Here is a 56,464-nt window from a genome sequence, read left to right on the forward strand (position 1 = left end):
CCCCGTCATACTGAGCTGATCCTGTTCTACTGTTGGCTGTAATCTGTGTCCCAGCCTCTAGCAATATATTCCCAACAAAGGGAACAGCAGAGTTAACACTTATAATGCCTGACGTGATATGCGTCAGTCCGGTGTAAGTCTGTGCGCTATACAGCAAAATGCTACCCACATTCCAAGTAACGCTGCCGCTACCACTGATCCTCCCCGCTTATTCAGCATAATGCTATCCACATTCCAGGTAACGCTGCCGCTACCACTGATCCTCCCCGCGTAATCACCAGAACTGGAATCGTCAATCAACACATGTCCGTCGTTAAGAATATTGCCTCCCAGGTTAGAGGCGTTTCCCCGCAGCGTGCCTTCCCGCACCCACCAGTCCTGGGCCTGAGACAATCCGCCGGACAGCGCCAGCGTCCCTTCACCGGTTTTAACCAACCCATTCGTCGCAGTAATGTCATTCTCAATCGTCGCCACATAACTGCTGCTGGCCGCGCTACCATCGCCCACGCGGATTTCCCCTTCCGTACCGGTCAGGTTCAGGGCATCGCCGCTGAGAACATAGCCATCGCTGGCGAACTGGATGCCTTGTGCTTCCACCGCGCCATCCGCATCCGACACCGTGACGGTACCGGCATCGCCGGCGAAGATGGCAAAGCCAGGAGAGGGAATCATGGGGCCGGTGATGGAGCCGGTGGCGTCGGTCCAGACGTGATTCGTCGCCGTCCAGGTGCCGTCGCCACCGCCCTGGGTGGTGCCGCTGGCCAGGCCGTTGGCGTTCCAGAAATTCAGCGTGGTGCCAACGGTATTGATCAAGTTGATCTGCTTGTCGCCGGCCAGATATTGCAGGGCGTAGGCGGGATCCGGGTTCGCCAGTTGCAGGCCACCGTTGCTTTCGGAAAGGGTGCCGGTGTAATCGAAAAGACGATACAGGCCCGGCCCGAAGCCACCGGTATCGTTGATGGTCAGCGTCGAACCATTGATGGCCAGATCGCCATTGACGGAGACACTGTCGCTGGAACCCGGCGTCACGAAATCACCGCTTGGCGCACCGAACCCGAAATCCAGCAGGCTGCCCTGTTCCAGGGTCAGGTTGCCGTTGATGGTCAGTGCACCCAGACCATCCCCCGGTGCCAGGGTGCCGCCGGACAGCACCGTGGTGCCGCCCAGTGAACCACTGCCGCCCAGCAGGCCGCCATCGTTCACGGTAAAGGCCACACCATTCATGGCCCCGTTCACAAACATGCCGCCGGCATTCACCGTGGCATTGCCCGTCATGGAGTGATCGGCGGAGAGAATATAATTGCCGGCACCGTTCTTGATCAGGTTGCCCGCGCCGGAAATAACGCCGTCGTAGAAATAGTCATTGCCGCGATTGATTTCCAGGGTGCCGGGAGTGCCACCAAAATACACATCCGCCACGATGGTTCCAGTGTTTCCTCCCGTTCCCAGAGTCAGTGTCGCTGCGTTATTGATTCTGGTCAGACCTGTAAAACCGGTGTGGTCTGCCGTCCAGACCACATTCCCTCCGTTAATGAAATAAAGCCCATCTCCCGAAATTACCCCGTCATATTGAGCTGATCCTGTTCTACTGTTGGCTGTAATCTGTGTCCCAGCCTCTAGCAATATATTCCCAACAAAGGGAACAGCAGAGTTAACACTTATAATGCCTGACGTGATATGCGTCAGTCCGGTGTAAGTCTGTGCGTTATTCAGCATAATGCTATCCACATTCCAGGTAACGCTGCCGCTACCACTGATCCTCCCCGCGTAATCACCAGAACTGGAATCGTCAATCAACACATGTCCGTCGTTAAGAATATTGCCACCCAGGTTAGAGGCGTTTCCCTGCAGCGTGCCTTCCCGCACCCACCAGTCCTGCGCCCCTGAGCCCGTCAACGTCCAGGTTCTGGTACCGGTTTTTTCAAAACCTTCAAAACCCTGAAAGGTGCTTCCCACAGCATTCGTAAAAAAGCTACCGTCAACATCGCCACCCAACGCCAGTACGTCATTGTTGCCATTGGCCAGCACATTGCCGCCCAGGCTGTAGCCACTTTCCAGGGTCAGGCGGTTGTCGCCACTGGCAAAGAGGATGGCGGTGGGCTGGTTGGCGCCGGGGTTCACGGTGCCGGCCAGGGTCACGTCCAGATTGGCACCGTGGATGCCGTAGCCGCCAATACCATCGGTGCCCGCCGTGCCACCACTACCGCCCGAGCCACCGTCGCCGCCTGCCACTAGCGCGCCGGCACTAATGATGATTTCAGCACCTGCATCTGTCTGGATACCTGCCCCACCATCACCACCATCGCCGCCGATGCCTTCTGCACCAGCCGCTCCGCCATTGCCACCATTGCCACCGTGGAACTCCGCACCGCTGAACAGGGTGAAGCGGTCCCCCGGGGAGGTAATAAGCAGTCCCGGGCCACCATTGCCCCCCGCACCACCATTACCGTAGAAGTAATCGGAAGAGCCACCCGCACCGCCATCGCCACCCGAGGTAGAAAACGTGAAGTAATAATCTCCCGGTGCCAGCATAGAGCCTGCGCCGCCATCCCCCCCATCACCACCATGACTGAAGGGGCGCGACGCATCCCCCAGGGTGCCCGGCAGGTTCACGAAATGAATCCCCGTGGCCGAAATCGGCGTGCCCGTGATATTGGCAATCTGCAGATCCAGGAAGTTCTGCGCGCCCTCGATGATCAGCTGGTCACCACCGGAGCCGCTGTCAGTCACACTGGCGCTCATCTCGAACGGGCTGATGATCTGGTCAATGGTCGCTGCCAAATCAATCAACCTGTCGCCAGTATTGATGGTGACAGTGGTCGCAACACCATCCACAGTGACGCGGATCTGGTCACCATTATTGATGCCAGCCACGGCAGTCAGATCAGTTCTGTCCGCGTCAATACCGGTTGTGGTCGACGCTTCATAGGCAGGAGCGTGCGAGTAAACCAGACTGGCACCATCGCCACCGTTGCCCCCATCATCAAACGCCCCACCGTCACCGCCATCGTGCCCCTGCCCCCCGGTAACACCGTCATGCCCCGTGCCATCGGCACCATCGACCGCCGCGCTTGCCACCCCCGGCAACAACAAGAACGCCAGCGCCGCCCCGAAGGCACACAGTATTTCTGCGCGAACAGCGTGAGACTCGCCACCATGGTGACGTCGAATAAAAAAAGACATGACCTACCCCGACATGATTTTTTTGTTTCTGCGCTGTAGGGTAGAGAGCGGCTTGAGTGAGAACCACTTCTCACTTATGTCATTTTCCGGGTTTTTATCATTTTTCCGGGGCGTTCATTCTTTTTGATGATCTCAGGCCATTTTCATTATGGATAATCACGACAACAACGAGACACCATCCCGCCTGGTGGTAGCCCATATGAATGGTGGCCAGGCCATTGATCTGCCCGGCATCCGCGGGCGCATGGAACGGCTGGAGTTTGCCAGTGGCATGGTGCTCTATCGCATGGAATACGAAGCCCTGGATGACTGCCATGTGCAGGTGCAGAACAGTTTCAGTGAACCCTGGATCGGCTCCGCCATGCACCTGCAGGGCCATTCGGAATTGAGCCACCCCAATGGCAATACCTTCAGCCTGACCAGCGACTCTGCCTTGCTGATGCGCGTGGACCCTTCGGGCAGTCGCTTTAGGTTATTCAAGGGGCAACTGATTCGCCATGTGGGCGTAGCGTCAACCCTTTCCCCCTTGCTGGAACGATTTGATGGTGAGCTTCCGGAAAAATTATCGCTTTTTCGCGATAAAAAATTTGGCGACATCCAGATCGGCCAGTCGTTTTCCCCCAGCAGCCGCTTGCGGCAGCTGGGCGGCAACCTGTTTGATCACAACGCCCGCGGCACTGCCCGAAAGCTGAAACTGGAAGGTATCGCCAATCTGTTTCTGGCAGAAATCATCGAGCTTTTCTGTGATGATGACTTTAATGAAGATCGCATTATTGTCTGGGAAAAGCAGGCATTGACGGATATCACTTTACACATTGAAAACCACTTGGGCGGCGACCTTTCCATTGCCCGCCTGGCCAATCAGGCTGGCATGACGGAAAATCGACTGGATCAACTTTTCCGGCAGAAGTTTCACCTCAGTTGTGCCGAGTACGTGCGCAATGAACGAATGGCTGCCGCCAATCGCTGGCTGGAAAAAGGCGAATTGTCCGTGAAGGAAGTGAGCGAAAAAACCGGCTACCGCCATGTCAGCAACTTCTCCCGCGCCTACCGCGCCCGCTTCGGCGAAACCCCGGCCAGAACCCTGCGCCGCGCCAGCAACGGTTAAGGATCCTCTGACAAACCCCTTGCATGCTCAGGAGCCAGGCGAGCTGGGCTTCTACAAAAGGCATCTGATTCACGTTATGTCCGTTGAGCACAGAAACACAAAAAAGCCCCGCGAATGCGAGGCTCTTTGTTGTGCATGCTGCTTGTGCGTGAAGCGTGTTGCAGCTGAGGAGCAGCCTTACACGCCCCACTTGAAGAAGTCGCGCTTCTCCTTGAGATAAAAACGCGACAGCACCATCTTGTGCACTTCGCTGGCGCCGTCCACCAGCCGCGCCTGGCGGGCGTAGCGGTAGATCCATTCGAGCAGGGTATCCTTGGAGTAACCGCGGGCACCACACAACTGGATGGCAGTATCCGCCGCCTTGTGCAGGGTGTCGGCCACGTGGATCTTGGCCATGGAGATTTCCTTCTTGGCGAAGTCCCCCTGATCCAGCTTCCAGGCCGCCTGCATGGTCAGCAGGCGGCCTACTTCAATGTCCTTGGCCACGTCACCCAACATCCATTGCACGCCTTCGTGCTCGGCCAGGGTGGTACCGAAGCTCATGCGGTTTTCCACGTAACCGGCGGCTTCTTCCATGCAACGTTTGGCCAGGCCCAGCCAACGCATGCAGTGGGTCAGGCGGGCGGTACCGAGACGAATCTGGGTGACCTTGAGGCCATCGCCCACGTTGAGCAGGCGGTTCTCGTCGGGAATCACCAGACCATCGAATTTCAGCTCACAGTGACCACCGTGCTCTTCCGGGCCCATGATGGGAATGCGGCGCACCACTTCCCAGCCGGGCTGGTCGGCATCGAAAAGAAAAGCGGTCAGGCCCTTGCGCGGATCATCACTGGTCTTGGCGATGAGGATAAAGGTCTGTGCGCCTTCGGCGCCGGTGATAAACCACTTGCGACCCTTGATGATCCAGTTGTCACCGTCCTGGGTGGCGGTGGTATAGGTCAGCGACGGGTCGGAACCGCAGCCGCCATCGGGTTCGGTCATGGCAAAGGCGGAACGCACCTTGCCGTCGATCAGCGGCTGCAACCAGCGCGCTTTCTGCTCGTCATTGAGCACCTTGTTGAGCATGATCATGGTGCCGTCATCCGGCGGCGCGCAGTTGAAAACCACCGGGCCGAACGGGCTGCGGGCCGCTTCTTCGTAGAGCACGGCCATGCCGGCCACGCCCACATCCAGACCGCCGCGCTCTTTCGGTAGCTGGAAACCCCACAACCCCTGTGCACGGGCTTTTTCGCGCAACCCATCGACCACGCTTTCCTTGAAGTTTTCGTGGGCGTCGTAGTTGGCCCTGTCGTTTTCCAGCGGCATGATTTGCGCCTCCACAAAGGCCGCCACACGCTGGCGCAGGTCTTCCAGTTCCGGGCTCAGGGAAAAATCCATGATCTGTCCTCGGTAAAGATTAGAGAGTATTGCAAAGGTGGGCGCCGTCCACGGCGATGATGGCACCGCTCATGTAGGACGAGGCGTCGGAGGCCAGCAGCAGCAACGGGCCGACCAGTTCATCAATCTGGCCCAGACGGCGATAAGGGATGCGCTTGAGCATTTTTTCCGCCTGCGGGCTGCTGAAGAAATCGCGGTTGATGTCGGTCTCCACATAACCGGGGCAGATGGCGTTGCAGCGAATCTGGTAGCGGGCGCAATCCAGCGCCAGGGATTTGGTCAGCTGCACCACGGCGGCCTTGGATGCGGTATAAGGGGCAACACGGCCGCCAACGCGCAGACCGAGGATGGATGCAATGTTCACCAGGCTGCCCGGGCGCTCATCGCGCTTCCACTGCTGAATGGCGAACTTGGAGACCGCCCACACCCCTTTCAGGTTGGTGTCGACAACCCGGTCCCAGTCTTCTTCGCTGAGGTTTTCGGTGGGGCCTTCATGGGACACCCCGGCGTTGTTGACCACCACGTCCAGCGCCGGCATCTGCTCAAAGGCCGCTTCCACACTGGCATGGTCGCTTACGTCCATGGGCACGACAGTGGCCTCGCGGCCCAGGTCACGGACGGCGTTGGCGGTATCTTCCAGCTTCTCCACCCGGCGGGCGGCCAGCACCAGGTCAGCACCTTCCCGGGCCAGTGCCCTGGCGAAATGGGCACCGAAGCCACTGGAGGCGCCGGTAATCAGGATACGTTTACCGGCCACGCTGAATCGTTGTGTCATAAGGCTCTCCTTCTCGATGGGGAGAACCTACCCAGCAGACCCGCCGCCGACAAGGACCAAAACGCTCAGCGCCGCGATGCCAATAGCAAGGACAGGGCCACTCGGGTATCCGGGGTGGCATTCTCCAGGGCCAGGGCCTGGCGGGCCGGCAACCAGTCCACCGCCACCACTTCGTCACTGAGCGACACCGCCCGGGGGCAGACGGTGACCCGGGCCAGGGCGCCCCAGACCCGGTGATGGGGGTTGGCGAACCAGAACCACTGCCAGCGCCGGAAGTGGCGCTGCACGCCCAGCTCCTCGAACAGTTCCCGGCTCAGGTTGGCGGCCGGGCTTTCATCCGGTCGCATCACGCCGCCGGCGGCCAGGTCCCAGCCACCGGGGTAGAAGTGCTTGTCATCCGCCCGTTTCTGCACACACACCCGACCCGCCAGATCCTGCACCACCACGTAGGAAGCGCGATGGATCAGGCGCTGGCGCTGCATGCGGCCACGCTGGCAACTGCCACGGGGATGGTTGTGGCGGGAGACCAGCAGCACGGGTTCGTGATTGCTCATGGGCGATTGTTTTTGGCTGACGCGGACAGGAACACTATCGTCACGGGCCGGGGATTGCTACAGGGAAAAGACGACGATCCCGCCTGGAGGAATACGGATTTACGGCTGGAAGTGGCTGGGCGGATGCCCGGTCCACTTGCGGAAGGCACGGGCAAAGTTGCTGGGGTCAGCATAGCCGAGCTTGTTGGCCACCTGTTGCACGGTGATATTGGCCTGCAGATAACGCATGGCCTTGGCCATGCGCACTTCTTCCAGCAGTGAGCGGTAACTTACACCCAGCGCATTGAGATAGCGGCGCAGGGTTCGTGAGGTCACATGGAAGCTGCCGGCAAGCTGTTCCAGGCTGGGCAGCATGCCCTCCGCCTGCATCAGCCGAGCCCGCACGCGGCTGGCCCAGTCCTGATCCGCTTCCAGCTTCTGCAGTTCTTCTTCGCACTTCTGGGCGGCCATCTGCCGGGAGGCGCGGTCAGCCAGGGTGAAAGGCTCATCAAGCAACGACGCGGGCAGGCGCAGGGCCGCCACCTCGGCATTGAACTGCACCGGCATATCCAGCAGCGCGCGGTAGCGCTCGGCATAGTGCGGCGCCGGATAGGGCAGCTCCAGGGTGGCGTCGCGGAAGCGATCGCCGAGCAGGTAGCGAATGCCGCCCACCAGGGCAGCGGTGACCACTTCCAGGTAGGTTTCCCGGATCGGCCCCAGCGGCATGCTTTCCGCCAGGCAGAAGCGCACCCACTGGCTGCCCGGCTCAAGGCGCGGAATGCAAAGGCGGGTACGGGTGCGGAAGTAGCGCTCCAGCAGCCGCAGGGCATCGCCCAGGTTGTCACTGCTGATGGCCGCATAGCCCAGCAGGCCGTGGGCGGTGAGCGTCAGCTGCTGACCGAGAAGCAGGCCCAGGGCCGGGTCGCCGGTCATTTCCCGGGCACCCAGCATGACCCGGCTGAATTGCTCGAAACGCAATGCCGGTTCCTGGTTGTACACCTCGTCTTCGCTCAACCCCACCTGATCCAGCAGGCGCTGGGTATCCACGCCCACGTCACCGATCAGCTCCAGCAAATTACGCACGTAATTCACGGAGACCGGGGAACGGGCCGGGCCGGGGTCAAGCTGCACAAAACGATCTCGGGTCATGATGCTAGCATACGACAGTTTGCCCCCTGTCCGAAAATGACAGATCGCTGACCGGCTCGGCTCTTCGCCACCGCCACGGACCTGCCCACAATGGCGCCACTCAAAAACCCCCTCAGGAGAGGTTAGCCATCATGTCCGACGCATCTGCCTACAGCCGCCACTTCGGCGCCGATGATGCCCGCGCCATTCGTGATGCGGTAAAGAAAGACCTGGGCCCGGAAGCCTTCAAATCCCGGCCGAAACGCGCCCTGTGGTTCATTCCCATGAGCGCCATCATTGTGGCCAGCCTGGCCGCCATTCTCACCCTGGACCTGCCCTGGTGGGGCAACCTGCTGCTCAGCCTGCTGGCCGGCCATACCCTGGCCTGCCAGGCCCTGCTGGCCCACGAGGTGCTGCACGGCGCCCTGGGCATGAGCCGGCGCATGCAGGATTTTCTCGGCTGGGTCGGGTTTGGCCCGGCGCTGGTGCCACCGGAATTCTGGCGCCGCTGGCATAATGTGGCTCACCACGCCCACACCAACCTGGGCGACAAGGACCCGGACTCCTTCGGCACCATGGTCCGTTATGAAAAACACCCCCAGACCGCCAACTTCACCAAGCTGGCCCCCGGGGGCCGCACCTGGTACAGCTTCCTGTTCCTGTTCTATTCCTTCATGTTCCACGCCCAGCTGGTACTGCGCATGCAGACCCGCAAGCGCGAGGAGTTCAAGGGCTTCGACCGCAAGAAGGCCATCCGCCAGTCCTACCTGTGCATGGCCGCCTGGCTGACCCTGGCCATTGTGTCCGGCCCCCTGGCGATCTTCACCGTGTTGATCCCCATGATGATGATCAACTTCATTGGCCAGAGCTATATTCTCACCAACCACATGCTGCGCCCGCAGATGGACAACAACCACCCGGTGGACAACTCCATGAGCGTGCGCGCCTGGCGCTGGATCGACCCGCTGCACTTCCACTTCAGCCACCATGTGGAACACCACCTGTTCCCCAAAATGGGCTCCGACCAGGCCCCGAAAGTCCGTGCCTGGCTGCAGCAGGAAATGTCGGAGCGCTATGTCTGCCCGAGCCACGTCAAGGCGGTGGCCATGCTCTACAAGACTCCGCGGGTCTACAAGGATGCTCACACCCTGATCGATCCGCTGAATCCGGAGCGGACCGTGGATGTGATGAAGCTGCAGGGCCAGCTGGGCTAATTATTAGCCCACCGTGGGAGCGACGCTCGAGTCGCGAAGGCCAGGTCAAGACAACGCCTGTTCGCGACTCGAGCGTTGCGCCTGCAGGAAAGGTCAAACGACGGTCAGCGGGTGCACTCGGTCATGGTCTCCAGTACCTGGTCAAAGACAGCCAGGTCTTCCCTGGCAAACAGCACAAAACGCACCAGCTTGACTGACGTGAGGCTGTCCGCCTTGGCCGCCACGGCATACAGGGCAACCCGGGCCGCCGGGGCCATGGGGTAACCGAACACGCCAGTGGAGATGGCCGGAAAGCCGATGGAGGTCAGCCCCGCCTCGTCGGCCAGCTGCAGGGCCCGGCGATAGCAGGCGGCCAACAGCTGGTCGGCGGGTTCGTCCAGGCCGTAAACCGGACCCAGACAATGGATCACATGCCGGTTGGGCAGGTCGTGGCCGGCGGTGATCACCGCCTGCCCTGGCTGTATCGGCGCCAGCGCCTCGCATTCCCGGGCCAGGCCCGGACCGGCGGCGCGATGAATGGCCCCGGCCACGCCACCTCCGGGCCTCAGACGCGCATTGGCGGCGTTGACCACCGCATCCAGATCATCCTGACGGGTGATATCCCCCTGGACCGTTTCCAGGGTGACGGCGTGATAGGTGCGTTCTGCCATGACTTTCTCCCTGTCTGGCCTGTGACAACCGGAGCTCAGGACGCCGGCGGCGCGATGCTGGCCACCTCGTGGTCGGTCAGTGCCCGGTACTGCCCCGGCGCCAGCGCCGGATCCAGTGCAATCTCCCCGATCTGCTCACGATGCAGGGCCACTACCTTGTTGCCCAACGCCGCCAGCATCCGTTTGACCTGATGATAACGCCCCTCGTGCAAGGTCAGCCTTAACGAGCGCACGCCCAGGGACTCCGCCGCCGCCGGCAGGGTGGGCCTGTCCTCGCCGCGCAGGGCAATCCCCTCACGCAACAGCTGCAGGTCCGCCTCCGTCACCGGGTCGGCACAGGTTACCCGGTAGCGCTTGGCGCAGCGCTGGCCCGGGGCGGTCAGCCGGTGTGACCACTGACCGTCACTGGTCAGCAGCACTAACCCGGTAGTGTCCAGATCCAGTCTCCCGGCGGCGTGAAGGCCCGGGCGCTCGGCGCCTGGCAACAGATCCAGCACGGTGCGGTGATCCGGGTCATCGGTGGAACAGACCACCCCCTGGGGCTTGTGCAGCATCAGGTAACGGTGGCCCGGCAATTGCACAGGCTCCCCATGCAGCCACACGGCCTGCCCCGGATGCAGCCGGGTATTGGCGCGCGGCCGGGCTTCGCCGTCCACGGCCACCGCACCACGGCTGATCAGCTGCTTGACGTCCTTGCGGCTCAGGCCGGTACTGTGGGCAAGAAAATAGTCCAGTCGCATAGTGCATCATCGGCGGCGGAGACAGGCTGACATGATAACTGACAAGGGGCACTGGAGCGCGCCCCTGTCACTGGTATCATAGCGCTCCGTTCCACCCCCCGGATAACTCGGAGCCCCATGAGCAGACTCAACCCCCGCCAGCAGGAAGCCGTTGATTACGCGGATGGCCCCCTGCTGGTTCTGGCCGGCGCGGGCTCCGGCAAGACCAGCGTGATCACCCGCAAGATCGCCTGGCTGATTCAGCAGCGGGGCATGGCGGCCCGGCACATCGCGGCGGTGACCTTCACCAACAAGGCCGCCCGGGAAATGAAGGAGCGGGTGCAGCAGCTGGTCAGCCGCGACCAGACCCGTGGCCTGATTGTCTCCACCTTCCATAACCTGGGCCTGCGCATTCTCAAATCCGAGCTCAAGGCCTGCGGCCTGCGCAATGGCTTTTCCATCCTGGATGGTGCCGATAGCAAGGAAATCCTCAAGGAGATCCTGCGCCAGGGCGAATCGGAACAGGATCTCAATGCGGTGGATGCCATCCACAAGCGCATCTCCGACTGGAAGAACGCCCTGGTGCTGCCCGAGGAAGCGGTCAGCACCGCCGACAGCGACGAGGCCCTGCGCGCGGCCATGGCCTATGGTGGCTATGACCGCATGCTGCGGGTCTGCAACGCGGTGGATTTCGACGACCTGATCCTGATGCCGGCGCGCATGTTCCGCGAGCAGCCGCGCATTCTGGAAAAGTGGCGCAACCGCATCCAGTACTTGCTGGTGGACGAATACCAGGACACCAACGGCGCCCAGTACGAACTGGTGAAAATGCTCACCCTGCCGGAGGGCAAATTCACCGTAGTAGGCGACGATGATCAGTCAATCTATGCCTGGCGCGGCGCCCGCCCGGAGAACCTGGCACAACTGCAGGAAGACTGGCCGACCCTAAAGGTGGTCAAGCTGGAACAGAACTACCGCTCCACCGGCCGCATCCTGAAAGCGGCCAACACAGTGATCGACAACAACCCGCACGTGTTCGAGAAAACCCTGTGGTCGGATTTCGGCTATGGCGAACCGATCCGCTTTTCCGCCCTGCGCGATGAAGACGCGGAAACCGAATGGATCGCCAGCGATATTTTCCACCGGCGCCTGCAACAGGGCCTCAAGTGGAAGGACTTCGCCATCCTTTACCGCGGCAACTTCCAGTCCCGCATTCTGGAAATGAAGCTGCAGAGTCTGTCGATTCCCTACAAGGTCTCCGGCGGCACCAGCTTTTTCTCGCGCAGCGAGATCAAGGACCTGATGTGCTACCTGAGACTGCTGGTCAACCCGGATGACGACAACGCCTTCCTGCGCATCATCAACACGCCGCGCCGGGAAATCGGCCCCACCACCCTGGAAAAACTGGCCACCTGGGCCCTTAAACGGGAACAGGGGCTTTACCATGTCTGTGACGACTTTGCCCTCAGCGAAGTCATGGCCCCCAAGTCCGCCGAAAAACTGCAGAAGTTCAAGGCCTGGCTGGATGCCAAACGGCAATTCTGCTTCGGCCAGAACAGCCTGCAGGCGGTCAACGAACTGATCAGCGACATCGACTATGAAGGCTGGCTGATGCAGAACGCCTCCAGCCCGCGCATCGGTGAAAAGCGCATCGAAAATGTCTGGCAGCTGGTACGCAGCATCGAGCGCATGCTGGAAAAACAGGAAGAAGAGGACGACGGCGCCAGCGACCTGGAAGCGGTGATCAAGAAACTGGTGCTGCTGGACATGCTCGAGCAGCAGGAAGAGGAAGACGACTCCGACCGGGTGCAGCTGATGACCCTGCACGCCTCCAAGGGGCTGGAATTTCCCCACGTCTACATGATGGGCGTGGAGGAAGAGCTGCTGCCACATCGCACCAGCATCGAGGAAGACAATATCGTCGAGGAACGCCGGCTGATGTACGTGGGCATTACCCGCGCCCGCGAAACCCTGGCCATGACCCAGGCGCTGACCCGCAAGCAATACGGCGAAAAGGTGGACACCTCCGCCAGCCGCTTCCTGGAAGAAATCCCCCAGGAAGATATCGACTATCTGGGCATCGGTGTACAGAAAGACGAACAGAAGGAAGACGCGGTGGCCCAGGCCAGCATTGCCAATTTACGGGCATTGCTGGATTAGCCTTTGGTTATTTGGCGCCGCTCTCCTTGAGCATGTAAATCACCGTGGCGCGCAGCTCTGCATCGCTGCAATCAAAACAGGTACCGCGAGCGGGCATGGCGTTCTGGCCATGGATGGCGGCGCTCACCAGGCCCTCGAAGCCGTCTTCTTCCATTTCATCGGACCAGGCCATGCGGTGGGCCGGCCCCACGCGGGGAGCACCGTTACTGCCACCGGCATGGCATTGCGAGCAATAGCCCCGGTAGATCTGGTCCGGGCTACGGCTGGCGGTGTTGCCTGGGTCATTACAGGCCGCCAGTGTCAGCACCGCCAGCAGCATCATCAGAAAGCGCAAGGGCTATTCACTCTTGTGGATCATGTACTCGATGGCGTTCTGGATTTCCTGCTCCGAACAGTCGCCACACATGCCCTTGGGCGGCATGGCATTGAACCCGTTAACGGCATGCTTGAGCAGGGTGTCCTCGCCCTTGGCGATGCGCGGCGCCCAGTCCTGCTCGTTGCCGACCTTGGGCGCACCCGCCACGCCGGCGGTGTGGCAGGGGGTGCAGGCACTGTTGAACACCTGCTCGCCACTTCGCGGAGCCTTGGCTTCGCCGTCCCCGCCGGCGGCGGCCACTTCGCTGGCGCCACAGTCCTTGCCTTTGACACACACCGAGCCCACCGGCTTGATGCGCTCGGCCACGGCGCGGTCACTGAGGATGGAGCGCTCCCCCAGCGGGTAGGGGGAAATCTCTTCTGCGTTCTTGGCGCTGGCCGCCCCTGCCACTAGCAGGGTCAGCATTATGGTCAGACCGGCGATGATCCCTTTGCTCATGCTGCCACCTCTTGTTGTTGGTGTTGCCCGGGCAGTGCGTCAAAAAAGTATACCCACTGTCCCGCCCGGCACCAAACCGGCGCTTCAGTCCACCTCGATGCGGGTCAGCGTCAGGGTGAAGCGGCTACCCTCGTTGGGCTCACTGTCCACCTGAATGCCACCGCCATGCAACTCGGTGACCACCTTCACAAAGCGCAGGCCCAGGCCGGCACCACGGGTGCGCGCGCCACCGCTGGTGCTGGCGCGGCTGAAGCGTTCAAACAGGTGGGACTGAAATTCCTTCGGAATACCCACGCCCCGGTCACGCACCTCGCAACAGACCTTGTCGTCGCGGGCGTACAGGCGAACATCCACGGAGCTGCCCTCGTGGCTGTATTTCACCGCATTGGTGAGCAGGTTGACCATCAACCGCTCCAGCAGCTCGTTGTTGCCGTTGACCCAGACATCCTGGTCCGGGTCGTATTCGAAGCGCAGGGCGATGTCGCGACTCTGTGCCTGGATCTGCACCTGCTCGATGGCACTTTCCACCACCGCCAACATGTCCTGCTCGCTGAGTTCGACCCGCTCCACGGCCTCCACCCGCGCCAGTTGCAGGAACTGCTCGGCGATATTGAGGTTGCGCTGGGCATAGTGGGAAACATTGTTGAGGAAATCCTCCATGGGTGTGTCACCGGGGCTCTGGCGCATCTTTTCGGTGAGCGCCAGCACCGACACCATGGGGGAGCGCAGGTCATGGGAGAGGAAATCGAGCATTTCCGAGCGCGAACGCAAGGCCTGCTTCACATCGGAAATATCCTTGAAGGAAACAATCAGCATGCGCCCGGGCTTGTCACCGGCATGCACCAGCAGAATATCCAGATACAGGTCCGAACCCTGGCGGTTACGGCACTCCACCTGAATGCGCCCTTCGCCCAGTGCCTTCTGCAGCAGCTCGCGCCAGCTGCTGTCGCGCAGATCCAGTTCCCGGCCCAGCTCCATCAGGGTGTAGTGCTCGCTGTCCATGACACCGGGCTCCATGCCCAGCAGGTAGGACGCCTGCGGGTTGGCAAACACGATCATGCCGCAGGAGTCGGCGATCACCACGCCCTCGCGCATCTGTGCCAGGGTCACCTGGAAAAAGCGGGTTAGCGCTTCCTGGCGCTGCTCCTCGCGGCGCAGGCGGTCGATGTGCTTTTCCAGCACTTCGTAGCGCGGCCCACTCACCGGCGTGCGGTTGCGGGTGCGCACCAGCATGGCCCGCACCCAGTAATCATAGGTATCCGCATCCAGCGCCTGACGCCAGATCAGGCCCAGCTGGTAGCGCACGCCATCCAGCTTGAACACGTAACGCCGGGCCAAAGGCCCCTGCCAGTCACTGGGACGGGGCACCTCGCCCCCCTGCTCGTTACGGTCCGGACCGATCAACCGCCAGGCCTGCACCGGTAACACCTGGTTGAGCATACGGGTCATGGAAGACAGCGGTGCCGGATCAGTCAGACGGCGGTTCAGGTCACTGTATTCCGCCAGCCGTTCCAGGGCATTGCGCATGTAGGACAGGGAGTATTCCAGCCGCCGCCAGGTCCACAGCGGGTAGGCAATGATCGCCGCCGCCATGGCTGCCGCCGGCGGGAACCACAGCCGCAGGGTAATCAACAGCACCATGCTGACCAGCAGACACGCGAGCAGCACGCCACCCACCAGCGGCATGCTCCAGCGTGGCAAGACATAGGGCAGCAACAGCGGTGCCAGTAATGCCAGCACACAGCCCAGTATCAGGGTACTGACCGGGTCCATGTGCCGGATCAGCCGGTCATGGCGCAGGGCGTCCAGCAGATTGGCATTGATTTCCACCCCGGCCATCAACTCGCCCTGCCCGGCCATGGGCGTTGGCAGCATGTCGCCCAGGCCGGCGGCGGTGGCGCCCACCAGCACGATCTTGTCCTGGATCAGTTGCCGGGGAATCAGATCCTGCAGGACCTCCACGGCGGACACCTGCGGGTAGGTGTTGGGACCATCCACATAGGGAATGTAACGGTGAAACTTGCGCACATTGGCCAGGCCGGAGAACTCCTCGCCCCGATCCGCCGGGTAGAGGTTGTCGGCAATCAGCCCCTCCTGCTGCAACAGGGTCTGGGCGATATGCGGCCACCAGGCCTGGCCGATACCCGAGCGCATGTAGACCGAGCGGGCCACGCCATCGGTATCCAGCTCCAGGTCAACATGACCCAGGCCGGCGGCGGCACGGGCAAAGGGGGAATAGGGCAACACTTCGATCAGCTGGCCGCCGGAACGAAGCTGCTCCACATGGACCGGCAAATAGACATGGCCGTTGTTGGCGATGGCCTTGACCAGTTTCTGATCCGAGGCCGGATTACTCTGATCCGGCTCGGACAGAATCAGGTCCATCAGCACCGCGCGGGCGCCCATCTGCGTGAGCTTGTTGATCAGCTCGGCATGAACACTGCGATCCCAGGGCCAGCGGCCAATCTCGCGCAGGCTGTATTCATCAATGCCGACAATCACGATATCCGGGGAGGGCGTATCCGGCAGCGTGTGCAGCAGACTGTCATAGACATAACGGTTGATGAAGGACAGCGCGCCACTGAGTGACAGCAACACACACAAGCCGATCACCAGACCCAGCACCGATACGTGCTCCGCCAGGTAACGGCGTTGGGACACATCCAACCGTTTGGCCATAAATTACAACGTCAGTATCAAGGCGGCGCCGGCAACGAAGAACAGGACATCCCAATGTTTTTTGCTGGCAGGCTCGGGCTGTGGCTCGGGTTCCGGTGGCGGCGGCGGTTCATCTGGCACCTGCACAGCCTGCCATTGTTCTTCACCACGCAGCCCGTTGTCATCCTCTGCGCGTACCAGCAGACGATAATCGCCCGGTTTCAGCGTCTTGTGCCAACTGCCCTGCTGAACGTAATCCTGTTCGAGCAGGGTATCGCCGGGCTGTTGATACAGCTCCACCCAGTAACCGGCGGCATCGGCCTGGGTCGGCCAGACCGCCTGCAAGTCACCGGGGCGAGTCGTCACTACCACGTCCGGGGCCGGCAACAGGGCCACCGGCGCCACCGGCGGCTGATCCTGACGCACCAGGGTGCCGAAACCGGCGCCCACCGCCGCGGTCCGGGAACGGGCATCCACATCCACCTGCCCTTTCACCACTTCATTGCGGGTGGTGTCTTCATTATCCACTCGCACGTAGTACTGGGTGCCACGCACCGCCGCCGTGGCACCCGGGGTATACACCTTGAAAGGTTGCAGGTCCGGGTCCCGGGGGGTGACGCGGTTACGGATGGCACCGCGCTCCAGACGCAACTCGGTGGCGCCACTGTCCTGACCAAGAAAACGCCGGTAGCGGTTCACTACCAGCAAGCTGGAGGGTTTGATGATGACTTCGGACTGGTCGGCGAAGCGCAGGCGGGCGCTGCCGGTGGCTCCGGTTTCCAGCGCATCCCCGAATTGCACGGTATCGCCATTGGCGACCGGATGGGCCGCGCTGCCATCGGTGGGATAGAGCAGCACCTCACCTCGTACCGCTTCCAGCGAGGCCGGAATCGGTTTTTCCTTCAGCCATTCAACGGGAATGCGCAGGGTGGCGCCCGGTCGCAGGCGGCGCGGGTCGGCCACGTCATTGTGACGGGCCAGCTCATGCCAGCAGACTTCCGGCTTCTGGGCGAAGCGCTCGCAGACCTTCCACAGGGAATCCGACGGCCTCAGGGTGTACTGCCAATCCTCGCCTGCCCAGGCCGAGGGAGAAAGCAGGCACAGCAGCAAGGCTGCACGCAACCATACCCCCATAAAACATGTCCTTATTCGTCGACGGGCTCCAGACGATAGCCGTGCTGGTAGACCGTTTTGATGCGGTACCCCCGCTCCGGACGAATCTGCAAGCTGCGACGGATCCGGCTGATGTGCACATCCACGGTGCGGGATTCAATGGGTGTCATGATGCCCCACACCTTTTCCAGCAGGTGAGCGCGGCTCATTAACTTGCCCACATTCTGGAACAAGTAGCACGCCAACTCATAATCCTTGTCTGTCAATTTGACAGGTTCGTCTTCCAGCAGAATCTGCCGTCGTGCCCGGTCCACCGTCCAGGGGCCCGTAATGATCGCTGTTTCTTCATCCATGTCCGCCACACCTGCCCGGCGACCCAGCGCCGTGATTCGTGCCAGCAATTCCGCTTGCTTGGTAGGTTTAACCATATAATCGTCCGCCCCCTGCGTCAGCGCGCCGACAATGGATGATTCGTCATCCCGCTGGGTGGCAAACAGGACCGGGGTGCGGTTGCCACTGGCGCGGACTTCTTCCAGTACCGCGTAACCGCTCATGTCGGGGACTTCCCAGTCGAGCACCAGGATGTCGAAAGTGTCGCGGCGCAGCAGCGACATGAATTCGCGACCACTGGCCAGGTGAATACAGTTGTGGCCCGCTTCATGAAGCCAGTGAGTCACCAGCTCCGCCTGGGCCGAATCATCTTCTAGATAGGCAATACGCACGGTTTCACTCCATCATCCGCACCGAAAGGGTAACCATTCCTGTCTGTCACTGCGGGAAAAGATTGTAAAATGGCCGAGGCGGCGTCAACGGCTGGTGAGCTTGAGCCCCACCACGCCGGCAATGATCAACACCATGAAACCGATACGCGCCACGGTCAGCGGATCCTTGAAAAACACAATCCCGATCAACGTAATCCCCACCGCGCCAAGACCGGTCCACACCGCGTAGGCCGTGCCCACGGGAATCCCCTTCATGGCATAGGACAGCATCACCATATTCAACGCCGTCAGCACCAGCGAAGTCCCCACGGACGCCACCCCGGGTTGCATCTGGATCCACTTGAGACTCATTGCCCAGGCAATTTCCACAATCACCGCCGCCAGCAATACCGTCCAGTACAGGTTCATGCTCTCTCTCCCAAACCGGCCCGCCGCCAATGGCAGCAGGCAACGGGCTCATTGACAGAGAACCAGGCTGCCGGAAACCCGTGAAGAGACAGCCCGTACGCTCTGCCACCCTCGTGGCGGCAGGCGCGCAGATTATAACCAGTCAATCGCACACTGCATCCCATCCATGGACGCCGCAAACACAACCGGCTATCATTCGCCCCCGTTGAACCCTCGGGTTCCTGCCGGCAAATACCGGTAGCGTTAAGGCGGAGATGCGCCGCCAGTACAACAGAGTTCTGCGCCCGTAGCTCAGCTGGATAGAGCGTTGCCCTCCGGAGGCAAAGGTCAGAGGTTCGAATCCTCTCGGGCGTGCCATATAAAAAAGGGTCTCCCCATTGGGAGGCCCTTTTTTTATGGCCAAGTACGAGAACGTCACTGGAACCCCGGGTTTGACAAATGGCAACGCCATTCGAGCCGACCGCATGGCGCCCGACCCTCGGCCGTTTCGGGTTCATGCCCTCTCAACTTACCCCGCGAAATGCCCCTGCACCCCTGACAATAGCCGGCCAGCGCGGGCTTGCCCTCCAGGGTGGCCCGCCCCCGCTCAGCGCCTCCACAAGCCGTATACCAAATGCGCGAAAATGTTACCCCTCTACTCAAAACGCGAACACATGTGAACCTTCTTCACGACATATACACGCCGTTTCACCCTAATTTCCGTAGTTTTTCGCGGGATTTACGGCCTTTTTAGGCGCCAAACGGTATGTTGTTTTTTGTAACACGGTGGTACGTTGCGCGCGCACAACAACTTTCGGGATGAGCTAAACCATGAAGTATTTCCTCAGAACCGCCCTGGCCACCGCCATTGCCGCGACCAGCAGTCAGGTCCTGGCCAACGGCCTGGCCATCAATGAGCAAAGCGCCAGCACTGCCGGCACCGCCTATGCCGGTCGCGCCTCCACCGCCAATGATGCCAGCGCCCTGTACGGCAACCCGGCCGCCATGGCCCGCCTGCCAGGCAGCCAGATCAGTGCCGGCCTGGCCTTTGTCGATGCCAGCACCGACATCAGCCACGCCCGGGGCGCCGGCGGCAGCAACGATGGCGACATGGTGCCCTTCAGCACCATTCCCTTCGGTTACTACACCACCGCGCTGAACGACAAATGGCATGCGGGCATCGGCGTCTACGCCCCCTACGGCCTGATCAGTGACTATGAAGATGGCTGGGAAGGGCGCTATCACGGCCTCTACAGCAAGGTGCAGGTGATTACCGTGCAGCCGACCATCAGCTATGCGCTCAACGATCGCATCTCCTTCGGCGTGGGCCCGACCCTGAACCGCATTGATGGCGAACTGACCAGCAACCTGCCCAACGCCAATTTTGGTGGCAGCGGCGACGCGGAAGTGAAGATCAAGGGTGACGACACCGCGGTGGGCTACAATGCCGGCGTACTGTTTGCCCTCAGCAATGATCTGGACTGGGGCGTGACCTACCACTCCAAGGTGGATTACACCCTGGACGGCGATACCCAGGTCAGCGGCGCCAATGGCATGCTTGGCCCGATCCCCCCCAACCCGATGGTCCCCACCGGCCTGCCCGGCCTGAACGGCAGCTACGATGCCAGCCTGGATATCACCCTGCCGGAATCCGTGGACAGTTCCGTGACCTGGCGCACCAGCGATGCCCTGACCCTGTTCGCCGGCACCACCTGGACCCGCTGGAGCCGCCTGGACAAGATCGTGGTAGAGAACAGTGGCGTGAACGCGGCCTACGCGGCCAACTTCAACACCGTGGAAGAAGGCCTGAACTGGGAAGACACCTGGTCCTACGCACTGGGTGCCTCCTACAAGCTGAACCCGCAGTGGGTGGTGCGTACCGGTTTTGCCGTGGACCCGTCCCCCACCGACAACGAAAACCGCACCGTGCGTATCCCGGTGGGCGATCGCAAGACGGTCACCCTGGGGGCCGGCTGGACGCCCAGCGACAGCCTGAGCGTGGACTTCGCCTACGCCTACCTGTGGGAGAACACCGCCCAGGTCAATCAGGACGAGTACCACGCGGACTACGACAACAGTGCCAACGGCGTGACCGCCCAGGTCAACTACAAGTTCTGAGGCCTGTTCGCGTTGATGAAAAAAGCCGGGCATTGCCCGGCTTTTTTTATTTCACGGTAACCGTCTGCACGGCCTGATCCGAGCGGGGCAGCGGCCCCTCCTGCCACAGCGGGTGGGGCTCGGCCCGGCGCAGCCGGGCAATCAACAGGGCGCGCACCACCCATAACGACAGCGCCACCAGCAGCAGCATCACATTGACCGTGAGGTTATCCGGCACCACCCAGGCATAACGCCCCTCCAGCACCAGCTGCAGTAGCGGCACCGCCAGGTAAGCCAGCGGCGCCAGCGTCAGCATCCAGCGGCTGAAACGCAGTGGCACGCTACGCAAGCCGGCCACCACCAGCACCAACAACAGCGCCAGGAAGACGCCCTTTTCCAGTACCGCGATCTCTGCGCCCCAGGGGGTATAAGGCAACAGCTTGCTGGCCAGAAAACTGCCGGCCAGGCCGATCACCACCCCGAAACAGACACCCAGGGTCAGGCGCAGCAGGAAGACCGACGACCGACTGGGCCCGTTGCGGTCGGTGCGACGCTCACACCAGAGAATATTGCCGGAGACGAACAGCAGCGCCCCCAGCAACCCCATGGCAAAGTACAGCCACTGCACCAGCGAGCCGCCATAGTCGCCAAAGTGCAGCGCATACATGGGCGACAGGGTGTCGTAGTTGAAACTGCGATGGCCCGGCTCGATCACCCGGATCAATTGCGCCCGGGCATCCATCAACACATGGATGTGATGGCCCACCACACCGGGAATGCTGGCGGCCACATCCACCCAGGCGGCCTGGTCGCCATAACCGCGCACCTCGATCCAGTCCACGGTCAGATCCGGATGGGCCTGGCGGGCCCGGTCCAGATAGCGCTGCACCGGTGCCATTTCGGTGGGCTCTCCGGTTAGCGTCGGCGCCGGCCAGACTTGCGTCTCCTTGTCGATCACGCCCTGCAGCTGGGGACCAAACACCAGCGCCCCCATTACCAGTGCAATCAGGGTAAAGGCGCCCATGGCGGCACCGGTGACCGACATGATCAGGTGGAAGGGAAAACAGAGCACGCCAATGAGGTTGTGCAGGTTTTTCCAGTAACGACGCACATTGCCCTGGTGCCGCAGGGCAAAGAACTCCCGACGCAACTTCGGCCAGTGAATCACCAGCCCGGTGAACAGGGCCGCGCCATAAAGAATGGAGATAATCCCCATCAGCGTCAGCCCCACCGTGGGAATCGCCAGCTGGTAGTGCAGCTGATTGACGAAGTCCGCCAGCCCGGAATGCGGCCGATCGCCACGCTCACCGGCAGCATTGAAGTCACTGCTGTAGGCAGTCACCCATTCACCGGGCGCACCGTCCTGGCCACTCTGGAACCACATGGCGCCCGGGTCCGCACCGGGCAGCAGGTAGATGCGCTGGCGAGCATCCTCGCTGCTGGCGGTGACCTGTTGCAGCAGCCCCTGTACCGTACCGGCATTGGCCAGCTCGGTACGGGGTGTCTGCCAGTGATGAATCTCTTCATGGAACATGTTCAGGGCGCCGGCAAAAAAGGCCACGAACAGGGCCAGTCCGGCCACCATCCCCAACCAGGAATGCAGATCCACATAACGGCGCATCCGATCCGCTTTCATGCCGCCCCTCCATACAGGCTCGTGGCCTGCAACAACAATGCACTGGCGCCATTGGCGACCAGCAGCCCGACCAGGGGCGGCCAGGCACGCCGGGGAATCGCCACCAGACTGATCAGGACCATCCACAACACAATGGCCAGCAACATCTGCAATACCAGCCAGGACGACCAGGGCAAAGGCACCAGCGCCGCCAGCAGCCCCATCAGCATGATCGCCAGCGGCAGGGACAACGCGGCCGCAAACAGGGCTCTCATACCGTGCGCCCCCGTCGGCGGAAGCTGTCACGACCATGGCCCAGCGTCAGCGATAACCCCAGCACGGTCAGGGCAAACACCCAGAAGCCACTGAACAACCCCACGCCCACGCCGCAGGTACGCACCCACAAGACGGTCGCCACGACCAGCAACAGACTGGCCAGGCCACGACTCCAGCCCGGCAGGGGATGGTCACGCCAGCGCTGCTGGCGATCGCCCAGATAAAACAACACACCACTGGCCAGGGTGGCGGCCACTGCTAACCACATAACAGGAATGCTCAACGATATGATAATGATTCGTATTTAATATTACGAAAGGCGGCAGGGTCAAGCCGGAGCCACAAAAAAGGCCCCGTTGAGGGGCCTTTGCACACTGGCAGAAGCGCTAGCGAAGCTTGCGCAGCTCCTCACTGGCCTGGCTGAGCCTGGCCGTGGACAAACGCTGCCAGTCAATCTGTTCCCGGTCCGGCATCCAGACATCGGTGAATACGGTGGCATCGGCCACCGCCATTTCGCCACTGAGCATGGCCACACCGCAATGCTCACCGGCAATACCGCCGGCACGACGAATGGCTTCCCACCAGGCCGGCGGGCGCCAGTGCAGGCGCACATCAGTGAGGTTGCAGTCACGCTCCTGCTCGGCCACACAGCATTCCAGCCAGGCATCACGCTGGTTGCTGATGCCCTGGCGCCAGAGTACCGAGCCACCCACCATCACCAGCGACGGGAAGGCACGCAGCAAGGCCTGGCAGCGCAGTTCATCATCCTGCACTTCGCCGATGGAGGTACGGATAAAGACCGGTCGTGGCGGTGCCACCTGACGCACCACCCCGGATTCCAGCCATCGCAGCACCAATTCCATGGCCTGCTCCGGCCGGGCCGGCATCTGCTGCTTGAGATCCGCCAGGCTGAAAACCCGCGGCAAGCTGTCCAGAGAAGGGGTAAACAGGTCCGTCGCCATCATCAGGTGCGATCCACCGTCTTGATAACCGGCAACGGCAACCCGAACCAGTGACGCAAACGCAGTACCGCCGCCAGTACCGTGCAGATAACCGCCACCTGGCTACTGTGGCGCAGATCATGGCGCTGTGCCTCGGCCAGCAACGCCGCACGGCTTTCCAGCCGGGCGATCTCCTCATCACGGCTGGTGGCCGGACGCTGCCGCTGGGCCAGGCGCAGGGTCAGCAAGCGCCCCTGAATGTCCTCATCCAGAGCCTGATAGGCCCGGTCCAGCAGACTGCGGGTACTCAGACGCAAAGCGGTGCGCGCAGAGAGCGCGCTGCGCTGCCGTACCGGCGCCGCCGGCACCAGGCCCGCCAGCAACCGGGCCAGCACCAATAGCGGCGCCAGCCAGGCAGGTCGAGCCTGCCGGGCAGACAGATACCAGGACCAGGCTTTCAAACGCCAGATGTCATGGCGCAGCTCGCGGATTCGGCCATAGAAACGGCGCCCGGACGGGGAGGCCTGGGAAGCACGATAGACGGCCAGATACTCACTGAGCGCCTGGATTCGCGTTTCGGCGGCTTCCATGCCCAGTTGATGCTGCTCCACTATCTGTGAAAAACCCTGAGACCCCATGACAACAACTCCTGAAGGGGGTGAATACCCGAAACCGGCTGACGCCCCACTGGCAGCTGGCCGGGCAGCAAAAGGGTGCTGCCACCTTCCGCAGCGACCCAAAATGAATGACAGTCACTGTATCGTGGCGCCCGTTCCGCCCCCAGTACGAAAGAGTCCGATTTACGTGTTGGCTCGTAGCCATTTGTATCCTTTCGGATACAGTGACAGGGAAATAACGCTTTATTTACAGGGGTTTGTGATGCGCATCACAAAAGCCCCGCCACCATGGGAGGCGGCGGCCAGGCATAAAAAAAGCCGCCCGAAGGCGGCTTTTTGCGGGACCGGACGCCACACTCAGTTTTCTGCGGCGTCTTTCATGTCCTCGGCGGATTCCTTGGCGTTGTCATAGGCGTTATCCATATCTTCGCCCATCTCTTCCATGGGACCCTGGGTATCCGGGGTCATTTTTTCCACGGTCTTGTCAATTTTCTCGCCGGCTTTTTCCGCCGGGCCATCGTTGCTGTCACAGCCAGCCAGAACGGCGCCGGTGGCAAACAGGGAAATCAACATGGCTTTACCGAAAGTACGCATAGACTTCACTCCTTGATGGGATACGTCAGTTTGTATCGGATGAATGCACTGTATCCCAAAGGTGGGCACCCTCACCAAGAATTAAAGCGCGCTTTGCGGCCATTTTACGAATCATTACGATAGCGAGACACCCGCCAGAGCGTTGCCCGCCGGCGACTTTTCCCTGCTATCATGCGGTGATAATAAGGAGAACGCATGAAAATAGGTCGCGAAGTCGGCGGCGTTGCCCAGCTGGTCAGCCGCTTTGGCAACGAAGTCACCCAGGTGGTCCAGGATATCCATGGCACCATTGCCAACCCGCTGGGCTTGCGCGGCGCCAGTTATACGCCGGCGCCCATGGTCTACAACCTGATCCGCTATGGCTTTCGCCAGGCCGGCAACATGGCCGCGCTGGCCAACCTGGCGGTGGACCCGAGCCGGGAGCTGCGTGACAGCCTGGACCTGCAGAGCATTCTCAATGGCATCTTCGGGCAATTACTGGTGGAGCAGAACAGCCGCTATGCCCTGCCCATGCAAATGCTCGGCGCACCACTGAACCCCGACGCCGACACCCTGATTCTGTTTGTACACGGCCTGTGCATGAACGAGGCCTGCTGGCAAAGCCCGGCCAGCCTGGCCTTCGCCGACTGGGCCGGCCAGCAACTCAACGCCGAGGTGCGCTTTCTGCGCTACAACACCGGCCTGCATATCTCCGACAATGGCCGCAAACTGGCCGGTTTGCTGGCCCATACCGCCCTGCCGCGCAACCTGATCCTGGTCGGTCATTCCATGGGGGGCCTGGTGTCACGCAGCGCCCTGCACCAGGCCCGTGAACGGGGGGACAGCTGGGTCGACAAGGTCAGTCATCTGGCCTGCCTGGGTTCCCCCCATCAGGGCGCCCTGCTCGAGCGCATTGGCAATCAGGCCAACCGCCTGCTGGGCACCACGCCCTACTCCCGGCCCCTGATGCGACTGGCCAACCTGCGCTCCGATGGCATCCGTGACCTGCGTTTTGGCTATGTGCTGGAAGAACAATGGCGCGACCGGCCGCTGGACGAGCCCCGCCCCAGCAGCAAGGTACCGCTGGACCCCCATGTCCAGCAGTTATTCATCGCCGGCAGTACCAGCGGCCAGGACCAGGCCAGCCCCAGCGGCGACTGGCTGGTGAATGTGGACAGCGCCCTGGGCCGCACGCTCTACCCCCATGCTCCGCAGCTGCAACGGCACCTGTTCTATCGCATGGGCCACATGACCATGATCGAAGAGCCGCGCACCTACCAGTTCCTGCAACAATGGCTGAGCCGCACGCCGTGATCTGCCCGCTGTGCGAAGACCGCCGGGCCAGCATTTTTCGCCGGGTGGACGGGCAGGACTACTTCCGCTGCCCGACCTGCCGGCTGACCTTTCAGGACCCGGCCACCCTGCCGCCCCTCTGCGAGGAAAAGGCCCAGTACGATCTGCACGAAAATGACCCGGAGGATGAGGGCTACCGACGTTTTCTGGATCAGCTGGGCGCACCGCTGCGCGAGCGACTGGACACTGGAGCAAAAGGGCTGGATTTCGGTTGTGGCCCGGGCCCGGCGCTGGCCCGGCTGATGGAAGAGCACGGCCATCCCTGCGCCGTTTACGACCCGATCTATGCGCCGGACAGCGCCGTGCTGGCCCAGCAATACGATTTTGTCACCTGCACCGAGGTGCTCGAGCATCTACACCGGCCCGGCCGCGAGTGGCAGCAGTTTGCCCGCCTGGTGAAACCCGGGGGCTGGCTGGGATTAATGACACGCTGGCTGACCGATGACGACGGCTTTGATCGCTGGCACTACCGGCGCGACCCGACCCACGTCTGTTTCTGGCAGCCGGATACCTTCCGCTGGCTGAGCAGTCAGCAGGGCTGGAATCTTATCTTGATTGGCAATCCGGTGGTTCTGATGCAGCGAAGCGGGCATTAGCCCGCCACGGTCACCGCAACAAGCACCGCCAACGCCGCCAGCGACAGGACAACCAATGCCTGCCGGCCCGCTTTTTCTGCCAGTAAGTGGAAGCTATACATTGTGACCCCCCTGTCACAGTGTGTAGAGAGTTATGTATGCTCCTTACAGAAAAACAACGCAACAAATTTCTGATAACTGGCCTCAATTCACATTAATTTGGCCAAAAAGTATGGTATTCGGCGATCAGCCCTTAGGCGTAGTGTCAGCCCAGCTCATGCTCCCAGAACTGAAGTTTTTTGCGGCTGGGGGCATTTTCGCCCACATCCGTCCACTCAAACGCCGCCTTCATGCCCGTGAGAGGCCGATAGCCCCGGTCCTGCCAGAATGGCTCCAGGGAGCGATAATGGGCCGGGCGACGCGGGTCATCCGCCGCCCGCTCCACCGCGCAGAAGGCAGTGCGGGAAAAGCCGAAATCCGCCGCGTATTGCTCGCGCAGGTCAAAGAAGCGGTGGCCGATCCCCTGCCCCCGGTAATCCGCCAGCAGCACCGACTCACCAAAATAGAACACCGCGTCCAGCTCACGCCCCGCCTCGCGGAAAGGCTGTTGAAAATCCTCATCCGCATCCACCAGCGGCAGCGCGGTGGCGGCACCGACCAGCCGGTTGAATTCCAGCGCCAGCACAAAGACGCTGCGGTCGGACTGGGCATAGCGGTCCAGATAGCCACGCTCGTAATCCAGCGAGCCGGCATAGAGGTAGGGGAAATCGCGAAACACCTGAATACGCAGGGCCGCCAACTCGTCAAGCCAGGGCTCCACGGCTATGCCGGTTACCGGCCTGATTTCCACTGTCGACATACGCTGCGCTCCGCTCCGGTGTCAGCCCCGATAATAGGGCCTTGGCGCGGGGTTGAAAAACCGCTGGCGCCGGCGGCGCCGCAGAGCATGCCAGCACGCGCCCGGTGCTGGCGATTAACGCGGCCAGGCCAGCGCCAGACCGGCAATCCACAACACCACGAACACCGCCTGACGGAAGCGCGCCTCATTGACCCGGTGATGCAGAAACTCGCCCAGCACCATGGCGACAATCACCACCGGCACCAGCACCGCCAGGTGCGCCAGCGCCGGAAACAGGCTGCCATCCAACGCGAAAACCACGGTCAGCAGACCATTCAGGCAGAACCACACCAGGATCAGGGTGGCGCGAAAGCGGGTCTTGGGCAGCGACAAACCGCTCAGGGCATAGACTAGCAGCGGCCCACCGGAAGCAAACAGCCCATGGGTAATCCCCGCCAGAAAGGTCCACAGTCGCGCCGCCCAGGGGCCATGAGGGTGGGTATCGAGACCGCGCCAGCTGCGCCACAGTTCTCGGCTGCTGAACCATAACACCAACACACCGAACAGGGACTTGAGCAACTGATCGCCCAGCCAGGGCCGCAGGCCATAGCCGGCCAGGGTACCGGCCACCATCAGCGGCAGGATCAGCTTCAGCAGGGTGGGCCAGTGAATCTCAGCGCGATAACGCCAGCTGAAAAAGCCGCTCATGATGATATTGAGCGGCACCAGCACCGGCAGTATTACTTCGATGGGTAGCAACAGGGCGCCCAGCGACAGGGCGATGACAATACTGCCGAACCCGGTCATGGCCTCGGTGGTGAAAGCCACAAAGATAAACAGCCCCAGGCATAGCCAGGGCAGGGTCAACAACGCCTCCACCGGTTACTGCTCCAGCTCGCTGGCGAACTTGCGCACCATCAGTTTCTGGTAGAGGTCCGGGGCCAGGCGCCACAGCAGGCTGGCGAACCAGGTGAAGCGGTCCGGAAACAGGCGTTTCTTGCCCGCATCCAGGGCATCGAAAATGCCGCTGGCCATCCACTCCGGGGTCTGCATGCGGCCGATCATGGACCGGCTGTGGCGGGCCGGCTTGCCATCATGGCCCAGGGCGTTCTTCTCGATGGGCGTATCCAGAAAGCTGGGGTAGACCATCAGCACCCGAATGCCATCACCGGCCACCTCGGCGCGCAATACCTCGAAGAACTGTGCCAGGGCACTCTTGGCACTGCAGTAACCGGCCCGGCCCAGCACCGGCATCCAGCCGGCCATGGAACCGATATTGATGATGGCACCGCGGCTCTCACGCAGTAGCGGCATACAGGCCAGGGTCAGGTCCACCGGTGCCTGCCAGTCCACCGCCATGACCTTGCGAAAGACGCTGGAAGCGGTACGCGCCGCCAGCGAACGGTGGGTAATACCGGCATTGTTGATCAGCACATCCAGCCGCTCCCCATTGTTGTGCAGCCACATGACCAGATCCTGCAACGCCTGGGCATCGGTGATATCCAGCGCCCGGCTGGCCACCCGCTGCGGGTCACGGCGGCCGAGCACCTCGGCCCGGGCTTCCAGCAGCACGGCGTTCATGTCCACCATCACCACCCGGTAGCCACGTTCGAAGGCGGCGGTGCTGAGTGCCCAGCCCAGGCCGGAGGCAGCCCCGGTAATCATCACGGTTTTCATAATTGTCCTCGCTGACGGGCATGCTCCACGAAATAACGGAACACCTGCTCGGAGGTTTTTTGCGGCTGATAGCCGAACTCCTCTTTCAGGCGGCGATTGCTGAGCACCGGTCGGTAACGCAGGAAGTTCACCTGCGCCGGCGCATAGCGGCTCACCCCCAGGCGCTGCCCCAACCACAGGGCGGAACGCACCGCCAGGGCCGGCACCACCACCAGCGGCTTGCCAAGAATGTCGGCGATTTGTCGCACCGACAGGGCGCCGTCGCCGGCCAGGTTGAAGATGCCTTCGGCATCGCTGGTAATGCCACGCTCAATGGCGCCGATCACGTCCTGATCCCAGATGAACACGAACGGCGATGGCGAGCCGGCAATACCCAGCACCCGTTTTTTCTCGAACAGGTTGGTGATCTGGTTGCGCGTGGCCGCGCCCAGCACCGTCCCCGGGCGCAGAATCAGTTGTCTGAGCTGCGGATAACGGCGGCGGTAATCGGCCAGCAGTTCCTCCACCAAGCGCTTGTGGTCCGAATAGGCAAACTCCGGGTTGCCGCGCAACGGGTCCTGCTCGTCGATCCATTCGGGATTGTCCGCATGGTATCCGTAGGCCGCCCCGGAACTGGTGACAATCACCTGCTGCACGCCAGTGGCCACGCAGGCCTCCAGCACATTGCGAGTGCCGTTCACGTCGATGTCGTAATCGCGGGCGCGATCTCCGGAATCTTCCAGCACCGCTGCCAGATGAACCACCTGGGTAATGTTGTGGCTGCGAATCAGCGACACCAGCCCGCTGTCACGAATGTCGCGCTTGAAGAACGGATAGTCCGCCTGATCCGGTTCGCGAATATCCAGGCCGATGACGTTGTGCTCGCGAGACAACCGGGAAGCCAGCTGACTGCCGATGTAGCCGGCGGCTCCGGTGATCAGAATCGTGCGTTTCATGCCTCCTCCCCGGGCCGACGTGACCAGATAAACGACAGGGTGAGACCGGAAATCAGATGCCAGACCCCCCAGAAGGCGGCGATCAGGATCATGCCGCTGGCCTGCGGGAAAAAGGTGAACAGAATCGACAGGCCAAGGCCGGAGTTCTGAATGCCCACCTCCAGCGTCACCGCCCGGCGGTCCCGGCGTGGCAGGCCGCTGACCCAGGAGGCCAGCGCCCCCATGGATAGCGCCAGGGCGTTATGCAGCACCACCAGCAACACAATGCGATGGGCGTTTTCGATAAACACATCCATGTTCTTGGAGAACGCCACCGCCACAAAGGTGAACAACACCAGCAGGGTGACGATGCGCATGGGTTTCTGTGCCTTCTCGGCAAACTGCGGGAAGTGACGGCCGGTGAGCATGCCCAGTAACAGGGGCACCGCCAGCACCAGCACCACCAGCACCAGGATATTCATGGAGTTGAGATGGATATCGGTGAGCAGCGGGCGGGTGTGCGGATTAAGCCAGCCATAGAGGGCAAAGTTGAACGGTGTCAGCACCGTGGCCGCCAGGCTGGAAATGGCGGTCATGCTCACCGACACCGCCACATTGGCCCGCGATAGCCAGGTCATGATGTTGGAAAAGGTGCCGCCCGGGCAGGACGCCACCAGAATCATGCCCAGCGCCATCTGCGGGTCCACCCGGAAATACCAGGTGGCCATGCAGGTGGCCGCCGGCAACAGCACGAACTGGGCCAGCAAGCCGACGATGGGGGCATCCGGGCGCTGTATCACCCGCTTGAAGTCCTCGCCTTTCAGCGACAGGGACACGCCGAACATCATGAACGCCAGGATCACGTTCAGGATCAGCAAATTCTCGGTATTGAAATGGATAACGACCTCCCCGGCCCGCGTTACGCGTTATGCCGTACTGCCTGTTATTTTTTGAATTGTTCGATATGGCCCAGCACCGCCTGGCGGTAGCTGTCCTTGTGAACGTAGTAGGCCATGCGCGCCAGTTTCAGGTACTGAAAGCCCCCATCCACCGGCTGGCTGGCCTGTTCTTTCTTGAGCTGGTCAAAGCCGGCCACGCAGGCTTTTTTCTGCTGGCGGGCACGGATATACAGCGCCACCATTTCGGCCTGTTCGTTGCGCCCCTCCCAGCCCAGGCCGGCGGCCTCCACCATGCCCATCATGAACAGGTTGTGGTACTGGGGATGGAACACATTGAGGTACAGGCGCGGAGCATCACTGTCCTGCCAGTTGAGATGCGCGCGGGAGATAAACGGGTAGTCGAGCTTGTAGCCGGTGGCCATCAGGATCAGGTCATAGTCCTGCTGATCGCCGTCGGCGAACGTCACCGTCTTGCCGTCCACCGCCTTGATATCGCGGCGCGCATGGATATCACCATGGCCCAGGTGATGCAGCACCAGCGAGTTGATCACCGGGTGGGATTCGTAGAGGCGATAATCCGGGTCGGGCAGGCCGTAATCACTGGGCGAGCCGATGATCAGCTTGATCAGGCGCGCATCCAGACGCTGCTTGAGCCCGCGCGGCAGCTTGAACTTGCCGCCAATGGTATCGGTGGGCTTGCCGGCAATGAACTTGGGCAGGAAGTAATAGCCCCGGCGCACGGACAGGTCCACGCTGGCCGCATGATGCACCGCATCCACGGCGATATCGCAGGCAGAGTTGCCACAGCCGACAATCAGTACCCGCTTGTCACGGAAGATATCCGGCGAGCAGTAGGTATTGGCATGCATCAGCTCGCCGTCGAACGCCCCCGGCAGAGGGACGTCATTGGGAGTATGCAGGGTGCCGTTGGCAATCAGCACGCCGTCGAAGTAACGCTTCTGGCTGACACCCTCACACTCGGTGGTGACCTGCCAGCCGTCGCCATCCGGCTCCACCTCCAGCACCCGGGTAGCAAACTCGTAGTGCTCGTAGAGCCCGAACTGGCGGGCATAATCCTGAAAATAGTTTTTCAGCTCGGAATGATGCGGATAGGTGGCCACCGAGTCCGCCATGGGGAATTCACGGAACTCCGTCATGGTCTTGGAAGAGATCAGATGCGCGGACTGGTACATGGTGCTGTGGGGATTATCGATATCCCACAGGCCACCCACATCACTGTGAAGTTCGAACCCCACAAAGGGGATATCGTACTTTTTCAGATTTCTGGCCGTGGCCAGCCCCATGGGGCCGGCGCCAATGACTGCGTACATAGCTTTCCCGAATCAACATTTGCCCACCGTAGGCGGGCCGGTTTTTGTTATGCTTGGTACTTTAGGGCCAGAACGCCACGGCGGCATGGCCAATTCAGGACCAGCCACGGTTAATTCGGGACCATGCCCCATACCCCCACGGTGACAGTGCGCTTTACCCAGGCCATCAGCCAGGCCGCCCGACGACTGGGCTTTGCCCTGCCCGACGACCTGCAGGAAGCCTTTGCCGACCGCCCGCGGGTGGACCTGGAACTGCAGGACCGCATCTGGGAAACCTTCTGCCAGCAGGCCAGCGACCCGCTGGTGGGCCTGCAACTGGGGCTGGAAATCCAGGTGGGCCATCTGGATACCGTCGGCATGGTGCTGATGAGCTGCGAAACCGTGGCCGAGGCGCTGGACTCCCTGCTCGACTACCACCCCATCGTCGGCGAGGGTGGCGACTTTGATTACCGGGTGGAAGGCGAACGCTGCGCCATCGACTATCGCCCGCATTTCCACACCCGCCAGGCTGAACGGGTGGAAGCGGTGATGGCCTCGCTGCTCAACCTGAGCCGCTGGACCACCGGCGAACGCCTGCACCCCCTGGGCATCAGCCTGGCCCACGGCGCCCTGGATGATGCGGCCCGTTATACGCAACGGCTCGGCGTGCCGGTGGAGTTCAACCGTGACCGCAACACCCTGTGGATTCCCGCCAGCGACCTGCAACTGCCGCTGATTCACGCCAACCCGGCCCTCTGCCAGCATCTGCGCACCCTGGCCGATCAGGTGCTTGAGCAACTGGGCAGCCAGTCCCTGAGCGCACAGGTACGCGACCTGTTGCGCCAGCACCCGCACTGGGGCAAGGAAAAAACCGGCGAAAAGCTCAATATGAGCGGCCGCCACCTGGTCAGGAAACTGAGCGAGGAAGGCACCAGCTTCAAGCTGCTGCGTGATGCCCTGCTGCAGAACATGGCCGAACAGGCCCTGGGCCGCGGGGAGCGGCCCGGCGAGGTGGCCGAGCAACTGGGCTTTTCTGATGAGAGCGCCTTTTCCAAGGCGTTCAAGCGCTGGACCGGCAAGACACCGGCCCAGTTTCGCACTACTTGAGCGGCGGCTCCGGCCAGAAAGAGAACCCCTTGGGCACATCGTGCAGGGGGGTATCGAACACCGGGTCGCGCTTTTCCAGGAAAGCGGTAAAGCCGTCTCGACCATCCCAGAACATGTTGCTCCAGTAGATCATTTTCGACTCCACCACGTGGGCCTGCTTGGGGTGATCAAAGGTCGGGTTGCGCCACAGCATCTGCTTGGCCAGCGCCACCGCCACCGGCGAGCTCTTGGCAATCAGCTTTCTGGCCATGGCCTGGGCCGCCTCCAGCACGCTCTCCTTGTCATGGGCACTGTGGAACAGGCCGGCCTCCACGCCCTCTTCGGACAGGAAGATATCACCGCTGAGCACCCACTCCATGGCTTTCTGCATGCCCACCACCCGCGGCAGGAACCAGGAGGAACAGGCCTCCGGCGTCAGACCACGCTGGGTGAACACAAAGCCCACCTTGGTATTAGCCGCCACCAGCCGGATATCCATGGGCAAGGTCATGGTCATGCCGACGCCCACCGCCGGGCCGTTGATGGCACCGATCACCGGCTTGCGACAACGGAAAATGGCCAGCGACACCTCACCACCGGAGTCGCGGATTTTCGACAGCGGCGGCTCCATGCCCTCGGCATCGTCATAGCCGAACACCTGGCCGCCATCCTCGGGCTGCATTTCCATGCCGGCACAGAAGGCCCGGCCGGCGCCGGTGACCACCACCGCCCGCACATCGTCATTGCAATCCGCTTCGCCGAAGGCATGCACCAGCTCGTCTTTCATGCGCAGGGTAAAGGCATTGAGACGGTCCGGGCGGTTAAGAGTAATGGTAAGAATCTGGTCCGCCAGTTCGGTGCGGATATGCTGGTAGTCCATGCGGCCTCCTTTGTTATTGTGACAGCGCGCTACATCGGCAGGTGCACAATGCGCACGGGACGTTCCCGAGCATAGCGCGATGGCAAGGCATCGAACATGGCCCGAAGCGTGCGATTGAGATGCGGTTGGTCATAGAAGCCGGCGGCCACCGCCAGTTCGGTAAAGCTCATGCCGGATTTCCACAGCATCAGCGCCCGCTGACACTTGAGATGCAACAGATAGCGTTTCAGGGTGACGCCCATTTGCTCGCGGAAAAGATGCCGAAAGCGCGACTCGGACAACCCGGCCCGGGCCGCCAGTACCGCCACGCCAGGGAGCGGGTCACTGTCCTTGAGATACTGGCAACAGCGGGCAATACGCGGGTCCAGCGGGGCGCTTTCCGCGCCCTCGCGCAGGGCCTCGATCACCACCGTGGCCCGTTGCGGCTGCGGGGCAGCGGCCAGTTGCCCAAGCTGCTGACAGAGCCATTGCTGGCGGGCCGTGGACAGGCCATGGGCCTTCAGGGCACACCAGGCCGGCTCATCCGGGTCCAGGTGAATCACCGCCACCGGCCCGTCACTGGCCAGATCCTGCTCGCGCTCCGGCGCCACCAGCACGACCCGGCCCTGCATCACCTCGCCATCCGCATCCACGCGCACGTCGCCATCCAGCCCCACCAGCAGCGAGGCCGCCACATGACGGTGGGGGCGGTTATGCAGGGAAGGTAGCAACATCAGCCAGCCACCGCGCCACAGAAACAGGGGCGGCAGGGCAGAATCAGGCACCGGCGGAGAATCACTCATAGCCGGTCATCATGCCGGGCCCGGGCGGGCCCGGCAATCGGCGGGCTCAGGCCTGCGTGTGAGTACGCCGCAGCCCCAGACGCTGGGCCACTTCCAGGCTGACGAACATGGGGCCCACCAGCAGGAACACCAGGTCATCCACAAAGGACGGCTTCTTGCCTTCCACCTTGTGACCCCAGACCTGCACCGCCCAGGCCGCCAGCCAGACGGCAGCGGATGTCCAACCCAGCGACAGGGCGCTGCGATCCACCGCCACGATCAACGCCAGCGAGGCGGCTAGCCACAGGGCCATCAGCACCGTCATGCCGGCGGACATGCGCAGATAAAACGGCATGCAAATGGCCGCCAGGATGGTGCCGCCGTTGAGCCACTGGGCCCAGGCGCCGGACAGGCCCAGCCACTGCCCCACCGGCAACAGCCAGAACAGGCCCAGGGTGGACACGAAGATGGCCGGCACACAGATTATGTGCACCCACTGATTGACCGGGTTCTGGTGACTTTCGCCATAATCGGCCAGGAAGGTATTGAGGTCGCGCATGGCGGCACTCCCGTTGTTATGGAATACCACCATGCTACTCACCGCCGGGCGGCGGCAATTGTAAGAAACGGCTAGGGAGCCCTAGTCACAGCCCCGGCGGCTGTCCTTGAGGGCGCGCATCACCTGCTCACGGGTCAACAGCCCCACCAAGGTGCCGCGGTCATCCACCACCGGGTAGATCTTGGGCTTCTGCTTGATCATCATTTCCGCCACGTTGACCACGGAATCGTCCGGTTTCACCGTCAGCGGCTCATCGTGCATGATCTCCTCCACCACCAGTGCCCCTTCACAGTGGTAGCTCGACACCAGCAGCTGGCGCAGGCAGTCCTGCTCGGAGACAAAGCCGATCACCTTCTGCTCCGCATTGATCACCGGCAAACCGGTGTATTTGTGTTGCAGCAGCAGATCCACCACTTCAGTGAGCTCGGTACCGGCCTTCACCGACACCGGGTGACGGGCCATCAGAGCCCGCACAGTCAGGTCGCTCATGGGTCTCTCCTTGGCGTGCGATCCTTGTGTTTCGACTATAGCACCCTGCCCGCCGGCGTCTCCCGTTAATTTGCCATGGCCACCATTGGCAATGCCTGTGGCCCACACAATACAAGTGACGCCGGCCCTGTTACCTTTACAATGATTGATACCGGGGACCAGCTAACAGGACAGGGAATGACACGTTGCGGTATGGGTTTGGCAGGAATCTTTCTCGGTCTGATGCTGCTGTCACCGGCCCGGGCCGCCGAGCCGGACAGCGCCGCCTGCCAGGCGGCCAGAACCCTGCTGGCCAAGCTCAGTGAACAGCAACAGCAACTGGCCGGCCAGCAGCAGGCCCTCGACGCCCTGCTCGACGGCACCCTGCCCACTCGCCTGGACACGCTCAACGAGCAACTGGGCCAGCCACTGGATGCGCCCCTGCCGTTAACCCGCCCGGCGCCAGCCAGGCGCCCAACGCCCGATAGCAAATGCCCGTCCCTGCAGGATGACATCAGCGTCCTCAGTGACCAGATCAACAGCCTCAGGGCCGCTAATGAACAATTACGGCGACAGGTGCTCACCCTTCCACTGCCCCAACGCCGGGCCTTTGCCACCCTGCTGCAACTGCGCGAGCAACTGCGGCAGGTCACCGGTAGTCCGCCACCCCCGGCCGCCCAGCCACTGCTACAACATATCGACAGCGTGCTGGCCACTCTGGCACCGCTGGCCCGGCAGCAATACAGCACGGTACTCGAACAGCTGGACCGCCTCTGGTATCTGCCGCCCACGGTGGAGCAGAGCACCGATATCGACCATGACACCTACCTGCAACTGATGGGGCTGCGTCTGCAGATGCAGGCGCAGATTCGCAAGCTGCGCGCCGACCTCTGGCAGCGCCGCTCGCTGTGGCAAATGGTGGCCAGCCTGGGCGGCTTCCAGCAGGTGCCGGGCATCCTGGCCCACGAGGCCGAACGCATCGCCCGCCAGGGCCTGGATATCTTTACCCTGACGCGCAGTGACCTGAGCCACGAAGGGCATCATCCGCGCACCGTGCCGGTGATCAAGAATCTGGTCGCCGTGATACTGGGTATTGCCGCCTTTGTGCTGCTGGTGCGCCTGGCCGGGCGCAGCCGGCGCGCCGCCCTCAACCTGCATGACCGGGTGATCCGGGCCAGCGGTGACCGCCGCTGGCTGTGGAACATCAGTCGCCTGATCAGCGGCCTGGCCCCGGCGCTGCCCTGGATTCTGATCTGGCTGGTGCTCGATGCCCTGTCCCCCTGGCTGGACCAGCCCGCCACCCGCCTGCTGTTCTGGCTGCTGCCGGTGGCCAAGGCTTACGTGATCTTCGGGCTGATGTGTCTGGGCGGGGAATGGCTGTTGCTGCGGGTGGCCCAGGGCGCCGGGCGCTACCTCAACAGTGAACAGAGTGGCCAGGCCACCGGCCAGGCCCGCCGCTTTGCCCTGACCCTGCTACCGTTGTGGCTGGCGATGATGATGATCCAGGCCAGCCTGGGTCCGTCACTGCTGTATTACCTGGTGGGCATGGTGCTGCTGACCGCCCTCTACCTGGCACTGGGGCGGCTGCTGGTACAGCGCCGGGACGATTACTGTATCTGCCTGCAAGCACTGCTGCCCTCACGGCTGGACCCGGCAGTAGAAGTGCTGCTACACCCGGCGGTGTTCTGGCTGTTTGCACCGCTGCTGCTACCGGTAGCGCTGGTCAGCTTTGCGGTCACCTTCACCGACCGGGTACTGGGGGAATTCGACTGGTATGTGCGGCTCAAGGCCCGCTGGTTCCGGCTGCGCACCCGGGTCGCCGAGGGCAGCAGCGAAGACGATGGCACGGAAGCGCCCAAGAGCGAACACTACGAACGCTGGTTTGCCGCCACAGTCCCCGAGGGCAGCAAGATGCCGGTGATCGACACCGGGCTGGCCAGCGCCATGGAGAAATCCATCCAGCGCTGGCACGAAGACAAGACCGATGAAAACGCCCTGATCGTGGCCGGCGAAAAGGGTTGTGGCAAAAGTCTCAGCCTGCAACGGCTGGAAAAGGCTCTGGCGCAAAGCTGCCCGGACCTGAACATTGTGCCCCTTTCCGTACCCGCCAAGACCTGCACACCGGAGGCAATCTATACGCTGGTGGGCGAGGCCCTGGACACGGATCTGAGCCAGGGGCCGGGGGCGCTGGTGGAAAGCGACGAGGGCCGGGCGCCCACCCTGCTGGTGCTGGACGAAGGTCAGAATTTCTTTCTCGCCAGCATCGGCGGGCTGGATGGCTGGCGCGCCGTGCAGGGGCTGCTCAACGCGCGGCTCAACAATATCTTCCTGCTGTTGATGATCAACAACCAGAGCTGGGCCTACCTGAACAATGTGTTCGGTCACGACTCTCCGTCACGCAACGTGATCCGCGTGAAGCGCTGGGGCCAGACCGACCTGCGCGCCCTGATCCTGTCCCGCCATCAGCTGAGCGGCTATACCCTGCGCTACGACGAGGCCCTGCTGTCTTCACGGGGCCCGGAAGCCGGCAATGTGCGCAATGCCGAGCAACGCTATTTCAGCCTGTTGTGGGATGCCAGCCGCGGCAACCCCATGGTCGCCCTGCGCCTGTGGCTGACCAGCTCCAAGCTGCGCGGCAAACAGGTCCTGGTGGGGCTGCCGACACCGCCTTCGGCAAGTGTCCTGGATGGCATGGGCGATACCGCCCTGTTCGTTTATGCCGCCATTGCCACCCATGAAAACCTGACCACCGCCGAGATCAGCGCCGTCACGCACCTGGCCGAGCCGGTGGTGCGCTACGCCCTGAAAGCCGGTTTTGATACCGGTTTTCTGCAAAAATCCGAAGACGGCCGTTACCGGCTGGTGCCCCTCTGGTACCAGCAGGTCATCAGTTATCTGACAGGGAAGAATCTGCTCAATGAATGAGAGCAACAATATCGTCAACGACCTGGCCGTAGTGGTCGAGCTGTTCAACGTCTACGCGTTGCTGCTGCTGTTCATCGGCGGCTTCATGCTGTGGGCCATGAACTGGGGGCTCAACCGGCTCAGCCAGAAAGTGACCGATAAAATGCCCACCCGGCGTTTTCTGATTCTGCAGGTCACCACCCTGATCAGCTTCGTGCTGTACACCGTGGGCAGCATTGCCCTGATCATTGGCGTGCTCAACCCGCCCAAGGAATTCCTGCTGGCCGCCGGCGGCTCCATTGCCGTGGCACTGGGGTTTGCACTCAAGGATATCGCGGCGTCACTGGTGGCCGGCCTGCTGCTGTTGTTCGACCGGCCGTTCCGGGTCGGTGACCGGGTCAGCTTTGATGATGTTTACGGTGAAATCGTTTCCATCGGTCTGCGTACCGTGCGCTTGCAAACCCTGGACGACAACCTGGTGACCATTCCCAACTCCCGCTTCATCACCGATGTGGTGGCCTCCGGCAACGCCGGCGAGCTGGACATGATGGTGGTCACCGACTTCCACATCGCCCTGGATGAAGATATCGAAAAGGCCCGCGCCCTGGTGGAGGAAGTGATCGTCACCAGCCGCTTTGCCTTCCTGAAAAAACCGGTGAGCTTCGCCATCGAGGAAGTGATCGTCGGCTACAAGCTGGCCATCCGCCTGCGGGCCAAGGCCTATGTGCTGGACGTGCATTACGAAAAGGCCTTCCAGAGCGATATCGTGGTGCGCGTCTCCCAGCGCTTCGTGGAAGAAGGTATCGCCCGGCCGCCACAGTAATCAGGTTCATCGCAGAATGGCGGGAATTCAGCCTGGTCTGAGGTCTGAGGTCTGAGGTCTGAGGTCTGAGGTCTGAGGTCTGAGGTCTGAGGTCTGAGGTCTGAGGTCTTGAGGTTCTGAGGTCTGAGGTCTGAGGTCTGAGGTCTGAGGTCGGACGCGATAGGCTGCTTGCCGGCGAAGGAGATAGACGTGCGCTGCAAGAGCCGCCCTGAAATATCCGTGCCGCGCGAGCTGTCCGGGATTGAGATTGGCGTCAGACCTCTGACGTCCGACCTTTTACTTTTTCCCTGTAATCCGCGAAGCACCCATCATTAGCGGTCTTTCTGGCGGTCGTTCTTTTCGTCTTCCAGCACCTGCTCCAGCTCGTCACGGGGCAGATAATCCAGATCCCAGTGCGAGGTAAAGGTCTCCTTGAGGCGCCGGCGACCACGGTGCAGTGGCTGCGGGTCCTGGTCGCTCCCGTGGGCCGGGTGATACTCGTTGGCCGCCGGCGCCGGTGTGTCCTCTTCATCGCGGTTGTCCGCCGTCGCTGGCGGCGCGGCACCCAGCCAGCGTTTTATCTTTTCGATCCATGCGGGCATATTGATCTCCAGCCGTTTGCTTGCCTGGCTTTTTGTCAGTGTACGGCTTTTCTGTTCTTATCAGGTCAAGGAAACTTCAATACCGCCAAAAAGAGGGTAAAACCATGCGATGGCGAGGCGTGCACCACGTGGAATTTTCCGTTCTGGATTATGACCGGTCCATTGCCTTTTTTGACCAGCTGTTCGGCTGGCTGGGCTACAAGAGTTTCGGCACCCTGGATATCGGTTATCGCTCCACCTATTACATGGCGCGGTTTCCGTTTTTCCATAGCTATATCGGCATTCAGCCGGCACAAACCGGCGAAAGACTCGACCATGAGGAGCATCGTACCGGTATTCATCACCTGGCCCTGTGGGCCAGAAACCGGCGGGAAGTGGACCGCTTCTACCAGGAGTTTCTGCTCGCCAATGACATTCCGGTCACCGACAAGCCCGCCGAATACCCCACCTACACTCCGGGCTATTACGCGGTGTTCTTCGATGACCCGGTCACCGGCATCCACATGGAGTTGAGCCATACACCACTGCTGGCATCACCCGCCGCCTACCGGCGCTGGTTCGCGGCCCTGCGACAGGAATGGGAGCAACACCCGGAATGGCAAAAGCCGCCCTGGAAGGAAGCCATGCGCCCCCTGCCATCCAGGAAGGCGCAGCGCTGAGTACCGGCGGTCAGGCCGCCAGTGACGGTTCGTTGAGTAGCTTGGCGAGTTTTTTCAGGGCATTGCGGCGCAGCAGGGTGCTGTCTTTCTTGCCCGGATGAAAGTCACGCTTGTAATAGGCCAGGTAGGACTTGCCCAACCGGCGCAACCAGCCCGGCTTGCCCAGTAGCCAGTTGAAGCCCTGGGCCACGGAACGCCAGTCGGTGCTGTCACCCATGCCCTTGCGCAACTGGTAGTAGTGGAACGCCGTGAAGCTGATGAACTCCAGCGTGGTGAAGGCCATCTCCGAGGTGCGCACCAGATAGCTGCCCACCTGTTCCTGATAGACATCAAAGGCCACCGCCTTGTGCTCGCTTTCTTCCACCGCGTGCCACAGCCACAACGGCAGCATGCGCTCGTCCATGCCCTTGAGGAAATCCGGGTTTTCCAGAATCAGTTCCGCCAGCATGGCGGTGAAGTGTTCCAGCGCACAGGTCTTGGCCAGCTGGCGCTCCGGGGAAAGATGCTTGGCCATGAAACGCATGCCCCGGTTCACAAAGGCATCCACGGTGCGGGTGGGTACCCCCTTGGACTCCATGAAATCGTTGAAGGCATCGTGCTCCTTGCCGTGATGCGCCTCCTGACCGATAAACCCCTTTACCTCTTCCTGCAACCTGGGGCTGCGCACCTGTTTCTGATAGTGGCGCACGGAGCGTACGAAAAAGCGCTCGCCCTCCGGGAAGGTACTGGACAGGGCCGTCAGCAACAGCGTCTTGAACTGGTCGTTATCGAACCAGTAACGGGGAATGGCCGCATCGAATTCAAAATCCATGTGACGCGGCTGAATGCTGCTCTGATTGGTCTTTTTCAGTTGCACATTGGCCTTGGCATTCATGGCGGCCTCCTTGTTCATGACCCTTTCAGTATTGGCCAGTCAAAACTGGTACACTAGTGCAGGTCGCGCCATTTTTGCCCTTCTGACGGCGATAAACGGCATAAAAGGGTCATCGCGGTATTGCGAAAACCAATTGCCAGCCCTAGTTCCACCTGTTGGCGAACCACTTCTACCATGCTAGGGCCAATCAGCTTATAAATACTCCTTTGAGAAGTTCTATGGTACCCAGCAACACTTTAAAGAGTCTGGCGGTAATTGAATGAAACCGGACTCAAGTGTAAGCGATGGCTAAAAATCTTAAAGCGCCCGGAATACTTTAATAGCTTGACGGCATCCAGACTTGGCTTGATGCTAGGAAATTTAAAGATCCAGCAGACGGAAATGGGGTGGGATACATGCAAAAAATTACTTTTTAATTTTCTATATTAATTAGAAACCAACCCTCCAGAAGATATCAATCAAGGTCAAACTGGCCTGCAGACAATAAAAATCAGAGAACGATGATGGATATAGGATCGAATGAGGTTTCCAACGTACTTTCCAGCTTTTCTCTATTAGTCTCTGGCGTTTTGGCTTACCTCTACATCAGAGACAGACGACACTCCAAATTCAGCATTGCAAATGATTATATTAATCAGCTCTTGCAATGGCACCACTCCGTGGTCTCGATCCTTACTGAACTTAGGCTGAGAAGGTTTGAGGAAACATGCGATGATAAAAGAGCTCTTCTAATTGAACTTTCAGCCTCTATAGAAAAGGGGCGGTTTTTCTTCCCTAACATCAAACAAGAAGAGTACGGAACAGATAAACCACCCGCTTACCGAGGTTATAGGAATATCGGCTTGGATTTTCTAGTGGCATCTTACAATCTTCACCACAAACCATGGAATACAAGCTTGGACCAGCAGGCGGAAAAGCTACAGCGATTATTTACATCTATAGTATATGAAATAGTTAGCCCTAGCGAACGACTCAACACTATTAGAAAGCTTACCAACATATACTTTGTAAAAGGCCTTTCTGTTGAAGATCTTCAAGACCCTAAACAATTATCCGCCATAAGCCACATATGGAAAATACCTAAAAAATAATATTATAACGACCTTTATAAAAACTCTTTATCCACTCTTCCCTTTGACGAATCTCTTAAAAAACAATAAACATTATTCCCGAAAGCCGCACACATTTACTTTCCTTTCCACCCAAAACTCACACTTATTGAGAAAGAGAAATCAACCCATCAACCACTTCACTATAAGCTCTTGTTTTTATTATTAAATCTCCGGAAAACACATCTCCTTGTTTTTTGTGTCCAACGTCAGCGATATAAACATCGCCATCTTTATATGGCCTCCAACAAGCCCTCGTCTTTCCAGGATTATCACTCCACTCATATGTGGCAAGAAGCCCCCACTCGCACCAAGTGTCTGGTTTATTTTTAGTTATAGAGATCGTCAACTTACTATTATCTCTAGAATCAATACCATAAATAACAGCAACAGAACCTTTTTCAGGCTCAGAAAACCCCGCCTTATTAGGTAGCCCTTGCTGAGAAGCCACCTGCTTTCTTGCTCCAAGCCCGTCATACCCTGGCGTAAATTTCCACCAAAAATCAGCTGGCTTTGTTGTAAAAAAATCACTCTGAAGAAGTTCTTCTTGAGAGCTTTCTCCTGTCAATATATTAACCCATTCAAGTTGAACTTTCCCTCCCGGCATTGATATCCAGCACCCGACACTATGATTAGTCTTGGCCCCTTTGCCTTTCTTTACTAATTCGACTTTCGCGAATTGATATCCTTTTGGGCAATCATGATGTTTGGAACTAAGACTAGTCACCATCTCTATCCCCAATGGTCCATCATCCGCCTTAACCGCAAAAAACTCGGAACAAATAGATTCAGACGAAAAAAATAAAAACACAGCAGATAAAATAATTTTTTTCATTTCAGAAAGCCATTCATTAAAAATGTCATATTTTATATATGAAAACATATACTTTTACTTCTAAAGAAGAAAAGAACAGGTTTAACAACACGAGAACCATAAATCAATAATTCTTGGTTAACCTCTCGGTAAAACATAAAAAACGGGCGCCACTGGCGCCCGATGAATCAGCACAAGGAGTCGTTTACGACGGGTTGTGGCTTTCCTTGACCCGGAACCAGGCCGCATACAGGGCCGGCAGGAACAGCAGGGTCAGCCCCGTTGCCACAATCAGCCCCCCCATGATGGCCACGGCCATGGGGCCGAAGAAGTCACTGCGTGACAGCGGAATCATGGCCAGCACCGCGGTCAGGGCAGTGAGCACAATGGGCCGGAAGCGACGCACGGCGGATTCGATGATGGCATCCCAGGGGGTACGCCCCTGATCGATATCCTGCTGGATCTGATCCACCAGAATCACCGAGTTACGCATCACCATGCCCGCCAGGGCAATGGTGCCAAGCATGGCCACAAAACCGAACGGCTGACCGAACAGCAGCAGGAACAGGGTCACCCCGATCATGCCCAGCGGCGCGGTCAGGAACACCATGGTGCTCAGTGACAGGCTGCGCAGTTGCAGCATCAGTAACGTCAGCACCACCACCACGAACAGCGGCATGCCGGCATTCACCGAGGCCTGTCCCCGGGCGGACTCTTCCACGGTGCCGCCCACTTTCAGCAGATAACCCGGCGGCAGCTGCTTGCGGACATCGGCCAGGGTCGGGTTGATCTGGTTGACCACGGTGGCCGGCAGCTCGTCACCATAGATGTCGGCGCGCACGGTAATGGTGGGCAGACGGTTGCGGTGCCAGATAATGCCATCCTCGAAGCCGTACTCCAGCGTGGCCACCTGATTGAGCGGCACGGTGCTGCCATTGCTGGTCTGCACCGCCAGGTTACCCAGCTGCCCCAGCTCACGCCGCTCCAGCTTGTCGCCACGGACTTCCACGTCGATCAGCTCGTTGTCCTCGCGATACTGACTGACGGCAATGCCCGACACCGACGCCCGCAGGGCATTGGACAACCCCTCGGAGGTCACGCCCAGGGCCCGCGCCCGATCCTGGTCGATATTCAGGCGCACCACCTTGCTGGGCTCGCCCCAGTCCAGGTGCACATTAGTCACGTAGGGGTTTTCCGCCACCTTGGCGGCCACCTTGCGAGCCAGGGCCCGGACTTCCGGAATGTGTTCGCCGGACACCCGGTACTGCACCGGGTAGCCCACCGGTGGACCGTTCTCCAGGCGCGACACCCGACTGCGCAGGGTGGAGAACTGCTTGCCCATCACCTCAATCAGCCAGCGGCGTACCTGTTCGCGTTCTTCGATATTGCGGGTCAGCACCACGAACTGGGCAAAGCTGGCGGCCGGCAGCTGCTGGTCCAGCGGCAGATAGAAGCGCGGCGACCCGGCGCCCACGTAGGCCACGTAATTTTCGATCTTGTCGTTGTTGGCCAGCAGTTTTTCCAGCCGCTCGGCCTGGGCTTCGGTGTCGGTGAGCGACGCCCCCTCATTGAGCTTCATGTCCACCAGCAACTCCAGCCGGGCGGACGACGGGAAGAACTGCTGCGGCACCAGTTTGAACAGCCCCAGGGCAATCACGAAGATGGCCACGGTCAGGGCGATCACCGTCTTGCGTCGCTTCACGCACCAGGTCACCACCTTGCGAAAACGCTGATAGAACGGCTTTTCATAGGGGTCATGCAGATCGCCATCACCATTGCGACGGGCCAGGTCCGGCAGCAGCTTCTCGCCCAGATAGGGCACGAACACCACCGCCGCCACCCAGGAGGCCAGCAACGCCAGGGTCACCACCTGGAAGATGGAGCGGGTGTATTCGCCGGTGCCGGATTCCGCAGTGGCGATGGGCAGAAAACCCGCCGCCGTGATCAGGGTACCGGTGAGCATGGGAAAGGCGGTGCTGGTCCAGGCAAAGCCCGCCGCCTTGATGCGACTGAGCCCCTGCTCCATCTTGATGGCCATCATCTCCACGGCAATGATGGCGTCATCCACCATCAGCCCCAGCGCCAGCACCAGTGCCCCCAGGGAAATCTTGTGCAGGCCGATGTTGAAGTAGTGCATCAGCGCGAAGGTCATGGCCAGCACCAGCGGAATGGAAAAGGCCACCACCAGGCCGGTACGCATGCCCAGCGAGAAGAAGCTCACCAGCAACACGATCACCAGTGCTTCCACCAGCACCCGGATGAACTCGCCGACGCCGGCCCGCACCGCCGCCGGCTGGTCGGACACCTTGCTCAGCTGCAGGCCCGCCGGCAGGGTTTTCTGTAAATGTTCAAACTCCGCATCCAGCTGCTTGCCCAGCGCCAGGATATCGCCGCCCTCTTTCATGGACACGGCAATACCGATGGCATCATGGCCCATGAAGCGCATGCGCGGCTGGGGCGGATCGCTGTAACCCCGGCTGACCTTGGCGATGTCACCGAGCCGGAAGGTGCGGCCCTCCACATGAATGGGCAACTGACGGATTTCTTCCACCGACTGGAAGGCCCCGGACACGCGCATGCGCACCCGCTGGGTGGGCGTTTCAAAGAAGCCCGCATCGGACACCGCGTTCTGCGATTGCAGGGCCTCCTGCACGGCGGTCAGCGGCACGCCCAGGGATGCCAGCTTGGTATTGGAAATTTCCACCCAGATTTTCTGGTCCTGCACACCGACCAGCTCCACCTTGCCCACATAGGGCACGCGCTGCAGGGCCAGCTGCAGGCGGTCGGCGTAATCCTTTTTCAGGGCGTAATCGAAACCGTCACCGGTGAGCGCATAAATATTGCCGAAGGTAGTGCCGAACTCATCATTGAAGAACGGCCCCTGAATGCCCTGCGGCAGGGTATGGCGGATATCGCCGACCTTCTTGCGCACCTGGTACCAGAGATCGGGAATCTCGGAGGAATGCATGTCGTCCCGGGCCATGAACATGACCTGGGACTCACCGGGCCGCGAGAACGAGGTGATACGGTCGTAATCGCCGGTTTCCATCAGCTTCTTTTCGATGCGCTCGGTGACCTGGCGAGATACCTGCTTGGCACTGGCACCGGGCCAGATTGTGTGGATCACCATCACCTTGAAGGTGAACGGCGGGTCCTCGCTCTGGCCCAGCTTGGTATAGGAAATGGAGCCCAGGATCGCCAGCATGATCATGGCGTAAAGCACCAGGGAGCGGTTTCGCAGCGCCCATTCGGAGAGATTGAAACGCATAACGCTTACTCCCCGGTCAGATCAAGCTGTCGGTTCTGGCGGTCCAGCGGCAGCACTTTCTCGCCCTCGCTGAGCAGCTGGGTGCCTGCGGCCACCACCCAGTCCCCGGGCTTGAGCCCTTCCAGCACCGGCACCTGCTCGGCCAGGTAGGGGCCGGTCCGTACCGGCGTTTTCTTCAGGGTCAGGCTGGCCGGATCCACCACCCACACATAGGGGCTGCCGTCGTCGGCGGTGACCGCCGCCAGCGGCAGCAGCAAGGCGCTCTCTGCGGAAGCATTACCGACAAACACCCGGGCACTCTGGCCCAGGTCGGCGCCCACCTGATCATTGTCAAAGGCCACCCGGGCCTCGTAGGTGCGCGAGCGCGGGTCCGCCGCCGGCGACAGTTCGCGAATCTTGCCGGGGAACGGCTTGCCGGGGCGCGACCACAGTTCAATGGATACCGGCTTGCCAACACTGAAACGGTCGATGTCCTGCTCCGGCAGGTCGATACGCACCTCCCGATCACCGTCCACCGCCAGCACGAACACCGCCTGCCCGGCAGCCACCACCTGGCCGGCTTCCGCCAGACGCTGGGCGATCACTCCCGGTCGCGGCGCGCGCAATTCGGCATAGTCGGTCTGGTTGCGGGCCACATTGAGCTGGGCACGGGCCTGCTTGAGCTGGGCCAGGCTGGCATCAAAGCGGCTGTCCACGGCATCAAACTGGGAACGGCTGACCACCTTGCGCTCCAGCAGCTCGCGGTACCGCTCCAGTTCGCTCTTGGCCAACCGGTGGTCGGCCTCGGCGGAGGCCAGTCGGGCACGGGCAGATTCCAGCTCCAGGCGCACATCCTCGGCATTCAGCCGTGCCAGCACCTGCCCCTTCTTGACCCGGTCGCCCACTTCCACCTTTCGGTCACTGATCTTGCCGCCAATGCGGAAAGCCAGCTCCGGCTCGTAACGGGCCCGGACTTCACCGGGGAAGATATCCACCATATCCCCGGCCTGCTGGGGCTGCACCACCAGCACGGGGCGGGCCGCCGTCTCTTTCTGGTCGTCCGGTGAGGAACAACCGAACAGCAGCAGCAACGGAATCAGGACAAGCGCTCGCGAAACAGACATACATCCTTCCCGGCACACAGCGGTGCGTCACAGAAAATGCCACCGGGTTGACCCGGCAATGTTATACTTGCCAGTATAGTAATTTTATTGAACTTGTGAGTCCAGTATTGAAAACCGCCCCTGATTCACACAACAGCGCCCCGCGAGGGCGCCCCAAGGACCTGGCCAAGCGCGCCGCCATTCTGGAGGCCGCCAAGTCCCTGTTTCTGGTGCACGGCTTTGCCGGCACCGGCATGGATGCCGTGGCCGCCGATGCCGGCGTCTCCAAGCTGACGGTCTACAACCACTTCCGCGACAAGGAAACCCTGTTCACCGCCGCAGTCTCCGCCAAGTGCGAAAACATGATGGCCCTGCCCAGTATCACGCTGGACAGCAGTGAATCGCTGAAATCCGTACTGCAGCAGATCGGCGAAGCCTTCCTGGCAATGATCAACAGCGACGAGGCGGTCAACCTGCACCGGCTGATGGCCAACCAGGCCCACCTGGACACCGAAATGGCCCGGCTTTTTTTCGAGGCCGGCCCCCAGCGCACCCTGGACGAGATGGAACGCCTGCTGGTAGATGCCCGCCAGCGTGGCCTGCTGCGCATGGACGACACCGCCATCGCCGCCGAGCAGTTCTTCAGCCTGCTGCAGGGCTGCCGCCACATGAAGGTACTGATCGGCTGCGACGCGCCGCACAACGCGGATGAAACCACGGAACACGTGGGGCACACCGTGAAGATGTTCCTGGCCGCCTACGGCACCGCCTGACCCTGCCCGGCCCGCATCAGCGCCCGGCCACGCCGGCGCTGGCCCTCCAACCAGCACAGCTCACCCAGCAGATAGATCGCCCGGTGATCATCCGGGTTACGGACCAGTTGCTGCTGTAACAGGCGGCGGGCCCGGTAACGACACCAGTGCGCCAATGGCGGCTGGCGCCCGGCCAATGCCATCAGCAGGGCCACTCGTTGATGCAGCGACGCCGGCGCGGCGATCCGGGCGGCCCTCACGGGGCCACCCCATTGCGCCCGGCGGAAAAGCCGTGCCAGTCCAGTCTCCGGGTCACACCCATCACCGCCGCCAGCGCCGCGAACAGCAACAGCGCACCCATCAGCAACGCATAATCTTCCGCCATCAGAATGCCGTAGATCATGCCCTGCACCAGCAGCAGCGATAGGGCAAACCCCCAGCCGGCCCGGGCCGAGCGCAACACCGCCACCAGGTAAATACCGATCAGGCCACAGCAGGCCAGCGCCGCCGCCAGATAGGCCCAGGCAAAACGCAGATGCTCACTGAGCGCCACCAGCAGCAGATAGAACATCGCCTGAGCCAGCCCCACCAGCAGGTACTGCATGGCATGCAGCGGATAGCGGCGCAGCACCTCAAAGAGAAAGAAGGCGGCAAAGGTAAGGACGACAATCAGAAAACTGTATTTCAGCGCCCTCTCACTGGACAACAGCCCGGTGACCGGCTGCACCAAATCCACCTGCAGGCGTTGATCCTGCGCCTGACAGCGGCCATGGGTCTGGTCGCAATGAATGGCACTGGCCGCCGCCAAGCTATTGGTATGCCAGCGGGCGGAGAACCCGCGGTCACTGATATCGCGCTCCACCGGCAACGCCAGTCCCACAAACCCCGGGTGGGGCCAGTCCGCCCGCAGGCTCATGTCGGTTTCCTTGGCCAGCGGCAACACCGACAACGCCTCACTGCCGTTGAGGTTCAGCCGTACCTGTACTGTGAAGGGGCCCTGCAGATCCGCCGGCAGGCGTACCGCCACACTGCCCTCGCCCAGGCCATCCGGTAACTGGCCGGTGGGCACCAGCGGCTGCAACCGGTCATTGATACGAATCTGCGGGCGTTCCACCAGTCCACGAAGATCGCCCACCCTCACCACCAGCAAGGGCGTCGCTTCGCCCAGCACCTGATCGGCCTGGGCCGGCTGGCGCCAGCCGTCGGCGAAACTGGCACGGAGGCTGAACAGCCCCTGATAGACCGGCGCCCCGTAGATGCCCCGGTAACGTACCCAGCTCTTGAGCTCGCCATCCACGTTGAGTACCTCCGGCAACTGCCGCTCCAGTACCTCCTTGCGCATCGCCACAGTGCAATCCTCGCCGCGCTGGCAGTCGCTGCGCACGCCCATCACCCGCCGCACGCGCGGCACCACGATCATGGGCCCGGCCAGATGCTGCGGTCCGCCCACCTGATGGGCGATCTGCTGCTGTACCTGCGCAGCCCGCAGACTGCGCTCGGTGATCTTGCCCTGGATCATCAACAACGGCACCACCAGCACCAATACCAGCCCGGCAATGGTGGCCATCTTCAATAACAGACTCTGTTTCATTTATCGTCTCCCCGATACTGGAAGACGTCAGCATGAAAACCCGGTTTGAGGGTTTGATGAGGATTGTGTGAGCAAGCCCAAGCCCGACCGCTCACCACACGCTGAGTACGCAAGGGGGTTTTCAGCAGCCTGCTAGTGCTGGGGAAGAGTCAGAGTGGCTCGCACGCCGTTGCCGGTGTTGGTTAATGCCAAGCTGCCACCATGCAGGCTGGCGATTTCGTTCACCATGGTCAGGCCGAGGCCGGAGCTCTTGTCTCCGCCCTGAGCCGGCAGGGAATAGAAGCGGTCAGTGACGCGGCTCAGAGCGTAGTCGGGAATGGTCGGGCCGATGTTTTCCACGCTCAAGCGGTTTCCCTCGACCTGCACCAGCAGGGTAGTTTCCGCGCTGGCAAACCGCAGGGCATTATCGAGCAGGTTGAACAAGGCCAGTTTGAGGGTTTCCGCTTCCGCTTGCAGATGGCAATCATCGACCTTGAGTGTCAGACGCTTGTCCGCCAGCAGTGAGTAGCGGCTGCGCTGCCACTCCTCCACCAATGCGGCAATATTCACCTGACGTTTGCGGGCGGGCAGGCTTTCCAGCTTTTCCAGCCGGGCCATGGCCAGCAGCCGGTCGAGCAGCGCACTCAGGCGCTGGCTTTCGTGCACCACGTTATCGGTGAAACGTTGCAGGGCCGGATCGTGAATTTCCTCGGCAAGGATTTCACCGGCACCCCGGATGGCCGCCAGCGGGCTTTTCATTTCATGGGTCAGCAGGCTGACGTTGTCTTCCAGCCGGGCGCGCTCCTCAAGCCGGCGACGCATGGCGGTAACGGCCTCGGCCAGATCCTGAATCTCGTCGCCACCGCGGAACGCCGGCGGTGCCGGACGACCGCCCTCGGCCACGGCCAGGGCATAGCCGCGCAGGCGACCCACCCGACGCGCCAGCCACCAGGCCAGTAATACGCCCAGCAGCAGACACCCTCCCAGCGCCAGCATGCCATACAGGGTCAGGCGTCGTTCCGCTCGGTCAACAAAGGGCTGCAGGGAATGGCTGGGCTTGCCCAGGCTGACCACCCCGATCAGGCTGCCGTCGCTGCGCACTGGCGCCGCCACATACATCACTGAACTGGTAGGGTCCTGCGGATCACGGCGAGTGGTGCGCACCCCGTAACGGCCCTGCAGGGTCAAGTGCACGTCGTTCCAGCGCGAAAAGTCCTTGCCCTCATCTTCGCCCCGGGAGTCATACAGCACCCTCCCCCGGGGATCGGTCACATAGACATGGGTATCGATGCCCGCTTTCTTCAGGCCCCAGATTTCCGCCTGCGGGTGGCGGTGGGCATAACGGTCCAGGGCGTCACGCAGAGTCGGGGTAATCACCAGCCGGCCCTGGTCCGCATCGCTGCCAATCAGCTCGGCCAACAGGTTGGCGGCATCCACCAAGGTTTCCTCGGCGGACTGACGCACCAGTGGCTGGGTTTCACGAAAGACCATGTCGAGCACGAACCAGCCGACCACACCCAGTACCAGAAAATAGAACAGCAGCAAGCGCTGGCCGAGTTTCACGATGCCTCCAGCACGTAACCCAGCCCGCGCCGGGTGGCAATCAGGCCGTCACCGCCAAGCGGTCGCAGTTTGGCGCGCAGGGTCTTGATGTGGGTATCCACGCTGCGCTCGAAACTGTCCTCATCACTGTCACAGATATCCAGCAGTCGGGCGCGACTGAAGACCTGCCCGGGACGATCCAGCAGCGCCGACAGAATACGGTACTCGGAGCGAGTGAGTTTCAGCGGCTGACCACGAAAACAAATTCGGGCGCCGGCCTCGTCATGCTGCCAGTCGGCTTGCCGTGGACCGGGCGACGACGGTTGCAGGCGTTTGAGAATAGCGCGAATACGTGCCACCACCTCGCGAGGGCTGAACGGCTTGGTGACATAATCATCACCACCCAGCTCCAGGCCCAGAATGCGGTCCACCTCGTCCTGCCGGGCGGTGAGAAAAAGCACCGGCACCTCACTGTCGCGGCGCAACCGTTTGAGTACCTCGAAGCCGTTGATATCCGGCAGCCCCACATCCAGTACCATCAGGTCAAAAGCGCCCTCGACCATGGCATCCAGGGCCTGCTGGCCCAGAGCCACATGGCGTACGGCAAAATGTTCGCGCTGCAAAGCGAACATCAATGGCTCGGCGATGCGCGGTTCATCATCAACAATTAAAACAGTCTGCACTTGAAAAGGTCCTGGTCGGCAACCATGGCATGATAACCACAGCCGCTTACCCGGCCCAAGGAACACATAGACAGGGAGGCAACATCATGCTCGAACGGATCGACAATCTGCCCGACGGCACCGTCGGCGTCAGCGCCCATGGCACCCTCACCGCCGACGACTATCGCCAGGTGCTGGTGCCGGCCATCGAGGCCGCGCTGGCCAAACACGACAAGATCAATTTTCTCTACGAAATCGGCCCCACCTTCGAGTCATTCTCCGCCGGCGCCATGTTTCAGGATGCCCTGGTGGGCCTGCGCCACCCGCTCAGCTGGCACCGCATTGCCGTGGTCACCAGCCATGAGTGGATCGAGAGAATGATGGACCAGGCCAGCGCCCTGATACCCGGCCAGGTGAAAGTGTTCGACTGGGCCGAACAAAAGGATGCGCTGAGCTGGCTGGCCGGCTAGCGATTAACCGGCCTTGCGCCGCTCCAGCATCAGCGCATCCAGCAAGTCACGGCCGGTGCTGTAGAGCTCGCGAATGTCGCGCAGGAAAAAGGTCTTGGAGACCTCAGTCTGCACTACCAGCACGCCATAGAGCAGCCCCTCGCTGAGCAGGGGAATGCCCAGGTAGCTTTTGTAGCGTTCCTCGCCAGAGCCGGGCACGTAGTGGTAGTCCTCGTGGTCCTGAATATCCCGCGCCACTACCGGTGCCTGGGTGCGTGCCACCTTGCCGGTGAGCCCCTGGCGGTAGCTGAGCAAGGCGCCCAGCGCTTCCTGATTGAGGCCGCTGGTGGCCACCATTTCCAGCTCTTCGTGGGCCGGCATGGCACGGTACAGGCTGCAAACCTGCACGCCGAGACGGTGGCGCACGGCATCCACGCGGGCGTGCATGTAATCGGGGGTGATGGACACGATCTTTCCTTCCTGTCTTCCGGCGAACATCGCCACCGGTATCACATTCAAGATTTATGCCGGTTTGCGGATTTGCCCGCCCGAGCCTGTCTCAACCTGGCCGCACTTATCCTTTACACTGTATCGCTGTTACCGCGCACCAGCAGGAGCCCAGGGTGGCCAAGAAAGCCAAGACCGAAGAAGAAATTGCCGCCTTCCGCGAGCGCGTCTGCGACGCCGCCACCCGCCTGTTCACCGAGCGCGGCCCGCAGAACGTGACCATGCGGCAGATCGCCGCCGAAGTGGGCGTCAGCGCCATGACGCCCTACCGCTACTTCCAGGACAAGGACGAGATCCTCGCCACCGTGCGGGCCGCCGCCTTCGACCAGTTCTCCAACGCCCTGGAAAAGGCCATGGCCGAAGCCCCGGATGCCCGCGCCAAGGCCCGTGCCGTGGGCGATGCCTACGTGGCCTTTGCCCACGCCAACCCGGCGGCCTACCAGCTGATCTTCTCCTTCACCCAGCCCGACGAGGAGCGTTTCCCGGAGCTGGTGCGGGCCAACAGCCGCGCCCAGCAGACCATGGTCAGCTATGTGCAAGACATGATCGCCGCCGGCCTGCTACAGGGCGACGCCCAGCTGATCGGCTACATGTTCTGGGCCACCCTGCACGGCATCGTGGTGCTGGAACTGGCCAGCGGCCTGCGCGGCATGGACGGCAACACCCTGCGCGAGAAGATCATGCGCACCCTCTACGCCGGCATGCAGGCACACCCGCCCACCCTGGACGATTGACTATTTCGCTCACCCGCTGATCATCGCCATACTTGACGCAATAAAAATATACGTTGTAAATTTTACAGGGTAAATTGATAGCCCGCCGGGCCCGCCACGAGGATCTGCCATGTCTCTGCCTGCTGAACTGAACGCCAAACTGCGCCTGCCGGTGATGTGCTCACCGCTGTTTATCATCTCCAACCCGGACCTGGTGATTGCCCAGTGCCAGGCCGGCGCCATCGGCTCCTTCCCGTCCCTGAACGCGCGCCCCCTGTCACAGCTGGACGAATGGCTGCACCGCATCACCGAAGAGCTGGCCGCCTGGGACAAGGCCCACCCGGACCTGCCGGCAGCGCCCTTCGCAGTCAACCAGATCGTGCACCGCTCCAACGACCGACTGGAAAAGGACCTGGAGCTGTGCGCCAAGTACAAGGTGCCCATGGTGATCACGTCCCTGGGCGCCCGCGAGGACGTCAACCAGGCGGTGCACAACTGGGGTGGCCTGGTCATGCATGATGTGATCAACGACCGCTTCGGCCGCAAGGCCATCGAGAAAGGCGCCGACGGCCTGATCGCCGTGGCCGCTGGCGCCGGGGGCCACGCCGGCACCCAGTCGCCCTTCGCGTTGATCCAGGAGCTGCGCCAGTGGTTCGACGGCCCGCTGGCCCTGTCCGGCTCCATCGCCAACGGCAACGCCGTCCTTGCCGCCCAGGCCATGGGCGCGGACCTGGCCTACATCGGCTCGCTGTTCATCGCCACCGAAGAAGCCAACGCCGCGCAGGGCTACAAGCAGATGATCGTCGACAGCAACGCCTCGGATATCGTCTATTCCAACCTGTTCACCGGCGTGCACGGCAACTACTTGGCGCCATCCATCATCAATGCCGGCATGGACCCGGCCAACCTGCCGGAAAGCGACCCGTCAAAAATGGATTTCGGCTCCGGCGGCAACAGCGACAAGAAAGCCTGGAAAGATATCTGGGGCTGTGGCCAGGGCATCGGCGCAGTGGATCGCATCCAGACCGCCGGCGAGGCCGTGGCGCGCCTGGCCGAGGAATACCGCAAGGCCCGCCAGGCCCTGCTGGCGGCATAACAGGCTGCTGAAAAACAGCCCGACAAGGAGAAAACCATGTCACAGTTACCGATCCACCGCTGGCATCAGCTGATCGCCAGCGGCGACCCGGCCGGGCTGGATACCCTGCTGGCCGACGACGCCGTGTTCCACTCGCCGGTGGTCCACACGCCCCAGGCCGGCAAGGCCCTGACCCGAGCCTACCTGAGCGCGGCCATGGCGGTGCTCAATAACGACAGCTTCCGCTATGTGCGCGAACTCAATGACGGGCAGCACTCGGTGCTGGAATTTCAGCTGGAGCTGGACGGCATCAGCGTCAACGGCGTGGACATGATCCAGTGGGACGAGCACGGCAGGATCATCGACTTCAAGGTCATGCTGCGGCCCTACAAGGCCCTGGATGCGGTGCGCGAGCGCATGATGGCCATGCTGACCAAACAGGGCTAGGCCGCGAAATAGGACTGGAACGCCTGGGTGGCGGCGGCCACGGTCACCGCCACAAAGATCCCCGAGAACATGATCCCCACCACCGCCGTGGCCACCGCCAGCGCCTGGGTGCTACGGCGGCTCGGCCGGCGATCACCGTAGCCCACGGTCAGCGCGGTGATGAACGCCCAGTAGAGCCCTTCATGGCGCGGCCAGCCTTCCAGCCTGGCCACCATCAGCCCCAGCAAGGTAATCACCAGCACGAAGAACCCCAGCAACGGGTAGGACAACAGCATCGCCTTGCCGAAGTACTGCAGAAAGGTAACGGTAAATTCCATAGCGGCTCGCAAGCAGGCGACGGGTGAAGTCCTCATTATCCATAGCCATCATGGTGACGACCATGACAACCCGGTGGTTGATGAAAACACCCGCCGGCGGTTATCCCCGCGCCCTGCCTCCCTTGCCTGACCAACGCCGATGGGTCGCCTCGCCCACCGCACGCAGGCGCAGCAGCAGCGCCTCGCGGTCGTCATAGCCAAGGCCCGCCGTAGGCAACGGGTCGGTGTAGTGAATGACAATGCGCCCGGGACGGATTTTCCACTGGCCCGGCGCCAGGCAGGCCCGGCTGCCGGCGATATACACCGGGTGGATCGGCGCCTGGGCCTGGATGGCCA

57 protein-coding genes and 1 tRNA gene (1 of these 58 cut by a window edge) are annotated in these 56,464 nt (G+C 61.4%); 17 read left to right on the forward strand and 41 right to left on the reverse strand.

Features of this window, described 5'->3' with window-relative positions; genetic code table 11:
- Positions 1-123 precede the first annotated feature (123 nt).
- Positions 124-3,183, reverse strand: coding sequence for a beta strand repeat-containing protein (locus A11A3_RS12060; protein ID WP_157375657.1), 3,060 nt, complete (start codon positions 3,181-3,183; stop codon positions 124-126).
- A 148-nt stretch (positions 3,184-3,331) separates the two neighbouring features.
- Between A11A3_RS12060 and A11A3_RS12065 the strand changes: the two genes are divergently transcribed.
- Positions 3,332-4,291 (forward strand): helix-turn-helix transcriptional regulator, encoded by a 960-nt coding sequence (locus A11A3_RS12065; protein WP_008929584.1) that lies wholly within the window; start codon positions 3,332-3,334, stop codon positions 4,289-4,291.
- Between the two features lie 177 nt (positions 4,292-4,468).
- Here the strand turns inward: A11A3_RS12065 and A11A3_RS12070 are convergent, their stop codons facing one another.
- The 4 genes from A11A3_RS12070 to A11A3_RS12085 form a co-directional block, all read right to left on the reverse strand.
- A complete protein-coding gene (locus tag A11A3_RS12070; protein WP_008929585.1) occupies positions 4,469-5,668 on the reverse strand; it encodes an acyl-CoA dehydrogenase family protein in 1,200 nt (399 codons plus the stop codon).
- Between the two features lie 19 nt (positions 5,669-5,687).
- Complete coding sequence (locus A11A3_RS12075) at positions 5,688-6,443, reverse strand: SDR family NAD(P)-dependent oxidoreductase (RefSeq protein WP_008929586.1); 756 nt, start codon at positions 6,441-6,443, stop codon at positions 5,688-5,690.
- Positions 6,444-6,508: 65 nt separating this feature from the next.
- The gene (locus A11A3_RS12080) at positions 6,509-6,997 is read right to left on the reverse strand and encodes an NUDIX hydrolase (RefSeq protein WP_008929587.1); all 489 of its coding nucleotides are present in this window, start codon (positions 6,995-6,997) and stop codon (positions 6,509-6,511) included.
- A 99-nt stretch (positions 6,998-7,096) separates the two neighbouring features.
- On the reverse strand, positions 7,097-8,125 hold the full coding sequence (locus tag A11A3_RS12085; protein ID WP_008929588.1) for an AraC family transcriptional regulator: 1,029 nt from the start codon (positions 8,123-8,125) through the stop codon (positions 7,097-7,099).
- 131 nt (positions 8,126-8,256) lie between these two features.
- On the opposite strand from A11A3_RS12085, the gene A11A3_RS12090 reads away from it, so the two are divergent.
- Positions 8,257-9,318, forward strand: a complete 1,062-nt coding sequence (locus tag A11A3_RS12090) for a fatty acid desaturase family protein (protein WP_008929589.1) — start codon at positions 8,257-8,259, stop codon at positions 9,316-9,318.
- A 104-nt stretch (positions 9,319-9,422) separates the two neighbouring features.
- Here A11A3_RS12090 and A11A3_RS12095 read toward each other — a convergent pair whose 3' ends face one another.
- Positions 9,423-9,968, reverse strand: a complete 546-nt coding sequence (locus A11A3_RS12095) for a macro domain-containing protein (protein WP_008929590.1) — start codon at positions 9,966-9,968, stop codon at positions 9,423-9,425.
- Between the two features lie 35 nt (positions 9,969-10,003).
- Positions 10,004-10,708 carry a pseudouridine synthase gene (locus tag A11A3_RS12100; protein ID WP_008929591.1) on the reverse strand — a complete coding sequence of 235 codons (705 nt, stop codon included), beginning with the start codon at positions 10,706-10,708 and terminating at the stop codon, positions 10,004-10,006.
- A gap of 117 nt (positions 10,709-10,825) precedes the next feature.
- On the opposite strand from A11A3_RS12100, the gene rep reads away from it, so the two are divergent.
- Entirely contained in the window at positions 10,826-12,847 is a 2,022-nt protein-coding gene (gene rep, locus A11A3_RS12105) for a DNA helicase Rep (RefSeq protein ID WP_008929592.1), read from the forward strand.
- A gap of 7 nt (positions 12,848-12,854) precedes the next feature.
- Here rep and A11A3_RS12110 read toward each other — a convergent pair whose 3' ends face one another.
- The 6 genes from A11A3_RS12110 to A11A3_RS12135 form a co-directional block, all read right to left on the reverse strand.
- Positions 12,855-13,181, reverse strand: coding sequence for a c-type cytochrome (locus tag A11A3_RS12110; RefSeq protein ID WP_008929593.1), 327 nt, complete (start codon positions 13,179-13,181; stop codon positions 12,855-12,857).
- Positions 13,182-13,184: 3 nt separating this feature from the next.
- Entirely contained in the window at positions 13,185-13,661 is a 477-nt protein-coding gene (locus A11A3_RS12115) for a c-type cytochrome (protein ID WP_008929594.1), read from the reverse strand.
- 84 nt (positions 13,662-13,745) lie between these two features.
- On the reverse strand, positions 13,746-16,340 hold the full coding sequence (locus A11A3_RS12120) for a CHASE2 domain-containing protein (protein ID WP_008929595.1): 2,595 nt from the start codon (positions 16,338-16,340) through the stop codon (positions 13,746-13,748).
- 3 nt (positions 16,341-16,343) lie between these two features.
- A complete protein-coding gene (locus A11A3_RS12125; protein ID WP_008929596.1) occupies positions 16,344-17,453 on the reverse strand; it encodes a FecR family protein in 1,110 nt (369 codons plus the stop codon).
- A gap of 11 nt (positions 17,454-17,464) precedes the next feature.
- Positions 17,465-18,154, reverse strand: coding sequence for a response regulator transcription factor (locus A11A3_RS12130; protein WP_008929597.1), 690 nt, complete (start codon positions 18,152-18,154; stop codon positions 17,465-17,467).
- An 84-nt stretch (positions 18,155-18,238) separates the two neighbouring features.
- Positions 18,239-18,562, reverse strand: a complete 324-nt coding sequence (locus A11A3_RS12135) for a DMT family transporter (protein WP_008929598.1) — start codon at positions 18,560-18,562, stop codon at positions 18,239-18,241.
- A gap of 280 nt (positions 18,563-18,842) precedes the next feature.
- Here A11A3_RS12135 and A11A3_RS12140 point away from each other — a divergent pair.
- Together A11A3_RS12140 and A11A3_RS12145 are read left to right on the forward strand one after the other, a co-directional pair.
- Positions 18,843-18,919 (forward strand) — tRNA-Arg (locus A11A3_RS12140).
- 453 nt (positions 18,920-19,372) lie between these two features.
- Entirely contained in the window at positions 19,373-20,659 is a 1,287-nt protein-coding gene (locus A11A3_RS12145) for an OmpP1/FadL family transporter (RefSeq protein ID WP_008929599.1), read from the forward strand.
- Between the two features lie 46 nt (positions 20,660-20,705).
- Here A11A3_RS12145 and A11A3_RS12150 read toward each other — a convergent pair whose 3' ends face one another.
- The 6 genes from A11A3_RS12150 to A11A3_RS12175 all read right to left on the reverse strand — a co-directional run bounded on the left by A11A3_RS12150 (position 20,706) and on the right by A11A3_RS12175 (position 24,681).
- Positions 20,706-22,274, reverse strand: coding sequence for a PepSY-associated TM helix domain-containing protein (locus A11A3_RS12150; protein WP_008929600.1), 1,569 nt, complete (start codon positions 22,272-22,274; stop codon positions 20,706-20,708).
- Complete coding sequence (locus A11A3_RS12155; protein WP_008929601.1) at positions 22,271-22,528, reverse strand: hypothetical protein; 258 nt, start codon at positions 22,526-22,528, stop codon at positions 22,271-22,273. Before A11A3_RS12155 ends, A11A3_RS12150 begins: the two co-directional genes overlap by 4 nt.
- Positions 22,525-22,797, reverse strand: a complete 273-nt coding sequence (locus A11A3_RS12160) for a hypothetical protein (protein WP_008929602.1) — start codon at positions 22,795-22,797, stop codon at positions 22,525-22,527. Before A11A3_RS12160 ends, A11A3_RS12155 begins: the two co-directional genes overlap by 4 nt.
- Before the next feature lie 118 nt (positions 22,798-22,915).
- Positions 22,916-23,494 (reverse strand): hypothetical protein, encoded by a 579-nt coding sequence (locus A11A3_RS12165; protein WP_008929603.1) that lies wholly within the window; start codon positions 23,492-23,494, stop codon positions 22,916-22,918.
- Positions 23,494-24,108 (reverse strand): hypothetical protein, encoded by a 615-nt coding sequence (locus A11A3_RS12170; RefSeq protein ID WP_008929604.1) that lies wholly within the window; start codon positions 24,106-24,108, stop codon positions 23,494-23,496. Before A11A3_RS12170 ends, A11A3_RS12165 begins: the two co-directional genes overlap by 1 nt.
- A 336-nt stretch (positions 24,109-24,444) precedes the next feature.
- Positions 24,445-24,681 (reverse strand): hypothetical protein, encoded by a 237-nt coding sequence (locus A11A3_RS12175; RefSeq protein ID WP_008929605.1) that lies wholly within the window; start codon positions 24,679-24,681, stop codon positions 24,445-24,447.
- Between the two features lie 195 nt (positions 24,682-24,876).
- Here A11A3_RS12175 and A11A3_RS12180 point away from each other — a divergent pair, with 195 nt between their 5' ends.
- The gene (locus A11A3_RS12180) at positions 24,877-25,974 is read left to right on the forward strand and encodes an alpha/beta fold hydrolase (protein ID WP_008929606.1); all 1,098 of its coding nucleotides are present in this window, start codon (positions 24,877-24,879) and stop codon (positions 25,972-25,974) included.
- Positions 25,953-26,609 (forward strand): class I SAM-dependent methyltransferase, encoded by a 657-nt coding sequence (locus tag A11A3_RS12185; protein WP_008929607.1) that lies wholly within the window; start codon positions 25,953-25,955, stop codon positions 26,607-26,609. The genes A11A3_RS12180 and A11A3_RS12185 overlap by 22 nt, the downstream gene beginning before the upstream one ends.
- A gap of 244 nt (positions 26,610-26,853) precedes the next feature.
- On the opposite strand, the gene A11A3_RS12190 is transcribed toward A11A3_RS12185, so the two are convergent.
- The 6 genes from A11A3_RS12190 to A11A3_RS12215 form a co-directional block, all read right to left on the reverse strand.
- Entirely contained in the window at positions 26,854-27,447 is a 594-nt protein-coding gene (locus A11A3_RS12190; RefSeq protein ID WP_008929608.1) for a GNAT family N-acetyltransferase, read from the reverse strand.
- A gap of 114 nt (positions 27,448-27,561) precedes the next feature.
- Positions 27,562-28,293, reverse strand: coding sequence for a sulfite exporter TauE/SafE family protein (locus A11A3_RS12195; protein WP_040297152.1), 732 nt, complete (start codon positions 28,291-28,293; stop codon positions 27,562-27,564).
- A gap of 15 nt (positions 28,294-28,308) precedes the next feature.
- Positions 28,309-29,103: an SDR family NAD(P)-dependent oxidoreductase gene (locus A11A3_RS12200; RefSeq protein WP_008929610.1), complete on the reverse strand. Its 795-nt coding sequence runs from the start codon at positions 29,101-29,103 to the stop codon at positions 28,309-28,311.
- Positions 29,100-30,038, reverse strand: a complete 939-nt coding sequence (locus A11A3_RS12205; RefSeq protein ID WP_008929611.1) for an SDR family oxidoreductase — start codon at positions 30,036-30,038, stop codon at positions 29,100-29,102. Before A11A3_RS12205 ends, A11A3_RS12200 begins: the two co-directional genes overlap by 4 nt.
- A complete protein-coding gene (locus tag A11A3_RS12210) occupies positions 30,035-30,895 on the reverse strand; it encodes a bile acid:sodium symporter family protein (RefSeq protein WP_008929612.1) in 861 nt (286 codons plus the stop codon). The genes A11A3_RS12205 and A11A3_RS12210 overlap by 4 nt, the downstream gene beginning before the upstream one ends.
- Before the next feature lie 65 nt (positions 30,896-30,960).
- Positions 30,961-32,247, reverse strand: coding sequence for a flavin-containing monooxygenase (locus A11A3_RS12215; RefSeq protein ID WP_008929613.1), 1,287 nt, complete (start codon positions 32,245-32,247; stop codon positions 30,961-30,963).
- Positions 32,248-32,370: 123 nt separating this feature from the next.
- Between A11A3_RS12215 and A11A3_RS12220 the strand changes: the two genes are divergently transcribed.
- Positions 32,371-33,333, forward strand: a complete 963-nt coding sequence (locus A11A3_RS12220) for an AraC family transcriptional regulator (RefSeq protein ID WP_008929614.1) — start codon at positions 32,371-32,373, stop codon at positions 33,331-33,333.
- On the opposite strand, the gene A11A3_RS12225 is transcribed toward A11A3_RS12220, so the two are convergent.
- The 4 genes from A11A3_RS12225 to A11A3_RS12240 are packed head-to-tail and all read right to left on the reverse strand — an operon-like array spanning position 33,326 to position 36,001.
- Positions 33,326-34,192 carry a crotonase/enoyl-CoA hydratase family protein gene (locus A11A3_RS12225; protein ID WP_008929615.1) on the reverse strand — a complete coding sequence of 289 codons (867 nt, stop codon included), beginning with the start codon at positions 34,190-34,192 and terminating at the stop codon, positions 33,326-33,328. The genes A11A3_RS12220 and A11A3_RS12225 overlap by 8 nt on opposite strands.
- A 29-nt stretch (positions 34,193-34,221) precedes the next feature.
- Positions 34,222-34,974 carry an AraC family transcriptional regulator gene (locus tag A11A3_RS12230; RefSeq protein ID WP_008929616.1) on the reverse strand — a complete coding sequence of 251 codons (753 nt, stop codon included), beginning with the start codon at positions 34,972-34,974 and terminating at the stop codon, positions 34,222-34,224.
- 46 nt (positions 34,975-35,020) lie between these two features.
- Positions 35,021-35,545, reverse strand: coding sequence for an Mpo1 family 2-hydroxy fatty acid dioxygenase (locus tag A11A3_RS12235; protein ID WP_237738863.1), 525 nt, complete (start codon positions 35,543-35,545; stop codon positions 35,021-35,023).
- Positions 35,546-35,593: 48 nt separating this feature from the next.
- A complete protein-coding gene (locus A11A3_RS12240; protein ID WP_008929618.1) occupies positions 35,594-36,001 on the reverse strand; it encodes a CBS domain-containing protein in 408 nt (135 codons plus the stop codon).
- Positions 36,002-36,178: 177 nt separating this feature from the next.
- On the opposite strand from A11A3_RS12240, the gene A11A3_RS12245 reads away from it, so the two are divergent.
- Positions 36,179-38,905 carry an ATP-binding protein gene (locus tag A11A3_RS12245; RefSeq protein WP_157375659.1) on the forward strand — a complete coding sequence of 909 codons (2,727 nt, stop codon included), beginning with the start codon at positions 36,179-36,181 and terminating at the stop codon, positions 38,903-38,905.
- On the forward strand, positions 38,898-39,707 hold the full coding sequence (locus tag A11A3_RS12250) for a mechanosensitive ion channel family protein (RefSeq protein WP_008929620.1): 810 nt from the start codon (positions 38,898-38,900) through the stop codon (positions 39,705-39,707). The genes A11A3_RS12245 and A11A3_RS12250 overlap by 8 nt, the downstream gene beginning before the upstream one ends.
- A gap of 311 nt (positions 39,708-40,018) precedes the next feature.
- On the opposite strand, the gene A11A3_RS12255 is transcribed toward A11A3_RS12250, so the two are convergent.
- Positions 40,019-40,288, reverse strand: coding sequence for a hypothetical protein (locus A11A3_RS12255; protein ID WP_008929621.1), 270 nt, complete (start codon positions 40,286-40,288; stop codon positions 40,019-40,021).
- Between the two features lie 128 nt (positions 40,289-40,416).
- Here A11A3_RS12255 and A11A3_RS12260 point away from each other — a divergent pair, with 128 nt between their 5' ends.
- Positions 40,417-40,947, forward strand: a complete 531-nt coding sequence (locus A11A3_RS12260; RefSeq protein WP_202802686.1) for a VOC family protein — start codon at positions 40,417-40,419, stop codon at positions 40,945-40,947.
- A 10-nt stretch (positions 40,948-40,957) separates the two neighbouring features.
- Here the strand turns inward: A11A3_RS12260 and A11A3_RS12265 are convergent, their stop codons facing one another.
- Positions 40,958-41,839 carry a metal-dependent hydrolase gene (locus tag A11A3_RS12265; RefSeq protein WP_008929623.1) on the reverse strand — a complete coding sequence of 294 codons (882 nt, stop codon included), beginning with the start codon at positions 41,837-41,839 and terminating at the stop codon, positions 40,958-40,960.
- 485 nt (positions 41,840-42,324) lie between these two features.
- On the opposite strand from A11A3_RS12265, the gene A11A3_RS17765 reads away from it, so the two are divergent.
- Positions 42,325-42,912: a hypothetical protein gene (locus tag A11A3_RS17765; RefSeq protein ID WP_157375661.1), complete on the forward strand. Its 588-nt coding sequence runs from the start codon at positions 42,325-42,327 to the stop codon at positions 42,910-42,912.
- Between the two features lie 124 nt (positions 42,913-43,036).
- Here A11A3_RS17765 and A11A3_RS17770 read toward each other — a convergent pair whose 3' ends face one another.
- The 3 genes from A11A3_RS17770 to A11A3_RS12280 form a co-directional block, all read right to left on the reverse strand.
- Positions 43,037-43,813, reverse strand: coding sequence for a hypothetical protein (locus tag A11A3_RS17770; protein WP_157375663.1), 777 nt, complete (start codon positions 43,811-43,813; stop codon positions 43,037-43,039).
- Positions 43,814-43,949: 136 nt separating this feature from the next.
- On the reverse strand, positions 43,950-47,012 hold the full coding sequence (locus A11A3_RS12275) for an efflux RND transporter permease subunit (RefSeq protein WP_008929625.1): 3,063 nt from the start codon (positions 47,010-47,012) through the stop codon (positions 43,950-43,952).
- 5 nt (positions 47,013-47,017) lie between these two features.
- Complete coding sequence (locus A11A3_RS12280) at positions 47,018-48,115, reverse strand: efflux RND transporter periplasmic adaptor subunit (RefSeq protein WP_008929626.1); 1,098 nt, start codon at positions 48,113-48,115, stop codon at positions 47,018-47,020.
- A 107-nt stretch (positions 48,116-48,222) separates the two neighbouring features.
- Here A11A3_RS12280 and A11A3_RS12285 point away from each other — a divergent pair, with 107 nt between their 5' ends.
- Positions 48,223-48,867 carry a TetR/AcrR family transcriptional regulator gene (locus A11A3_RS12285; protein ID WP_008929627.1) on the forward strand — a complete coding sequence of 215 codons (645 nt, stop codon included), beginning with the start codon at positions 48,223-48,225 and terminating at the stop codon, positions 48,865-48,867.
- On the opposite strand, the gene A11A3_RS12290 is transcribed toward A11A3_RS12285, so the two are convergent.
- From A11A3_RS12290 to creB, 4 genes are all read right to left on the reverse strand, one after another.
- Positions 48,852-49,106 carry a hypothetical protein gene (locus A11A3_RS12290; protein WP_008929628.1) on the reverse strand — a complete coding sequence of 85 codons (255 nt, stop codon included), beginning with the start codon at positions 49,104-49,106 and terminating at the stop codon, positions 48,852-48,854. The two genes, A11A3_RS12285 and A11A3_RS12290, sit on opposite strands and share 16 nt — an antisense overlap.
- Entirely contained in the window at positions 49,103-50,437 is a 1,335-nt protein-coding gene (creD, locus tag A11A3_RS12295; protein WP_008929629.1) for a cell envelope integrity protein CreD, read from the reverse strand. The genes A11A3_RS12290 and creD overlap by 4 nt, the downstream gene beginning before the upstream one ends.
- A gap of 132 nt (positions 50,438-50,569) precedes the next feature.
- On the reverse strand, positions 50,570-51,979 hold the full coding sequence (creC, locus tag A11A3_RS12300; RefSeq protein ID WP_008929630.1) for a two-component system sensor histidine kinase CreC: 1,410 nt from the start codon (positions 51,977-51,979) through the stop codon (positions 50,570-50,572).
- Complete coding sequence (gene creB, locus A11A3_RS12305; protein ID WP_008929631.1) at positions 51,976-52,641, reverse strand: two-component system response regulator CreB; 666 nt, start codon at positions 52,639-52,641, stop codon at positions 51,976-51,978. Before creB ends, creC begins: the two co-directional genes overlap by 4 nt.
- Before the next feature lie 86 nt (positions 52,642-52,727).
- On the opposite strand from creB, the gene A11A3_RS12310 reads away from it, so the two are divergent.
- The gene (locus A11A3_RS12310; RefSeq protein WP_008929632.1) at positions 52,728-53,090 is read left to right on the forward strand and encodes a SpoIIAA family protein; all 363 of its coding nucleotides are present in this window, start codon (positions 52,728-52,730) and stop codon (positions 53,088-53,090) included.
- A gap of 3 nt (positions 53,091-53,093) precedes the next feature.
- Here the strand turns inward: A11A3_RS12310 and A11A3_RS12315 are convergent, their stop codons facing one another.
- Positions 53,094-53,537 carry a GAF domain-containing protein gene (locus A11A3_RS12315; RefSeq protein WP_008929633.1) on the reverse strand — a complete coding sequence of 148 codons (444 nt, stop codon included), beginning with the start codon at positions 53,535-53,537 and terminating at the stop codon, positions 53,094-53,096.
- A gap of 155 nt (positions 53,538-53,692) precedes the next feature.
- Between A11A3_RS12315 and A11A3_RS12320 the strand changes: the two genes are divergently transcribed.
- The 3 genes from A11A3_RS12320 to A11A3_RS12330 all read left to right on the forward strand — a co-directional run bounded on the left by A11A3_RS12320 (position 53,693) and on the right by A11A3_RS12330 (position 55,811).
- Entirely contained in the window at positions 53,693-54,310 is a 618-nt protein-coding gene (locus A11A3_RS12320; RefSeq protein ID WP_008929634.1) for a TetR/AcrR family transcriptional regulator, read from the forward strand.
- Positions 54,311-54,419: 109 nt separating this feature from the next.
- On the forward strand, positions 54,420-55,385 hold the full coding sequence (locus A11A3_RS12325; RefSeq protein WP_008929635.1) for an NAD(P)H-dependent flavin oxidoreductase: 966 nt from the start codon (positions 54,420-54,422) through the stop codon (positions 55,383-55,385).
- 36 nt (positions 55,386-55,421) lie between these two features.
- Positions 55,422-55,811, forward strand: a complete 390-nt coding sequence (locus A11A3_RS12330) for a nuclear transport factor 2 family protein (RefSeq protein ID WP_008929636.1) — start codon at positions 55,422-55,424, stop codon at positions 55,809-55,811.
- On the opposite strand, the gene A11A3_RS12335 is transcribed toward A11A3_RS12330, so the two are convergent.
- Together A11A3_RS12335 and A11A3_RS12340 are read right to left on the reverse strand one after the other, a co-directional pair.
- Positions 55,808-56,128 (reverse strand): potassium channel family protein, encoded by a 321-nt coding sequence (locus tag A11A3_RS12335; RefSeq protein WP_008929637.1) that lies wholly within the window; start codon positions 56,126-56,128, stop codon positions 55,808-55,810. The genes A11A3_RS12330 and A11A3_RS12335 overlap by 4 nt on opposite strands.
- A gap of 100 nt (positions 56,129-56,228) precedes the next feature.
- Positions 56,229-56,464, reverse strand: partial view of a lysophospholipid acyltransferase family protein gene (locus tag A11A3_RS12340; protein ID WP_008929638.1) — the 3' portion only. The gene runs 499 nt beyond the window's last position; only the last 236 of its 735 coding nucleotides appear in the window; its start codon lies beyond the right edge, outside the window — the gene reads right to left on this strand; the stop codon is at positions 56,229-56,231.

Origin of the sequence: Alcanivorax hongdengensis A-11-3 (assembly GCF_000300995.1) — a bacterium.
GTDB classification, from domain to species: Bacteria; Pseudomonadota; Gammaproteobacteria; order Pseudomonadales; family Alcanivoracaceae; genus Alcanivorax; species Alcanivorax hongdengensis.

Coding starts and splice junctions, on each gene's coding strand:
- A11A3_RS12265 (WP_008929623.1), bottom strand. CDS start 41,839: ATGAACAAGGAGGCCGCCATGAATGCCAAGGCCAATGTGCAACTGAAA.
- A11A3_RS12100 (WP_008929591.1), bottom strand. CDS start 10,708: ATGCGACTGGACTATTTTCTTGCCCACAGTACCGGCCTGAGCCGCAAG.
- A11A3_RS12225 (WP_008929615.1), bottom strand. CDS start 34,192: ATGGACTACCAGCATATCCGCACCGAACTGGCGGACCAGATTCTTACC.
- A11A3_RS12160 (WP_008929602.1), bottom strand. CDS start 22,797: ATGTGGTTAGCAGTGGCCGCCACCCTGGCCAGTGGTGTGTTGTTTTAT.
- A11A3_RS12275 (WP_008929625.1), bottom strand. CDS start 47,012: ATGCGTTTCAATCTCTCCGAATGGGCGCTGCGAAACCGCTCCCTGGTG.
- A11A3_RS17770 (WP_157375663.1), bottom strand. CDS start 43,813: ATGTTTTCATATATAAAATATGACATTTTTAATGAATGGCTTTCTGAA.
- A11A3_RS12245 (WP_157375659.1), top strand. CDS start 36,179: ATGACACGTTGCGGTATGGGTTTGGCAGGAATCTTTCTCGGTCTGATG.
- A11A3_RS12205 (WP_008929611.1), bottom strand. CDS start 30,038: ATGAAACGCACGATTCTGATCACCGGAGCCGCCGGCTACATCGGCAGT.
- A11A3_RS12120 (WP_008929595.1), bottom strand. CDS start 16,340: ATGGCCAAACGGTTGGATGTGTCCCAACGCCGTTACCTGGCGGAGCAC.
- A11A3_RS12240 (WP_008929618.1), bottom strand. CDS start 36,001: ATGAGCGACCTGACTGTGCGGGCTCTGATGGCCCGTCACCCGGTGTCG.
- A11A3_RS12075 (WP_008929586.1), bottom strand. CDS start 6,443: ATGACACAACGATTCAGCGTGGCCGGTAAACGTATCCTGATTACCGGC.
- rep (WP_008929592.1), top strand. CDS start 10,826: ATGAGCAGACTCAACCCCCGCCAGCAGGAAGCCGTTGATTACGCGGAT.
- A11A3_RS12070 (WP_008929585.1), bottom strand. CDS start 5,668: ATGGATTTTTCCCTGAGCCCGGAACTGGAAGACCTGCGCCAGCGTGTG.
- A11A3_RS12230 (WP_008929616.1), bottom strand. CDS start 34,974: ATGAGTGATTCTCCGCCGGTGCCTGATTCTGCCCTGCCGCCCCTGTTT.
- A11A3_RS12310 (WP_008929632.1), top strand. CDS start 52,728: ATGCTCGAACGGATCGACAATCTGCCCGACGGCACCGTCGGCGTCAGC.
- A11A3_RS12125 (WP_008929596.1), bottom strand. CDS start 17,453: ATGGGGGTATGGTTGCGTGCAGCCTTGCTGCTGTGCCTGCTTTCTCCC.
- A11A3_RS12220 (WP_008929614.1), top strand. CDS start 32,371: ATGCCCCATACCCCCACGGTGACAGTGCGCTTTACCCAGGCCATCAGC.
- A11A3_RS12065 (WP_008929584.1), top strand. CDS start 3,332: ATGGATAATCACGACAACAACGAGACACCATCCCGCCTGGTGGTAGCC.
- A11A3_RS12165 (WP_008929603.1), bottom strand. CDS start 23,494: ATGATGGCGACGGACCTGTTTACCCCTTCTCTGGACAGCTTGCCGCGG.
- A11A3_RS12190 (WP_008929608.1), bottom strand. CDS start 27,447: ATGTCGACAGTGGAAATCAGGCCGGTAACCGGCATAGCCGTGGAGCCC.
- A11A3_RS12080 (WP_008929587.1), bottom strand. CDS start 6,997: ATGAGCAATCACGAACCCGTGCTGCTGGTCTCCCGCCACAACCATCCC.
- A11A3_RS12095 (WP_008929590.1), bottom strand. CDS start 9,968: ATGGCAGAACGCACCTATCACGCCGTCACCCTGGAAACGGTCCAGGGG.
- A11A3_RS17765 (WP_157375661.1), top strand. CDS start 42,325: ATGGATATAGGATCGAATGAGGTTTCCAACGTACTTTCCAGCTTTTCT.
- A11A3_RS12215 (WP_008929613.1), bottom strand. CDS start 32,247: ATGTACGCAGTCATTGGCGCCGGCCCCATGGGGCTGGCCACGGCCAGA.
- A11A3_RS12085 (WP_008929588.1), bottom strand. CDS start 8,125: ATGACCCGAGATCGTTTTGTGCAGCTTGACCCCGGCCCGGCCCGTTCC.
- A11A3_RS12135 (WP_008929598.1), bottom strand. CDS start 18,562: ATGAACCTGTACTGGACGGTATTGCTGGCGGCGGTGATTGTGGAAATT.
- A11A3_RS12330 (WP_008929636.1), top strand. CDS start 55,422: ATGTCACAGTTACCGATCCACCGCTGGCATCAGCTGATCGCCAGCGGC.
- A11A3_RS12170 (WP_008929604.1), bottom strand. CDS start 24,108: ATGGGGTCTCAGGGTTTTTCACAGATAGTGGAGCAGCATCAACTGGGC.
- A11A3_RS12155 (WP_008929601.1), bottom strand. CDS start 22,528: ATGAGAGCCCTGTTTGCGGCCGCGTTGTCCCTGCCGCTGGCGATCATG.
- A11A3_RS12235 (WP_237738863.1), bottom strand. CDS start 35,545: ATGGTGGTATTCCATAACAACGGGAGTGCCGCCATGCGCGACCTCAAT.
- A11A3_RS12180 (WP_008929606.1), top strand. CDS start 24,877: ATGAAAATAGGTCGCGAAGTCGGCGGCGTTGCCCAGCTGGTCAGCCGC.
- A11A3_RS12185 (WP_008929607.1), top strand. CDS start 25,953: ATGGCTGAGCCGCACGCCGTGATCTGCCCGCTGTGCGAAGACCGCCGG.
- A11A3_RS12175 (WP_008929605.1), bottom strand. CDS start 24,681: ATGCGTACTTTCGGTAAAGCCATGTTGATTTCCCTGTTTGCCACCGGC.
- A11A3_RS12255 (WP_008929621.1), bottom strand. CDS start 40,288: ATGCCCGCATGGATCGAAAAGATAAAACGCTGGCTGGGTGCCGCGCCG.
- A11A3_RS12060 (WP_157375657.1), bottom strand. CDS start 3,183: ATGTCTTTTTTTATTCGACGTCACCATGGTGGCGAGTCTCACGCTGTT.
- A11A3_RS12115 (WP_008929594.1), bottom strand. CDS start 13,661: ATGAGCAAAGGGATCATCGCCGGTCTGACCATAATGCTGACCCTGCTA.
- A11A3_RS12325 (WP_008929635.1), top strand. CDS start 54,420: ATGTCTCTGCCTGCTGAACTGAACGCCAAACTGCGCCTGCCGGTGATG.
- A11A3_RS12280 (WP_008929626.1), bottom strand. CDS start 48,115: ATGTCTGTTTCGCGAGCGCTTGTCCTGATTCCGTTGCTGCTGCTGTTC.
- A11A3_RS12090 (WP_008929589.1), top strand. CDS start 8,257: ATGTCCGACGCATCTGCCTACAGCCGCCACTTCGGCGCCGATGATGCC.
- A11A3_RS12145 (WP_008929599.1), top strand. CDS start 19,373: ATGAAGTATTTCCTCAGAACCGCCCTGGCCACCGCCATTGCCGCGACC.
- A11A3_RS12200 (WP_008929610.1), bottom strand. CDS start 29,103: ATGAAAACCGTGATGATTACCGGGGCTGCCTCCGGCCTGGGCTGGGCA.
- A11A3_RS12150 (WP_008929600.1), bottom strand. CDS start 22,274: ATGAAAGCGGATCGGATGCGCCGTTATGTGGATCTGCATTCCTGGTTG.
- A11A3_RS12250 (WP_008929620.1), top strand. CDS start 38,898: ATGAATGAGAGCAACAATATCGTCAACGACCTGGCCGTAGTGGTCGAG.
- A11A3_RS12335 (WP_008929637.1), bottom strand. CDS start 56,128: ATGGAATTTACCGTTACCTTTCTGCAGTACTTCGGCAAGGCGATGCTG.
- creD (WP_008929629.1), bottom strand. CDS start 50,437: ATGAAACAGAGTCTGTTATTGAAGATGGCCACCATTGCCGGGCTGGTA.